This window comes from Streptomyces sp. NPDC014891 (assembly GCF_043081085.1).
Taxonomy (GTDB): domain Bacteria; phylum Actinomycetota; class Actinomycetes; order Streptomycetales; family Streptomycetaceae; genus Streptomyces.
This window is the reverse complement of record NZ_JBIBWF010000018.1, coordinates 1-57,671: the sequence shown is the minus strand read 5'-3', so window position 1 is coordinate 57,671 and position 57,671 is coordinate 1. Positions and strand designations below refer to the sequence as shown.

53 protein-coding genes (1 of these 53 running past the window's edge) are annotated in these 57,671 nt (G+C 71.0%); 28 read left to right on the top strand and 25 right to left on the bottom strand.

From position 1 onward, the window contains the following. The 5 genes from ACF09E_RS34745 to ACF09E_RS34725 all read right to left on the bottom strand — a co-directional run. On the bottom strand, positions 1–910 hold the 5' portion of the coding sequence (locus ACF09E_RS34745) for a replicative DNA helicase (RefSeq protein WP_392210187.1). Its footprint begins 533 nt before the window's first position; the window shows 910 of its 1,443 coding nt (coding positions 1–910); the start codon lies at positions 908–910; its stop codon lies beyond the left edge, outside the window. Positions 911–1,006: 96 nt separating this feature from the next. Next, positions 1,007–2,254 (bottom strand): hypothetical protein, encoded by a 1,248-nt coding sequence (locus ACF09E_RS34740; protein WP_392210185.1) that lies wholly within the window; start codon positions 2,252–2,254, stop codon positions 1,007–1,009. A gap of 342 nt (positions 2,255–2,596) precedes the next feature. Beyond that, positions 2,597–2,923, bottom strand: a complete 327-nt coding sequence (locus ACF09E_RS34735) for a helix-turn-helix domain-containing protein (RefSeq protein WP_392210183.1) — start codon at positions 2,921–2,923, stop codon at positions 2,597–2,599. A 27-nt stretch (positions 2,924–2,950) separates the two neighbouring features. Next, complete coding sequence (locus tag ACF09E_RS34730; RefSeq protein WP_392210181.1) at positions 2,951–3,712, bottom strand: hypothetical protein; 762 nt, start codon at positions 3,710–3,712, stop codon at positions 2,951–2,953. 82 nt (positions 3,713–3,794) lie between these two features. Beyond that, positions 3,795–4,715: a sigma-70 family RNA polymerase sigma factor gene (locus ACF09E_RS34725; RefSeq protein WP_392210179.1), complete on the bottom strand. Its 921-nt coding sequence runs from the start codon at positions 4,713–4,715 to the stop codon at positions 3,795–3,797. Between the two features lie 479 nt (positions 4,716–5,194). Between ACF09E_RS34725 and ACF09E_RS34720 the strand changes: the two genes are divergently transcribed. The 14 genes from ACF09E_RS34720 to ACF09E_RS34655 all read left to right on the top strand — a co-directional run bounded on the left by ACF09E_RS34720 (position 5,195) and on the right by ACF09E_RS34655 (position 18,282). Further along, a complete protein-coding gene (locus tag ACF09E_RS34720) occupies positions 5,195–5,614 on the top strand; it encodes a hypothetical protein (protein WP_392210177.1) in 420 nt (139 codons plus the stop codon). Further along, complete coding sequence (locus ACF09E_RS34715) at positions 5,611–5,751, top strand: hypothetical protein (protein ID WP_392210175.1); 141 nt, start codon at positions 5,611–5,613, stop codon at positions 5,749–5,751. The genes ACF09E_RS34720 and ACF09E_RS34715 overlap by 4 nt, the downstream gene beginning before the upstream one ends. Further along, positions 5,748–6,353: a hypothetical protein gene (locus ACF09E_RS34710; RefSeq protein ID WP_392210173.1), complete on the top strand. Its 606-nt coding sequence runs from the start codon at positions 5,748–5,750 to the stop codon at positions 6,351–6,353. Before ACF09E_RS34715 ends, ACF09E_RS34710 begins: the two co-directional genes overlap by 4 nt. Beyond that, positions 6,350–6,766 (top strand): hypothetical protein, encoded by a 417-nt coding sequence (locus ACF09E_RS34705; RefSeq protein ID WP_392210171.1) that lies wholly within the window; start codon positions 6,350–6,352, stop codon positions 6,764–6,766. The genes ACF09E_RS34710 and ACF09E_RS34705 overlap by 4 nt, the downstream gene beginning before the upstream one ends. A 31-nt stretch (positions 6,767–6,797) precedes the next feature. Beyond that, a complete protein-coding gene (locus tag ACF09E_RS34700) occupies positions 6,798–8,702 on the top strand; it encodes a hypothetical protein (protein ID WP_392210170.1) in 1,905 nt (634 codons plus the stop codon). An 86-nt stretch (positions 8,703–8,788) separates the two neighbouring features. Next, complete coding sequence (locus ACF09E_RS34695) at positions 8,789–9,241, top strand: hypothetical protein (protein WP_392210168.1); 453 nt, start codon at positions 8,789–8,791, stop codon at positions 9,239–9,241. 3 nt (positions 9,242–9,244) lie between these two features. Continuing rightward, positions 9,245–9,469, top strand: a complete 225-nt coding sequence (locus tag ACF09E_RS34690; protein ID WP_392210166.1) for a hypothetical protein — start codon at positions 9,245–9,247, stop codon at positions 9,467–9,469. A 539-nt stretch (positions 9,470–10,008) separates the two neighbouring features. Further along, positions 10,009–12,147 carry a hypothetical protein gene (locus ACF09E_RS34685; protein WP_392210164.1) on the top strand — a complete coding sequence of 713 codons (2,139 nt, stop codon included), beginning with the start codon at positions 10,009–10,011 and terminating at the stop codon, positions 12,145–12,147. Between the two features lie 2 nt (positions 12,148–12,149). Beyond that, on the top strand, positions 12,150–12,563 hold the full coding sequence (locus ACF09E_RS34680) for a hypothetical protein (protein ID WP_392210162.1): 414 nt from the start codon (positions 12,150–12,152) through the stop codon (positions 12,561–12,563). Positions 12,564–12,641: 78 nt separating this feature from the next. Further along, positions 12,642–13,484: a hypothetical protein gene (locus ACF09E_RS34675; protein WP_392210160.1), complete on the top strand. Its 843-nt coding sequence runs from the start codon at positions 12,642–12,644 to the stop codon at positions 13,482–13,484. Further along, complete coding sequence (locus ACF09E_RS34670; protein WP_392210159.1) at positions 13,484–14,911, top strand: transfer protein; 1,428 nt, start codon at positions 13,484–13,486, stop codon at positions 14,909–14,911. The genes ACF09E_RS34675 and ACF09E_RS34670 overlap by 1 nt, the downstream gene beginning before the upstream one ends. 142 nt (positions 14,912–15,053) lie before the next feature. After that, entirely contained in the window at positions 15,054–15,551 is a 498-nt protein-coding gene (locus ACF09E_RS34665) for a hypothetical protein (RefSeq protein ID WP_392210157.1), read from the top strand. A gap of 462 nt (positions 15,552–16,013) precedes the next feature. Then, positions 16,014–17,375: a ParB/RepB/Spo0J family partition protein gene (locus ACF09E_RS34660; RefSeq protein WP_392210266.1), complete on the top strand. Its 1,362-nt coding sequence runs from the start codon at positions 16,014–16,016 to the stop codon at positions 17,373–17,375. 28 nt (positions 17,376–17,403) lie between these two features. Next, positions 17,404–18,282, top strand: a complete 879-nt coding sequence (locus ACF09E_RS34655) for a ParA family protein (RefSeq protein ID WP_392210155.1) — start codon at positions 17,404–17,406, stop codon at positions 18,280–18,282. Between the two features lie 64 nt (positions 18,283–18,346). On the opposite strand, the gene ACF09E_RS34650 is transcribed toward ACF09E_RS34655, so the two are convergent. Then, the gene (locus ACF09E_RS34650; protein ID WP_392210153.1) at positions 18,347–19,060 is read right to left on the bottom strand and encodes a hypothetical protein; all 714 of its coding nucleotides are present in this window, start codon (positions 19,058–19,060) and stop codon (positions 18,347–18,349) included. A 314-nt stretch (positions 19,061–19,374) separates the two neighbouring features. Between ACF09E_RS34650 and ACF09E_RS34645 the strand changes: the two genes are divergently transcribed. The 4 genes from ACF09E_RS34645 (at position 19,375) to ACF09E_RS34630 (ending at position 35,129) form a co-directional block, all read left to right on the top strand. Next, positions 19,375–19,665 (top strand): hypothetical protein, encoded by a 291-nt coding sequence (locus tag ACF09E_RS34645; RefSeq protein WP_381368653.1) that lies wholly within the window; start codon positions 19,375–19,377, stop codon positions 19,663–19,665. 332 nt (positions 19,666–19,997) lie between these two features. Beyond that, positions 19,998–34,253: an SNF2-related protein gene (locus tag ACF09E_RS34640; protein WP_392210151.1), complete on the top strand. Its 14,256-nt coding sequence runs from the start codon at positions 19,998–20,000 to the stop codon at positions 34,251–34,253. Positions 34,254–34,596: 343 nt separating this feature from the next. Then, positions 34,597–34,884 carry a hypothetical protein gene (locus tag ACF09E_RS34635; protein ID WP_392210149.1) on the top strand — a complete coding sequence of 96 codons (288 nt, stop codon included), beginning with the start codon at positions 34,597–34,599 and terminating at the stop codon, positions 34,882–34,884. Continuing rightward, positions 34,881–35,129: a hypothetical protein gene (locus tag ACF09E_RS34630; RefSeq protein WP_392210147.1), complete on the top strand. Its 249-nt coding sequence runs from the start codon at positions 34,881–34,883 to the stop codon at positions 35,127–35,129. The genes ACF09E_RS34635 and ACF09E_RS34630 overlap by 4 nt, the downstream gene beginning before the upstream one ends. 40 nt (positions 35,130–35,169) lie before the next feature. Here the strand turns inward: ACF09E_RS34630 and ACF09E_RS34625 are convergent, their stop codons facing one another. After that, positions 35,170–35,409 (bottom strand): hypothetical protein, encoded by a 240-nt coding sequence (locus ACF09E_RS34625; RefSeq protein WP_392210145.1) that lies wholly within the window; start codon positions 35,407–35,409, stop codon positions 35,170–35,172. Positions 35,410–36,317: 908 nt separating this feature from the next. On the opposite strand from ACF09E_RS34625, the gene ACF09E_RS34620 reads away from it, so the two are divergent. Further along, positions 36,318–36,656, top strand: a complete 339-nt coding sequence (locus ACF09E_RS34620; protein ID WP_392210143.1) for a DUF6233 domain-containing protein — start codon at positions 36,318–36,320, stop codon at positions 36,654–36,656. 15 nt (positions 36,657–36,671) lie between these two features. Here ACF09E_RS34620 and ACF09E_RS34615 read toward each other — a convergent pair whose 3' ends face one another. Continuing rightward, positions 36,672–36,860: a hypothetical protein gene (locus ACF09E_RS34615; protein ID WP_392210141.1), complete on the bottom strand. Its 189-nt coding sequence runs from the start codon at positions 36,858–36,860 to the stop codon at positions 36,672–36,674. A gap of 44 nt (positions 36,861–36,904) precedes the next feature. Then, positions 36,905–37,819, bottom strand: coding sequence for a Ku protein (locus tag ACF09E_RS34610; RefSeq protein WP_392210139.1), 915 nt, complete (start codon positions 37,817–37,819; stop codon positions 36,905–36,907). 168 nt (positions 37,820–37,987) lie between these two features. On the opposite strand from ACF09E_RS34610, the gene ACF09E_RS34605 reads away from it, so the two are divergent. Next, positions 37,988–38,317: a hypothetical protein gene (locus ACF09E_RS34605; protein ID WP_392210137.1), complete on the top strand. Its 330-nt coding sequence runs from the start codon at positions 37,988–37,990 to the stop codon at positions 38,315–38,317. A gap of 24 nt (positions 38,318–38,341) precedes the next feature. Here ACF09E_RS34605 and ACF09E_RS34600 read toward each other — a convergent pair whose 3' ends face one another. Then, complete coding sequence (locus ACF09E_RS34600; protein WP_392210135.1) at positions 38,342–38,602, bottom strand: hypothetical protein; 261 nt, start codon at positions 38,600–38,602, stop codon at positions 38,342–38,344. A 305-nt stretch (positions 38,603–38,907) separates the two neighbouring features. Between ACF09E_RS34600 and ACF09E_RS34595 the strand changes: the two genes are divergently transcribed. Continuing rightward, on the top strand, positions 38,908–39,981 hold the full coding sequence (locus tag ACF09E_RS34595) for an IS110 family transposase (protein WP_392210133.1): 1,074 nt from the start codon (positions 38,908–38,910) through the stop codon (positions 39,979–39,981). Here the strand turns inward: ACF09E_RS34595 and ACF09E_RS34590 are convergent. The 9 genes from ACF09E_RS34590 to ACF09E_RS34550 all read right to left on the bottom strand — a co-directional run bounded on the left by ACF09E_RS34590 (position 39,976) and on the right by ACF09E_RS34550 (position 46,650). After that, positions 39,976–40,506 carry an SMI1/KNR4 family protein gene (locus ACF09E_RS34590; RefSeq protein ID WP_392210131.1) on the bottom strand — a complete coding sequence of 177 codons (531 nt, stop codon included), beginning with the start codon at positions 40,504–40,506 and terminating at the stop codon, positions 39,976–39,978. The genes ACF09E_RS34595 and ACF09E_RS34590 overlap by 6 nt on opposite strands. A 70-nt stretch (positions 40,507–40,576) precedes the next feature. Then, positions 40,577–40,738 carry a hypothetical protein gene (locus ACF09E_RS34585; protein ID WP_392210130.1) on the bottom strand — a complete coding sequence of 54 codons (162 nt, stop codon included), beginning with the start codon at positions 40,736–40,738 and terminating at the stop codon, positions 40,577–40,579. 235 nt (positions 40,739–40,973) lie between these two features. After that, positions 40,974–41,411: a hypothetical protein gene (locus ACF09E_RS34580; protein ID WP_392210128.1), complete on the bottom strand. Its 438-nt coding sequence runs from the start codon at positions 41,409–41,411 to the stop codon at positions 40,974–40,976. Between the two features lie 325 nt (positions 41,412–41,736). Beyond that, positions 41,737–42,423, bottom strand: coding sequence for a transcriptional repressor LexA (gene lexA / locus ACF09E_RS34575; RefSeq protein WP_392210126.1), 687 nt, complete (start codon positions 42,421–42,423; stop codon positions 41,737–41,739). Positions 42,424–42,476: 53 nt separating this feature from the next. Then, a complete protein-coding gene (locus ACF09E_RS34570) occupies positions 42,477–43,223 on the bottom strand; it encodes a hypothetical protein (protein WP_392210124.1) in 747 nt (248 codons plus the stop codon). After that, positions 43,223–43,933, bottom strand: coding sequence for a hypothetical protein (locus tag ACF09E_RS34565; RefSeq protein ID WP_392210122.1), 711 nt, complete (start codon positions 43,931–43,933; stop codon positions 43,223–43,225). Before ACF09E_RS34565 ends, ACF09E_RS34570 begins: the two co-directional genes overlap by 1 nt. After that, positions 43,930–44,916 (bottom strand): helix-turn-helix domain-containing protein, encoded by a 987-nt coding sequence (locus ACF09E_RS34560; protein WP_392210120.1) that lies wholly within the window; start codon positions 44,914–44,916, stop codon positions 43,930–43,932. Before ACF09E_RS34560 ends, ACF09E_RS34565 begins: the two co-directional genes overlap by 4 nt. A 76-nt stretch (positions 44,917–44,992) precedes the next feature. Continuing rightward, on the bottom strand, positions 44,993–45,766 hold the full coding sequence (locus ACF09E_RS34555) for a hypothetical protein (RefSeq protein ID WP_392210118.1): 774 nt from the start codon (positions 45,764–45,766) through the stop codon (positions 44,993–44,995). Between the two features lie 569 nt (positions 45,767–46,335). Next, the gene (locus ACF09E_RS34550; RefSeq protein WP_392210116.1) at positions 46,336–46,650 is read right to left on the bottom strand and encodes a hypothetical protein; all 315 of its coding nucleotides are present in this window, start codon (positions 46,648–46,650) and stop codon (positions 46,336–46,338) included. Positions 46,651–46,765: 115 nt separating this feature from the next. Here ACF09E_RS34550 and ACF09E_RS34545 point away from each other — a divergent pair, with 115 nt between their 5' ends. The 3 genes from ACF09E_RS34545 to ACF09E_RS34535 all read left to right on the top strand — a co-directional run bounded on the left by ACF09E_RS34545 (position 46,766) and on the right by ACF09E_RS34535 (position 48,715). Continuing rightward, positions 46,766–47,008, top strand: coding sequence for a hypothetical protein (locus tag ACF09E_RS34545; protein ID WP_392210115.1), 243 nt, complete (start codon positions 46,766–46,768; stop codon positions 47,006–47,008). Beyond that, positions 47,005–47,991, top strand: a complete 987-nt coding sequence (locus tag ACF09E_RS34540) for a hypothetical protein (RefSeq protein WP_392210113.1) — start codon at positions 47,005–47,007, stop codon at positions 47,989–47,991. The genes ACF09E_RS34545 and ACF09E_RS34540 overlap by 4 nt, the downstream gene beginning before the upstream one ends. A 496-nt stretch (positions 47,992–48,487) precedes the next feature. Continuing rightward, complete coding sequence (locus tag ACF09E_RS34535) at positions 48,488–48,715, top strand: hypothetical protein (RefSeq protein WP_392210111.1); 228 nt, start codon at positions 48,488–48,490, stop codon at positions 48,713–48,715. A gap of 247 nt (positions 48,716–48,962) precedes the next feature. Here the strand turns inward: ACF09E_RS34535 and ACF09E_RS34530 are convergent, their stop codons facing one another. From ACF09E_RS34530 to ACF09E_RS34520, 3 genes are all read right to left on the bottom strand, one after another. Beyond that, positions 48,963–50,468: a 3'-5' exonuclease gene (locus tag ACF09E_RS34530; protein ID WP_392210109.1), complete on the bottom strand. Its 1,506-nt coding sequence runs from the start codon at positions 50,466–50,468 to the stop codon at positions 48,963–48,965. A 227-nt stretch (positions 50,469–50,695) separates the two neighbouring features. After that, positions 50,696–51,073, bottom strand: coding sequence for a hypothetical protein (locus ACF09E_RS34525; protein WP_392210107.1), 378 nt, complete (start codon positions 51,071–51,073; stop codon positions 50,696–50,698). Positions 51,074–51,194: 121 nt separating this feature from the next. Then, a complete protein-coding gene (locus tag ACF09E_RS34520; RefSeq protein WP_392210105.1) occupies positions 51,195–51,977 on the bottom strand; it encodes a hypothetical protein in 783 nt (260 codons plus the stop codon). A 584-nt stretch (positions 51,978–52,561) separates the two neighbouring features. On the opposite strand from ACF09E_RS34520, the gene ACF09E_RS34515 reads away from it, so the two are divergent. Beyond that, the gene (locus ACF09E_RS34515; RefSeq protein WP_392210103.1) at positions 52,562–53,221 is read left to right on the top strand and encodes a hypothetical protein; all 660 of its coding nucleotides are present in this window, start codon (positions 52,562–52,564) and stop codon (positions 53,219–53,221) included. A gap of 54 nt (positions 53,222–53,275) precedes the next feature. On the opposite strand, the gene ACF09E_RS34510 is transcribed toward ACF09E_RS34515, so the two are convergent. Together ACF09E_RS34510 and ACF09E_RS34505 are read right to left on the bottom strand one after the other, a co-directional pair. Further along, complete coding sequence (locus tag ACF09E_RS34510) at positions 53,276–54,388, bottom strand: hypothetical protein (RefSeq protein WP_392210101.1); 1,113 nt, start codon at positions 54,386–54,388, stop codon at positions 53,276–53,278. A gap of 143 nt (positions 54,389–54,531) precedes the next feature. Next, on the bottom strand, positions 54,532–55,479 hold the full coding sequence (locus ACF09E_RS34505; protein WP_392210099.1) for a hypothetical protein: 948 nt from the start codon (positions 55,477–55,479) through the stop codon (positions 54,532–54,534). A gap of 123 nt (positions 55,480–55,602) precedes the next feature. Between ACF09E_RS34505 and ACF09E_RS34500 the strand changes: the two genes are divergently transcribed. After that, positions 55,603–55,824, top strand: a complete 222-nt coding sequence (locus ACF09E_RS34500) for a hypothetical protein (RefSeq protein ID WP_392210097.1) — start codon at positions 55,603–55,605, stop codon at positions 55,822–55,824. 86 nt (positions 55,825–55,910) lie between these two features. Here the strand turns inward: ACF09E_RS34500 and ACF09E_RS34495 are convergent, their stop codons facing one another. Beyond that, positions 55,911–56,525 (bottom strand): AsnC family protein, encoded by a 615-nt coding sequence (locus ACF09E_RS34495; RefSeq protein WP_392210096.1) that lies wholly within the window; start codon positions 56,523–56,525, stop codon positions 55,911–55,913. A 262-nt stretch (positions 56,526–56,787) separates the two neighbouring features. Between ACF09E_RS34495 and ACF09E_RS34490 the strand changes: the two genes are divergently transcribed. Further along, the gene (locus ACF09E_RS34490; protein ID WP_392210094.1) at positions 56,788–57,270 is read left to right on the top strand and encodes a hypothetical protein; all 483 of its coding nucleotides are present in this window, start codon (positions 56,788–56,790) and stop codon (positions 57,268–57,270) included. Continuing rightward, positions 57,267–57,605, top strand: coding sequence for a hypothetical protein (locus tag ACF09E_RS34485; RefSeq protein ID WP_392210092.1), 339 nt, complete (start codon positions 57,267–57,269; stop codon positions 57,603–57,605). The genes ACF09E_RS34490 and ACF09E_RS34485 overlap by 4 nt, the downstream gene beginning before the upstream one ends. The last annotated feature ends 66 nt before the right edge of the window (positions 57,606–57,671 follow it).

The window sequence follows — 57,671 nt, the reverse complement described above, 5'->3', positions numbered from 1 at the left end:
GCTCGTCGGTCAGGGCACGCTTGCGGATGTCGTGCTGCGGGATCTCCGCCTCGGCAGCGATCAGGCGGTTCATGATCTGGCGGCGGGCCATCTCCAGCGAGACGAACGCGGCCGGGCGGCCGTGGACGACGGCGAGGTGACGCATGAGGTCAAGCAGCGCCACCGACTTACCCATGCCGGGGCGGCCCGCGAGGACCACCAGGTGGCCCGGGACGGTGCACAGCATCGACTGGAGGTCGTCCCACGGCATGGGCAGGCCGGGGTTCTCCCCTGCGGCCTGATCGTCCTCCCAGCCCTCGACCAGCTCCTCCATGGACGCGTCCCACCCGGCGGGGTCCTTGCCCGTGTCGAAGGTGGCCTGGAGCGCCAGCAGGCGGGCGGCCGAGGCCTCGATCACCTCGGCCGGGTCCGCGTCCTGGCTGTAGCCCATCGCGGTCACCTGCGTACCGGCCTCGATCGCCTGCCGCAGCTTCCACTTGTTGCGGACGATCTCGGCGTAGTACGGGGCGTTCGCCGCCGTGGGCACGGCCTGCACCAGGGTGTGGAGGTAGGACGCTCCGCCGATCTTCGCGATCTCGCCGAGCTTGGTGAGCTCCTCCCCGACCGTGATGGGGTCGGCCACGTCGCCCTTGCCGTACATGTCGACGATGACGCGGTAGATCGTCTCGTGCGCGGGCTTGTAGAACTCGTGGCCCTTGAGAATCTCCACGACCTCGGTGATCACGGCCTTGGACAGCAGCATTCCGCCGAGGACGGACTGCTCGGCGTCCCGGTCCTGCGGCGGGATCCGCTCGAAGTTGCCAGGAGCCGCCCGGAACGTGTCGGGGACATCGCCACGGTCCTGAGCAGGGAACATCGCAGGGTCGCCCTCGAACAGGTCGCCTTCGCCGGCGGAAGCCTGGGGTGTCATGCTGGACATCAGATCTCTTCTCTTCACTGGGTTGGGATCAGCGCGGCGGCCGGTTTCTTCGCGGGAGCACGGCCGCCGTGCCGTTTTCGGGGCAGGTCAGACTGCGGCAGGCTGCCGCACACCGCCGGGGTGGCACTCCGGGCACTTCACCAGGACGCCGTCCTGCCGACGGAACCGCTCGGCGACGAGGTCGGGCCGCGTGCCCTCGTTGCACTCGCCGCACCACTCCGGGACGGCGGGCCGCTGGCCGGGCACCTTCGTACCGCGCGGCGCCGGGCACTGCGGGTGCGTCTTGGCCCGGGCCAGGTCGAAGTAGCCGCGGCTCACCATGAACGGCACCACCGACTGGGTCAGCCATTCAGGGGAGTCCTCGGCCGCGATGGCCTCGGCCGCGTCCAGAGCGATGCCGTCCAGCTGACGGCGGCTCGGCCGGGTACCGCGCTCGACCTTCCACAGGTTCCCGAACTCAGCAGCAACAGCGGCGGCCGCGGTGGCGAGCTCGTCGCCGTCGGCGGCGCCCGGCACCCTCTTGGTCTTGGTCGGCGCAGCCGGGGTCTCTCTCTCCTCGACCTCCTCCTCAGCCACGTCACCGGGTACCGCTGGGGCACCCGTGACAGGAGAGAGAGAAGACCTAATAGGAGTCTGAATACCCCCCTCGTTTCCGCTGGTCAGCGGCTTGTCGCCGCTCGATTTCTGCGCTCGACTGCTCGTTTTCTGCTGAGCGCTGCTCGAAATCGAGCGGTCGAAACGACCTGCGGTTTCGTCCTCAGGGGCCTCGGCTCCGGCTTGTTCGTCCAGGTCAGTACGTCCGCTCAAATTCGAGCGGACGATGCCGTCGGAGGTCTTCGTGTGCGTCGGGGGGACGATCGGGTTCTCACGCCAGTCCGGCCGGTACGCGTCCAGCTTCTGCCACGTGTTCGCCCAGCCGACGTGGACGTCCGGGGGGAGGTCGTGCACCTTGTAGCGGCGTGAAATGGTCTGGATGCCGCCCTTGCCGGTGGAGGTCACGATGCGCTCGCCGTCCGGGTTGGTGACGAGCTCGGCCTTCTCCAGGCGCTTGAGCGCGGCCCGCACGGTCGACTCGCCGACCGGCTTCTCTCCCTCCTCGGTCAGCAGCCAGCACAGCTGGTCGACCGACATACGGCGCAGGCCCCGAGGGCTGGATGTCAGCATGGCGCGCAGCAGGATGTAGAGCTTGAAGTCAGTGGGCTTCATCCCGGGCAGGTGCAGGAACCAGTGCCGCACCACCGCAGCCGACCAGTAGTCGGTGATGTCGCCTTCAAACAGGTACTCGTCCTTACCGCTGTTCGGCAGCGGGTGGCGGGGAAGGTGCCGTCGGCTCACAGCGACACCGCCGGCGGGAGCGCGGGTGCTGCTGTGGCGACTGAGGGAATCGCTGCCGCGACGCTGTGTGCCGCGGACGGGGTGCGGATCATGGTGCGGGTTCTCCCCTGAGAATAGGGGAGTCGCGACCGGCGTGTATGTGACCAGACAGGAACCCGAAGATGGTGGCCCCTGCGTGCAGGTGCCCGTATTCTGGGTATCGGTGACCACGGGGGCCGCAGGCCCACGGGCATCACCCCCGGCGAGGTCACCTCACCGGACACGACTCGAAGCTGTGGAGGCTGGACGAGTCGACTGCTTGATCGAGGCCGCTCCTGTTGGCGCAGGGGCGGCCTCAGGCGTTTAGGACTGCCTAGAGATGATGACCTCCGGATGCCGCTGTGCGAGCCCTTGGAGCAAGCGGCTGTATGCGGTCCGCTTCAAGCCGGCGCGCGGTTCGACTGCGCCGGACTCCCAGCGTTTCACCGACAGCGGCTGAACGCCGAGCTTGTCGGCCACTTGCCTCTGTGTCAGGCCAGCAGCCCTTCGCAGCGGGCCTCGAACCGACGTAGGCAGAAGGGGCGCATGGGCGTCCAAGAGAGCGTCGACGGATGCTACCGGGTTATGGACAGGGGTCACTTCTTCACCTCCGGCTGATCCCCGAAAGATACCTGAGTTGTGGTCGTGCATTGGGACGTTCCTGGCGTGTTGCGCCTGCTATACCGACGGAAGGGTGGATCGGGCCCACCCGTTGACGTATGCCGCGGTGGCATCGTCCGAGCGCTTGAACCGCGGCCACTGTTTCCCCAGCGGGTCGGTGAGCTCGGCTTCGCGGGTGCGAGCGATGAGTCCGGCCGGACCTTCGGTGCGCAGAAGGGTTAGCAGTTCGTGCCAGGTGAGGGCGCCGAAGGAGTCGACCAAGCGGCTGGCACCATCGGTCAGTAGCGCCGCTTGCTGGACCCCCGAGAGTTCCACAGAGCCTGTGATCGCCTCGTCGGCAGCTGTCGGATCCGTGGCAGCAACCCAGTAGCCGCCAGGCCGGTTCCGCAGGCGACGCTGGGTGGAGACGAGCCGGGACACACGGGCTTCATGCTCGACAGTGCCAGTCGGTCCTTCAAGCGCAGCCCGCATTTGGTCGGCCGCGACCTCTTCCACGCGCTTATCGACTACGGTCAGGATGTCGCCGGCGCCGAGGTCGAGCACCAGGACGCTGTCGGAGAGCACCAGGTAGTCGAGGGCGTCGCCACGCTCGCGGATCATCACCACGGTCGCGGCCGGTACCGCCTCCTGGTCGAGGTCGCAGGATTCCCGGTGCAGGTCGTTAACCGTGGCAATCCCGAGACGGAGGGCTTCCCGGAGGGGAACCTCGTTGTCGCCGATTAGGTTGATGAGGGCGGTGCTGAGTTGTCGTACGAACCATGGGGTGCCGTGAACGCACCCCATGGGCAGATCCTTCGGTGCGGACAGGCCGTCCAGCACGACCACCGCAGTAGGACTCGCGAGGACTGTGTCCTCGTTCGCGGGACCCACACCCGGAGCCGAAGCCGTGGATACCTGCACGTCAGGCCCCTTCCGGGCGGTAGAACGGTGTGATGCGTTCGCTGGATGTGATCTCCAGCGTGTCAGGGTCGAAGGTGCTGGAGATGAGGGTGGAGAACCGCTTCGCTTTGAGCTCGCGATGCGCGTTGGCCAGCTCCTGATTGAGCCAGTGGATGACCCCACCGGATCCACGGGCATGAATACCTGCGATGTAGAGGAAGGTCCCCTGGCCGTCGGGGCGGGGGAGTCGGCTGAAGTACGCGATGTCGCTGTTCTCGCCCCTGTCCATGGGCGAGCGGTAGATCGCGCCAGTGTTCCGGTCGGTGAGGAACCACCCTTCCTGGTCCTTGTCGAACCGAAGGTGAGGGTCGCCCTCAAGGATCTGCTCGATCAGGGGTGACAGACGAGGTCCGCAGATCACCACGAGGTTATTGCGATTGAGTCGGACGTTACCGCCCAACGGGATCCGCTCGAAGGTGATCTCCAGGCCGACCTCCTCAGCCAACTCCCGTAGCCGCTCGTAGGTCTGGACGTCCTCCGTTGCGATAACGGGCCCTTGAACCCGCTTGCTCCTCCCGTTCCCCAGGCTGCCGTCCTCCAGCTTCTCGGCGAGCGCCACAATGACCTTGCCGGAGCCGAGAAACAGTCGCTCAGGCGGGGCCCCCTTGGCGAGCTGACTCACACGCCCCTTGCTGATGCCCAGCTCTCCCGCGAGTTGCGTGCTGTTCACCTTGCCCACCCGCAGGGCCTCGTTCATCGCCTCGTTGCGTACAGCCTGGAACTCGCTCCCGTAGTCCTGCACACGGCTGACGAGGCTATGGGCCGCCTTGGCCCGCTCCAGGGGGTCGGGCAACTCCTTGAGCTGGGACAACGTGATGTCGAATGCCGCGTCAATCGGTCCCTGTAGCGAGGACGACGCCGCATCAAGCCGTTCCTGTTCCATTCGTGCCTCCCTTCTAGGGTCATGTTTACCGCACTAAACGGCGCGAGTTCAAGGTGGTTGACTCGGAACGGAGAGTCGTCCTATGGTTTCGATGCGCGGTCGGTTTAGCTCGCTAAAACGAAACCGTCGCGCTAGCTATACCTGCACGTCAGGCGCCATCTGGCGGCCTCAGTGAACTCGCACTGGCGGGGTGATGGGTGGCTGCTCGCTCCTTGAGAACTCCACAGTGGACTGAATTTCGGGCCGCGGCGCCTCCGCCGTCATTTAGCGGGGGGCTGGCCGCATGGCAGCCCGAGAGCGGATCTGAGCAGGGCCCCAGGGGTGGGGCCGGGGCTGGCGCGAGCCAGCAGCCATCGGTTGTGCAACTCCCCATCCGCTCGCCGCGCCGGCACTCATGCACGGCGCGACCCCCGGCACGGCGTTGCACCGCCATGTGTGCCGGGGGTCCACGGATCTACCCAGCAAAGGAACTGATCCGCATGACCATCATCGCAGTTACCACCGCCGCTCCGATCCGCCCCCAGGCCGTGTCCGACGGCGTCGACGACGTCGTCGCCGAGGCGTGGTCGGTGTTCGGTGAGGTTCAGGACCTGGCCCGACTCGGCGTCGAGGTCGCGGTGACCATCCGCCCGGGCGAGATCCTGGCGGACCTGGTCGTCCGCAAGGAGGCCGCGCACCTGCTGACCACCCTGGTCCAGGAGCTGGAGAACACCGGCATCACCCAGGCGGAGAGCGGCTACCGGATCGCCGGGACGATGTGCCAGGGCAACGTGGGCCTGCGCATCTTCGTCGACAGCGCCGAGGTCACCGTCGAGCAGATGGAGGCCCTGGCCGCCCTGGTCGACGGCGACATCGCCGCGTACGCCGGCGGCATCGAGCGCCTGGGGCGTGTCGCGTGACCCCCGCCGAGCAGCAGGCCGCGGCCGCGAAGGCCGCCTCCGAGGCCGCCGAGCGTGCCGAGGCGGCCCGCCGCCTAGCCGAGGAGCAGCTTCGCCGTCACGGGCAGGCCATGTCCGGGATCGGGGGCCGGTCGTGATCCGCATCATCCGTACGTCCACGCTCAAGAAGCTGTGGGACGACCTCGACGCCCAGGAGCGCGAGCTGACCAAGCGGGCCACCCGCATCGGCCAGCTGGAGACCGAGATCGAGGACATCTACAGCGCGGCCGCCAAGGCCCGTGAGGCCGAGGCGGACAAGTCCGCCGAGCTGTATGTGCAGCTCGGCGAGGCGGCCCAGAAGATCGACCGGCTGACGGACGAGCTCAAGAAGGTCACCACCGACCGGGACGACGCCCGGGGGGACCTCGCCACCATCGACAAGGCCGCCGACGGCGGCTTCGTCCGCGTCGTCCCGCAACCGCGCCGGGAGCCGACGCTCCCGCCCTCCGCCACGGAGGCCGGGACGGGGCGCGGGGTCTTCGACTACCCGCACGAGTCGGCCGAACCGGCGTTGGTCGTCGAGCAAGCCGACCAGGGGTGCGGCCAGTGCATGGAGGCCATCCGGCTGCTGTCGATCGAGAACATGCAGAACGCGATGCTCGTGGGCCACCACGACGGGCTGGTCATCGCCCAGCTGCTGATCCTCAACGAGCTCTACACCCGCGTGCAGTCGGTCAAGCCCGAGGAGGGCCAGGAATGAGCATCGACACCCTGTACGGACGCCGGATGCGGGACCTCGCAGCGTTCCGCGAGGAGAACGGCCCGGTCACCGGCTGGCCGGCGGACCGGTTCGAGGTCTACCTCGACCTGGCCGCGTCCGCCCGGTCCGCCCGCTGGCACCACCTGCGCACCGCCGCCCGCCGGGTGCAGGTGGTCGGCGGCCTCGCCTACGCCGCCCCGCTGTACGTCCTGCTGGCGGTGGCCGGGGTGGTGCACGGGCCGACGTGGTGGCAGCTGGACGCGCACCTGCGGCGCGTCGACTGCCGACTCGCCTTCGCTCTGGTCGAGCGCGACCGCGCCGGGGACCACGACTTCACCGCCGCCGTCACCCGCTTCGTTGACCGGCTCACCAGCTCGGTCGCGCGGATGACGGACCGCTTGGCCCAGATCTGACGGGCCCACACCGATAAGGAAGGAGGGCGTCGTGGCGGCCCGTACCGCGACACGGAAGCCCACCCGCAAGACGACGACCGGGCGCAAGCCCCCCGCGCCCCGCCGGCCCGCCGAGGAACCGGCGGCGGTGACCCCGGCCGCCGGGGTGCGGGAGGAGGCGGACCCGATCATCGCGGACGCCCGGGACCGGGCCGCCGACAACCTGGCCCTGGCCACCGAGGTCCTCGATGTCGCCCGCCTCACCGCGGTGGCCGAGGCCGCCGGGATCCGCCAGGACGCCGAGGCGCAGGCCGTCACGATCCGCCGGGCGGCGGCCACCGCCGCCCGGCAGGTCCTGGCCGAGTCCGCCGACGCGGCCGGGGACCGCCTCCGGCAGGCGACCGAGGAGGTCGAAGCGCTCCGGCAGCGCTCCCTGGCCCAGGACGAGACCCGCGTGGCCGAGGTCCTGGCGGCCGCGATGGCGGACGCCGAGGAACAGGCCGGGCAGATGCTCGCCGAGGCCGAGGACCAGGTGAGCGCGGTCCTCGCCACCGCCGAGGAGCGGGCGACCGCCCTGGTGGACATGCGCCGCGTGTCCGCCGAGGCTGCCTACCGCACGGCCCTGGAAGACGCCGCGAAGATCCTGGGCGAGGCCCAGGAGAAGGCGGCCGAGATCGCGGCCCGGCGGGCCGGACTCGACATCGAGCTGGAGCTGACCCGCCGGTCCGCAATGCTCGACCTGGAGGAGGAGGTCGCCGCACGCCGCAAGGGGCTGGAGGCCGAACTGGGCCACCAGCGCCAGGAGAACGACCGGGCCCAGGCGCTCGTCGAGAACGAGTTCCGCGAGCTCGGCGAGAAGCACGTCCGGGAGCGCGAGGAGCAGCGGCAGCGGCTCACCGCCGAGGCAGAGCAGCTGCGCCGGCGGGCCGAGGCCGACGCCAGGGCGGCAGCCGCGTCCGCCGCTGCGGAGATCCGCAAGGAGGCCGCGGCCGTGCTGCGGGAGGCCGAGCAGGAGAGGGATGCCGCCCAGGCAGCCCGCAAGCTCGCCGAGAAGCGGGCCAAGAGCCTGGAGAACAAGCAGTCCCGGGGCGAGATCCTCAAGCAGGTCAGCCTCTGGACCGGACTGGGCGCGGTGATCATCCTGACCGCGTCCGGCGAGTGGGCCTTCGCCTCCCTCGTCGGTCTGGGCAGGACCCCGCTCGGGGACGCGGCCTGGGCCCTTCCGGTCGGGCTCGACATCTACGTCGTCACGGCCTTCCGGAAGAAGAAGGACGTCCCCTTCGCCCTCGGGCTCATGGCCGCCACGAACCTGACCTACCACGCGGCGGATATGACCGGGGTCGGGATAGAGATCGGGGCGGACGGGGCCAAGCACCCGTCGGTCTGGCTCATCTCCGTCGCGGTGCTCGCCGTGGTCCTCATCGTCTGGCGGATCCACCGCCTCCTGGAGGACGGCGAAGAGGAGAAGCCCGCGACCGCCGAGCAGCCCGAGGCGTCCGACAGTCCCGGTGACGTCACCGGGACCGAGCCCCGTACGGACCGGTCGGACGCGAGCCGTACAGGGCAGGACGACCCGGCCCGTACGGCGGACCGTACGGACGGCCCGGACGCAGACCGTACGGCGGATGACCGTACGGCCCGTACGGAGCCCGTCCGTACGGACCGTACGGACGGCCGTACGGGGCAGGACCGTACGGCCCGTACGGCCGCAACCCGTACGGCCCGTACGGCGACCCGTACGGCGAAGACCCGTACGGGCCCCGCGGCTCCAGCCCGTACGGACGCCGAGTGCGTCACCGCCCTGCGGGAGCTGCCCCGTACGGCCGACGGGTTCGTCACCGTCAACGCCGCCCGTACGGCGCTCGGGTGCAACCGCGACCGGGCCGTACGGCTGCTCGATGAGGCGGGGCTCCTGAGCCCGGCCGACCGGGCCAAGCACCTCACGCCGACGCGCTGACGCGACGGCACGGCGGGCGGGCCGTACGGCCCGCCCGCCCCCTTCCCCCTTCCCCCTGATCCCGCGCACACCGCGAGAGGACTCTCATGAGCGCCGAGAACAACCGCTGGACCCCCGACCACATGAGGTCGCCCGCGAACCGGGCGATCCACCTGGAGCACCGCCGGGCGCATCTCCAGCCGCTCGCCGACGACCTGCGCCGGATCGCGCGGGAGATGCAGGCCGTCCTGAAGGAGGAGGGCCGCATCGAGGGCGACTTCCCCGGCCAGCCCTGGCTGCGGGCCAACCACGTCGTCAAGCCGCTGTTCGACGCCGCCGACAGCGTCGAGAAGGTCCTGCCGGCCCTGGGGGCCTTCAATGCCCGCTTCCAGCACTCCTACGAGGAGCTGCCGGACAAGCGGGAGGCCAAGAGGCAGAAGAAGGCCCTGGCCAGGCAGCAGGCGCAGGCCATCGAGCCGCCCGCCGCCGGTGAGGGCACCGTCCCCGCCCAGCCGACCGGCTTCGACGACGTCTTCGACGGCCTGCGCAAGGGAGCCTGAGCCGTGGCCGCAGCACAGACCAGGGCCGAGCGTAAGGCGATCAACCAGCGCCTCTTCTTCGAGAAGCGTCAGGCCGAGCGGGCCGAGCGTGGCCCGCGGGGACTTGCCGAGTCGTGGGTCGAGCGGGCCTACACCGTCGCCGCCGACCGCGAGCGGCGCGGCGATCCGGAGGCGTGGAACGACCTGTCCCGCACGCTCGCGACCTGGGTCGACCGCTACACGGAGTAATCCGATCCGGGTGCCCAGGTCCATCAATCCACCGTTCAAGCCGGGCTGTGACCGCCTCGCGCACGCATAATGCGCCCGCTCGGGCCCGCGCCCGCGAGCGCCCGCGCGCGCGTACACGAGGCGGTCACGCTCTGTCAACCTCTGTCGGGAGAGTCATGAGCACGAACAATGGAAGCGGAGGCAGCGGCAGCGGAACGGTCCTGCCGTTCCGGCCCGCCAGCGGCAGCCCTCCGCCGCCGCCCCCGCCCCCTCCACCGGGCCCCCCGCCCCCGCCTCCGCCGCCCGGGCCGCCGGCCAGCCCGGCCCCGCCGTCGTCTCCGCCCGTCGTGGCGCCGACGGCACCAACCCCCGCAGCGCCGGTCCTGACACCGGCGGTTCCCGCTCCTCCGCCGCCGGCGGTTCCCCCTCCTCCGCCACTGGTGCTGCCGCCCCCGGCCGTACCGCCCGCTCCGGTCCCGTCGCTGCCCGCCACCTCCGCCGCCGTCCCGGCCGCGTTGGCGTCGGGCGGCGGCGCGGGCCGGGAGGGGGCGCGGGCAGGGATGCTCGTCGCGCTTGGTGTCGCGGTCGCCACCCTGCGCGGGATGCACCAGTGGCTCGACGACCGCCGACAGCGGTTCGCGGACCTGGCGCCGGTACGGCAGGCCGCGGTGAAGGCGAAGGCCGAGCAGGCCAAGGCGAAGGCCGAGCACGACGCGGCCTTGCAGAAGATCTACGACGCCACCGCGCAGACACAGGCCAAGGCCCGTTCCGGCTCCGCCGACACGGGCGGCGGCAAGGGCACCGGAGGCAAGTCCGGCTCCGGTGGCGGCACCTTCGGGGGCTCTGGGGCGAAGGGCACCGGGTCCTCGAAGGGCACCAGCCCCGGCGGGGCGAAGGGAAGTACGACGTCCAGCCCGTCCGGCGGGCTGTCGAAGAAGCCCGGCGGCAAGACGCCTGACGCCCCGAAGGGCGCGGGCACACCGCCGAAGCCGTCGGCGACCGGCCCGAAGGGGGCTGGCGGCAAGGGCGCGGAGGGGAAGGGCCCGGGCGGCGACAAAGCATCCAAGGGGGTCAAGTCCCCCAAAGACGGCCGGTCGCCCGGCTCCGGCCACTCCACTCCGGCCCTGGAACGGGCCCGCGGCCGCCAGGAGCGGGCAGCGGCCCGCCAGGGCGCCAAGGAACAGCGGCGCGAGCAGCGGCAGGCCGCCCGCCTGGAGGACCGCGCCAAGGACAAGGACGCGGCCCGCACCCGCAAGAGCGGGTCGCAGGACGCGGTCCGGGACGCCAAGGACAAGATCCGCACCGCGCGGATCGAGGCCAAGGGCGCCCGGGAGGCCGCCGCCCGCGAAGCGAGGGACGACGCCAGGATCAAGTCGAGGGAGGCCCGGGCGGAGGCCAAGCGGACCAAGAAGGAGGCTGCGGCCGCCGCCCCCGACCGGACCACTCTGGCGAAGGCCACCGCCGAGGAGGCCGGGCGACGGCTCACGAAGCGGCGCGAGGATCCGGCCCCGCCGGTCATCAGCAAGACCAAGAAGCCCGAGAAGGGCACGACCGGCACCGACTCCGGCACCACTCCGGCCGGGACCGCTCCGAAGGTGAGCCTGGTCAAGAAGCCGAAGCCGCCGCCGGGCAGTATGGCGCCGACCGGGGCCACCGGGCCGAAGGTGAGCCTCACGAAGAAACCGAAGGCGCCGACCGGGGCCGGCGGCCCGAAGGTGAGCCTGACCAAGAAGCCCCGGCCGAAGCCGCCGCCGGGGACGAGCGGGCCGAAGGTCAGCCTCTCCCGCCGCACGCCGAAGCGGCCCAGGTCCAAGCGGGTCCCGTCCACCCCACCGGGGCCCGCAGGCACCGTGCCGCCGAAGCCGACCGTCCCGCCGAAGCCGACGGCTCCGCCCAAACCCGCTGCACCACCGGCAGGTGCGGGCGCCACCGGGGACAGGACGCGGAGGCTGCGCCGCACGAAAGCGGGCCAGGCGAATGCGGCGGGCACGGCACCACCCGGTGCCGCGACCGGCCGCCCCGGGTCGAAGTCCCGCCGGAACCGCGCCGCTGCCCCTCCGCCCCCGCCGATGCCCGGCAGCGGCGGGACGTGGCTGCGGCCGCCGCCGGGGATGACCGTGACCTACACCGTCGAGCGGATCGGCCCGCCCCGCCCCAACAGGCCGCCGCGCGTGGGCCAGGGCCTCCCGGCGGCCCCGCCGGCGGCCACACCCACTGCCACCGCGAGCGCCACACCGGGCGCCCCGGTGCCGCACCAGAGGAAGGAGGCACGGCCCATGGGGGGATCCCCCGCCGTGCAGGGAGTCGAGAGCATGCAGTACGCCGAGGACTCCGAACTCACGGTCCACGACGTCATCGAGTCGGACGAGGACAAGGCCGAGCAGATCATGGCCGGAGCCGAGCACGCCCGGATCGTCAGGGACCGCTGCCAAGACCTCGTCGCCTCCCTGGAGGGCCTGTACGCGGAGCTGGAGGGGCGCAAGGTCCCCGGCGTCCTGGTCGGCTGGTGCACCCGGCTGATCGAGATGGCCGAGACCGTCGAGTCCAAGGCCGAGGGCCTGGCGCAGGGCCTGCCCCGCGCATCGGAGGCCATCGCGCACGCCGGGCAGGTCGCGGCCGACTACGACAAGCAGCCCGCCGACACCACCGCCGACATGGGCCACACCGCCCCGGCCGAAGCCGAATACCACCAGGAGTAGCCGTGGACCTCGAACACCTCGGCAGCAAGGTCACCGACGTCATCTCCGACGGCGTGACCTTCACCATCATCACCGCCCGCCTGGCCACCGCCTCGGCCGCGATGCTCGCCCTCAGCCACGCGGTCAAGGGCGCGTACGACTACGTCGAAGGGTGCGCGAAGGAGGTCGACCAGCTCGCCGAGATCGCAGCCTCCCTCGACGTCGACGACGCGGTCACCAGCGCCCACCGGGACGCGGCCACCGTCATGCGCGACGTCCTCGCCGACGCCGACGCCCTGGCGACGGCGGCCGAGGAGATGGCGGGCTCCTTCCAGGCCGCCCGCGACGGCCACGAGGCCGACTACGGCCCCGTCCAGGAGGCGATGACCTCCAAGCCCGGCCAGATCGCCAACCGCCTCTACTACCAGACCCGCTAGCCCGCACCCCTGGAGGAGGGGCCGGACCCCAACCGGGTCCGGCCCCTCACCCGTTCCCGAAACAGGAGGTTCACCCTCGTGAAGCTGGCCCGAGTGTTCCGGCGCGCCACGGCCGGACGTATCGCCACCGTCGCCGGAGCCGCCGTCCTCACCGGCGGCCTCGCCACCGACGCCGTCATCGGCCCCGGGCTCGGCGCCGCCGTCCTCACCGCCGGCGCCGGACTGGTCATGAGCCCGAAGATCTGGCGCGGCCCGAAGGACCTGCGGCCGACCGCCATCACCGTCTACGCCGCGCCGCACATCGGATGCACGGCCCTGCTGATCGCCGAGGCCGCCGCCCCGGACACGCCGCTGTCGATCACGGTGCAGGCGGGCTGCGCGGTCCTGTGGACCGCCGCCACCTGGTGGATCCGGCCCGGACAGCTCGCCCGCGACTTCGTGGGCGAGGCCCAGACCCAGGAGCTCGCCGTCGTCCAGGCGCAGCCCGAGGAACCCGCCGCGGAGCCGGAGGAGGACCTGCTGCGGCCGACCACCGAGGCCGGGCACTGGTGGGCGCGCGAGTTCGCCGTCGAGGGCGGGATCGCCCCCGGCACCGTCCTGCTGGCCCACGAGAGGCTCGACGAGAACTGCGTGGCCGCCGTCATCGGCTCCGCCCGGCGCGGCACCCCGGTCCCGAAGCTCTCCGTCGAGCAGCTTTCCGCCCACCTCGACATGCCCCAGGACCTCATCGAGGTCGGTCCCGTCCCTGGACGGGGCGCCGGCGTCTGCCTCCTGGTCATCGGCCCGCGCCCCAAGGTGCCCGGCACGGCCAAGACCGGCGCGAGTGACGAGGAGGTCTGGGCTGACATCGCCAAGACGGCAATGCCGGGCGTCGAACTGATCGAGGCCAACACTTACGAATTCCGCGAGGAACTGACCTGATGAAAGACGTCCGCGAATACGTACTCAAGACGCCCGCAGGCGGGGTGAAGAAATACGACCACGACGCCCTGTGCGACTACCTCGGAGTCGACGACCGCTCCCGGGTCATCTTCGAGCAGGGCGTCGGCCGTGAGGCCATCGTCCGGGTCTACCCGGCGAACCCGCTGATGAGCATGAGGTCGATCCGGCTTGAGGATCTACTCCTGGACGACCGCGGCTTCATCACCATCGGCTCCTACTACGACGGAATCCCGCTCCGGTTCAGGCTCTTCGACCCCCGGACCGGAAACGCCCAGCGGGCCGCAGTATTCGGCACCACCGGCGCCGGGAAGAGCCGCTTGGTGCAGGCGATCCTCGTCGCCTGCAAGCTCTCCGGAATCGTCGTCCACCTCGCCGACCTCAAGTCCGGCCAGTCCGTGCCCGAGGCCAACGGGCAGGTCGCCACCAGGGTCACCACCCAGTTCGAGACCATCCTCATGCTGCGCGGCCTGGTCGCCGAGGCCCACCGCCGTATGAAGGCGTACGCCGAGATGGGCCGGTCCGGGTTCGTCAAGGACGACCCCGACCCGTTGGTGTACGGGATCGTCGACGAGGCCAACCGGCTGCTGGAGAAGGGGGCGCCGTTCCGCGAGGAGGGCGCCTACCTCATCAAGGAACTCGGGCGCACGGGCCGCAGCGTCGGCGTCGGCATCATCATCGCCGCCCAGGCCGGCCACCTCGAGGAGCTCGGCGGCAGCGACACGCTCCGGGCGATGCTCAAGGAGGGCGAAGTCGTCCTGCTGCGCTGGTCCAGCGGCATGATGCAGCAGCTCGTGGGTGACGGCCTGGTCCCCCGCGGCGAGGCACTCCAGCCGATCCCCAAGGTCGTCGGCCGCGTCCAGCGGGTCCGCCGCTACAACGAGGCGGCCAAGGAGGACGTGGACGACGTCAACAGCCAGGGGATGCTCTACCACCTGACCGCCTCCCGGCCCACGAGCATGGCCCGCACCTTCGTCGTCGGCTCGGTCGCCCCCTGCACCGGCTACGACCCGGTCATCCTCGACCTGTATGGGCCCGCCGCCCCGCCCGGCGTGCCGATCGAGCTGGAGCTGTACCTCACGCCGAAGGAAGTCGTGGCCGGGTACACCGTCGACTCCCCCGCTCCCGACGGCCCCGGCGGCGCGGCCACCACGACGCCGGACCACGCGGAGGCCGGCGGGGCCGCCCCGGCCGTCCCGGCCGGGCCGGTGTCGACCGCCCAGCGGATCCTCGCCCTCCTGCCTCCCGACGGCCTGGCGGAGATCGACCTCCGCCAGGCCCTCAACGCCGACGGCTACGGCGAGGTCAAGCGCGGCACCTTGCGCACCACGATCAGCCTCCTGCGCAACGAGGGCAAGATCGCCCGCCCCGACAGCAGCCGCCTGATCATCCCGGTCCCCGCCGACTGACCCCTCCAACGCGCAGCACCCCGGGCCCTGGAGGCGGCCTCCAGGGCCCGGCCCCTACCTCTTCCCCGCCCGGCCCTCCCAAGGCGAACTCCTGGGCCCACCCCTCCCCACCGCCCACCCGGTCCTCCAAAGGAGATCCGCGATGCCCCTTCACGACGCCACCCCCCGTCGGCTCACCGACGCCGAAGCTAAGGACCACGCCGACCACCTTCTCCGCGAGGCCTTCCGGCCGACCTTCTACCGCGACGACGCCCCACTGCCAGCCGTCGGAACCGCCCCGCCCGTCGCCCAGCCCGGCCGACCCCCCATGAGCCAGCGAGCTACCGACATCAGCGGCATCACAACAGCTGTGGGGCTTGCCTCCGCGCCCATCTCTCTTGGCACCTGCGCCGTTCTGTGGACCGCGGGTCAGCTCGACCCGGTCGTCCTCGGACTTCTTGTCGGAGCGCCGATCGCCTTCGTCGCTGTCCTCGGCCGCGCGCTCAAACGGGCCAAGGGAGTAGTCGAAGCCGCCCCCGCCGAGGTCCACAACCACTACACCGGACCGGTCCTACAGAACCACCACACCACGGTCACGACCACCAGCACGAACGGCATGTTCGCTGCCACCCGCAATGAGGTACCCGACCGTAGAAGCTGAGTACGAAGGCGGGCACCCATCTCTAGATGGGTGCCCGCCTTTTTGTGTTTCGGGCTAGGTGTCCCGTCTCAACGAACCCAGCCGACGGCAGGTCGCTGACCTGGGCGGACTAACTGCGTTGAGACAGGCGCGCGGGTTGCCCCTGCCGCTCTGTGTCGCGCACCTGCGACGACTGGTTTCGTTGAGACAAACCCGCGCCGACTCGGTTCGTTGCGACGGGACCTCAGGGCTGCCTGGCACGTCGATCGGATGTTAGTGGTGCCGATCCGGTTCTGCCAGAATCGGATCGGCACCATAAAGAATTGCGAAGAACCGGGCATCTAGTCTCATTCGTATCGGTTCACTCCTGACCTGCCTCTGCACCGGTTCTGCTCGACCCGGTAGGGTCCCCCTCGAATCTCAGCACCACAGGAGGCAGGCATGCCACGAAATGGGTCAGGCGGATCCGCCAACTCGGTGGGCATGAAGGACATGCCACTGCGCCCTACCACGGCGCCCCGGAAGGTCCGCACAGACATCATTGCCGCAAACCCCCGCAATCTCCGGGGCGGCGATCTGTGGGACAACGACGAGCAACGCGACCAGATGGTCGTTTCCATGCGAGAGGTCGGCCAGATCTCCGCGCTCGTGGTCTGTTCCCGCGAGGAGTACGACAAGCGGCACCCAGGCTATGAGCTTGGATCCGCCGAGTACGTGATCCTGGCTGGCCACCGCAGGCACGAAGCAATCCGTCTGGCTGGGCTAGAAGAGACCCGCATCGATCTTCGGGACGATCAGCTCCCGAACTCTGATCTCCTCATGATCGAAGAGAACATGAAGAGGAAGGCTCTCTCCATCCTCCAAGAGGCCGAGGGCTACCGGCGCCTGGAGGCCGACGGAGACAGCCACGCGGCCATCGCGAAGAAGGTCGGCCGGTCTAAGTCCCACATCACCAAGCGCATCACGCTCCTCCGGCTCCCCGAGGATGCGAAGGCCGCACTCACCGCCAAGACGCTCACGATCGACAACGCCTACAACCTGTACACGACCTTGGGGGAGGAAAACGTAGACCTGATCCTCCCAGCGAACGACCTCCTGCGCAGCGAGCGGAACCTCTCGGTTGCGGACGCGGTGAACCGGCTGCTGCTCGGCAGCGTGCTTCCAGAGCCCCAGCAGCCCAGCGATACGACCGCAGCGCCGGTTCTGCCAGAACCGGATGCCACGACACGAGATAGCACCCTTGAGGCGGAAGGAAGCGCGGACAGCGGGCAAACCGGTTCTGCCGGAACCGGGGCTCGTATTCTGGCGCCGTCCACACCGACTCCCGAGGTGGTTCTGCCAGAACCGGCCTCCGGCAAAGCCACCTCGCACCCTGAGACCACGTCCGTGCCGCCAGCGCGAACCAGCAGCTCTGCTCCGGGCACCCCTGAAGTCAGTCAGTCAGATAGGCAGAGGCCCCTGGCTGGCGCCATGCGGGACCAGTTCTGCACCACGCTCATCGGCAACTACACACAACCGGCCGCTGATGCGCCCGCCACACGAATCGCCGAGACGGTGCTCCTCCAGGCATCGGCAGCCACGCTCGCACGCGTGCACAAGTGGATGCAGCGAATCGAGCCGGCCGCCGTCGGGGAGCTCAGCCCCAGCGGGTACCGAGACACTGTCCTTGCCCAGGCTGATCCGGCGCGCGTTTGTCGTCTCGCCTACGCAACGTCCCTCGCTGAGTCAGAACTGCGTGCTGTCAACCGCACCCGCAACTGGGATTCCAGGGACATCGCATACCTCAAGCATCTGGTCGCCGGCGGGTACGAACCCTCCCCATGGGACCAGCAGCACCTCAGCTAGCCCCGGCCTGAGCCCGTAGGAGACCCACATGATTGGCAACTACCTTCCTCCGAAGTACGCGCCTCACATCGACGCCCCCGTATTCCTCATGATGAACAGAGCTGGCTCTGTCGGGAAAACAACCTTTGCGAACAGCGTCTTTGTTGAAGCCTCGCTCCGCGGCTACCGCGGCATCATCTACGACGCCGACCTCCAGAGCGACATGAGCTACTGGTTCGGTTACGACGGAGACCACATCCCGGAGGGCACGCCCTCCATTCACGACCTCATGCTCGGGAAGGCCACGCTGCAGGACGTTCTCCTTCCGGCACGCACCCGCGTTGCTCCTGGTAACGACGCATCGTCCTTCGAGGTGATTCCCGGGCTCTACCTCGTTCGCGGCGACATCAAGATGAAGCAGGCTGACGGCGAGCTTGCTCTCGCCGGCTCTACGGCCGTCTTCTGGCTACAGGAGGTCATTCGCAAGCAGGTGGAGCCCGGTTCAGTTGACTTCCTCGCCATCGACGCCCCAGCCTCCTACGGGCGTCTCTCAGAGTCCCTGATGGCAGCAGCCACCGACGTTGTCACCATGATGAAGCCGATGCGCAAAGAGCTCCGCGGGGCCCGAGCCCTTGCCGAGGAGATTGCCACCCTCAACAACGACATGGATCGATACGACGTCCGGGTCTCACCCACGTGGTACTGCATCAACGACGCGAAGGTTAGTAGCCAGGGACATTTCTACGGCAACATGCAAGACGAGGCCCGCGAGGTCTACGGAGATCGGCTCTTGCCGGAGCTGAGGAACTCGGTGGTTGTAGCCGAGGCGTACGACGCGCAGGAGCCACTGCCTATCTGGGCCCCCAAGTCGGATGCGATGAAGGTGATCGGAAAGATTGCGGACAAGCTTGGGTTCGTCGAGAAGTAGCTCGCGGTCTGGCGCCCGGTTCTGACAGAACCGGGGTGACTCGCTTAAATGGGAGTGACGGCTTCTAGCAGCCGGTGGCACCTGGGAGCCCGGGCTGGGACTGCTCGGTTGCGCGGAAGATGGCTGCTCGAAGCAGGTCCCCGGTAGTCAGAATCTGTTGGCGAAGTCGCTCTCGAATCTCCAGGGCGGACATCGGGGCTGAGGGCCGTCCGGCCGCTACGAGGAGTGCGAGATCAGCGGGGACGTCGTTGCGTCCGGCTTCGCGTAGAGCAACTTCGGCTCCGTCGCCCCAGCGGTCTGCCCAGTCCTGGAGAGCTTCGACGGCGTCCTTGCTGGTCCAGTACGCGGCCCGGCGAACGGTCTCGCCCAGGGGTTGGGGCAGGTTCACCGACAGGCGATCGGTGTACCCGCCGTCGCCCATGGGCTGGCTCGGCGGAGTGCCCCAGCGGCGTCCGGGGGCCTCAAGCTCGCCTTCGGGTGGCTCGGGCCATTCGCGGTCCAGGTGTCGGGCCTGGAGCTCCTCACGGACGGCGCGGGTCATGAGGTCGTCCCGGGTGCCGCCGAATTCGCCGCTCCGGCGCATCCGAGCCACCTCGGCCCGGATCTCGCTGCGGACGGCGGCCGCTGCGCGCCGCGGCATGCCGGGTTCGAGTCGCTCCCGGCGGCGCTCGGCGATCCAGGTGTCCTCCCGGTCCCGCTCGGCCTTGGCGACCTCATTGAGTCGTCGCAAGGCATCCGCCGTCACCGCCACGTGGAATTTCAGTCGCACCATCGCCATGGAAGAAATGTAGCCAGATAAAAATGAAGCGTGCTCCAGCCGCCGTGACGCGGGTGAGAACGGACAGGTGCCCGGCGAGCGGTTGGCGCTGCGGCAGACGAAATCCGCTGTCGGTACGTCGTAGGGTCGAAGCAGGATGGATCATGTCCGGTCGCTTTGTGCATCCGGGTGGGGCCGGGGGAGTCTCCGGCCCCGTCTGTGGTGACGGTGGACCGGGCTGGGTCTGAGGCCTGTGCCCTACCAGCACCACGGGGAGAGACGCATGAGTACCGGGGGAGTGGAGCCGACGCTCCGCGAGGGTGAGGAGAACCGTAATGACGCAGCTGAGCAGGCACGGGCAGACGGCTCGGGAGTATTGGGAGACGTACCGGCCGCGGGCCCTGGAGGGGCTGGGGAGCCCGGAGCAGCAGGAGGATCACTTCCGGGCGCTCGACCTTCGGGTGACGGAGCGGATCGGGGAGTTGACGACGGAACTCCTCCAGCAGCTGCCGATGTCCCAGCGGGCCGCGGCGAGGCGGGCGACGCGGTCGCAGGCGCAGGAGCTGGTTTACGCGGAGGAGATCTGGCTGGAGAAGGAGCCGGGGACCGAGCACCGGGAGATGTAGCCCCGCCGCGCTTCCGGCCGGACTCTCAGGCCGACCTCGCGCCGGCCGGAGAGGGCGAGCGGGCCCGCGCCAACCTGGCGGCCCTGGAGGCGCTGCGCGTCCTGGAGGACGAGCAGCGCTCGGCCACGGAGGACGAGCAGCGGGTCCTGGCCCGCTGGTCCGGCTGGGGCGCGCTGCCGCGCATCTTCAACCCGCGGCCGGCGCGCGAGGCGTTCGACGCGGACGAGCCCTTCGAGCGGGCCGTCGCGCGCTGGGAGGGCGTCAGCGAGCTGCGCGAGCAGATCCGGGAACTGCTCTCCGAGGACGAGTGGGCGGCCGCCCGCCGCAACACGTTGAACGCGCACTACACCGACGCCGACCTGGTCCGCTCGGTCTGGGGCGCGGTCCGCAACCTGGGATTCCGTGGCGGCCGTGTCCTCGAACCCGGCTCCGGGTCGGGCAACTTCATCGGCTTCTCCCCGATCCTGCTGCGCGACCCGGTGCGGATGACCGGCGTGGAGGTCGAGCCGGTCACCGCGCAGATCGCCCGCCACCTGTACCCGGACGCGGAGATCGTCACTAGCGGCCTGGAAGAGGTCGAGCTCGCCGACGGCGGGTTCGACGCGGTCGTCGGCAACGTCCCGTACGGCCGGTACGCGCGCTTCGACAAGGTCCACAACAAGGACCTGGCCCTCTCGATCCACGACCACTTCGTGCTGAAGTCGCTGTACGCGACCCGGCCCGGGGGTGTGGTCGCGCTCATCACCTCCCGCTACACGATGGACGCGGTGGACCCCGGCGCCCGGGCCCGGATGTACGAGCTCGGCGACCTGGTCGGCGCGGTGCGCCTGCCGGCCCGGGCGCACGCGACGGCCGCCGGGACCGACGTCGTCACCGACGTGCTGTTCCTGCGCCGCCGTATGCCGGGCGAGGAACCGGGTGACGACACCTGGCTGACCTCGACCAAGCGCCAGCTGCCCGGGCACGAGAACGAGCTCGCGGTGAACACCTACTTCGACGCCCACCCCGAGTACGTCCTGGGCGAGCTGCGCGCGGGCTCGCGCGAGTGGGGCCCTGAGGTCACGGTCGTCGGCCGGACCGACCAGGCCCCCGCTCAGGCCCTGGCGTCCGCGGCCGCCGCCATCACCGTGGAGGCCCGGGCCGCCGGCCTGACCGCCGCCGACGACCAGCGCACCGCGCCGGTGGCGACTATCGTCACCAGCGGCACGGAGGGCGCCCTCGGCCTGGACAGCGAGGGCAACCCGACCATCATCGACGGCGGCCGCCCAATCCCGCTGGAGGTCCACCCCGACCAGCGCGAGCAGCTGCTCCAGCTCATCCGCCTCAAGGGCCTGACCCTCGACCTGTACGAGCTGGAGGCCGCGACCGACGAGCCGGGCGAGACGCCCGACCTCGCCCGGCTCCGCGCGGAGCTGCGGGTCGCCTGGCGCGACTACCGCAAGACCCACCCGCCGCTGACCAAGCCGCGCCAGCACTTCAAGTTCACCCCGGCCGAGGCCCGGGCGCAGGCCACGGCCCAAGGCCTGAAGGACGTCCCCGAGGCCTGGAAGCACCGCACCGCGTTCGCGTGGATCGACGACGACCCCGACGCCTCGCTGCTGTTCGGCCTGGAGGAGTGGGACGACCGGTCCGGCAAGGGCATCGAGCAGAAGGTGCTCCGGGCCCGCGTCCTGGAGCCGCGCATCCTTCCGGTCCGCGCGAACAGCCACGAGGACGCCGTCGCCCTCGCGATGGAGTACGACGGCGGCCGCCTGGACATGAGCCGGGTCGCCAGCCTCCTGGGCCTGGACGAGGAGAGCGCGGCCGCCCAGATCGCCGACGCCGGGCTCGCCTACCGCGACCCGCAGCAGAGCGACGCCTGGGAGCCGGGCCACCGGTACCTGTCCGGCAACGTCCGCACCAAGCTCGCGGCCGCCCGGGAGCGGGCTGCCGAGGACCCCACGTTCCAGGGCAACGTCGCCGCCCTGGAGCGGGTGCAGCCCTCCGACCTGGCGCCCTCCGAGATCAAGGCGAAGATCGGCGCCCCCTGGGTCCCGGTCGACGTCTACAACGACTTCCTCGCCAGCCTCGGCTTCGAGGACGCCAGCGTCGTGCACGCGGGCGGCACCGTGTGGGAGGTCCGCGGCGCGAAGAACGGCGACCTGGCCCGCACCGAGTGGGGGACCGGCTCCCGCCCGACGCAGGACCTGTTCACCGCCCTGCTGCGGCAGACCGAATCGACGATCCAAGTCACCTGGCGCGACAAGGACGGCCACACCTTCGTCGACAAGGAGGCCACCGACGCCGCCCAGGAGAAGGCCAAGCTCATCGCCGAGGCCTTCGAGGACTGGATCTGGGACGACGAGACCCGCGCGGCCCGCCTCGCGAAGATCTACAACCACCAGTTCAACAACCTGGTGCTGCCCGAGTACAGCCCGGCCGCGCTGACCCTCCCCGGTCTGATCAGCGACTGGACGATGAAGGAGCACCAGAACGCCGCGATCCGCCGGATCGTCAACGAGCCCACCGCGCTGCTCGCGCACGTGGTCGGCGCGGGCAAGACGGCCACCATGGCCGCCGGCGCGATGGAGCTGCGCCGTACGGGCCTGGCGCAGAAGCCGTGCCTGATCGTCCCCAACCACATGCTCAAGCAGTGGTCGCGCGAGTTCCGGCAGCTCTACCCCAACGCCAAGATCCTGGCGATCACCGCGAGCGACCTGGGCAAGAAGCGCCGCGCGAAGTTCATGGGCCGCATCGCGGGCGGCGAGTGGGACGCGGTGATCCTCACGCACGACGCCTTCACCCGTGTACCGGTGCGCCCCGACACGCAGCGCGCCTACCTCGACCGCGAGATGCGGTCCCTGCGCGAGCAGCTGGACGCGGCCGCCGAGGCCGGGATGGCCCGCAACACCGTCAAGCAGATCGAAGAGTCCCTGGCCAACGCCGAGGCCAAGCTCCAGCAGCAGATCGACTCCATGGACGACGAGATCGGCGTCTTCCTGGAGGACACCGGCATCGACTACGTGTTCCTGGACGAAGCGCACGAGTTCAAGAACCTGCGCACCGTCTCGGCGATCCCCGGCGCCGCGATCCAGGGCTCGGCGAAGGCCACCAAGCTCCACATGGTCCTGGACCACCTGCGCGCGACGAACGAGAGCGAGCGGGTGGCGACCCTCGCCACGGGCACGCCGATCGCCAACTCGGTGACCGAGGCCTACGTCCTCAAGCGCTACCTCGCCCCCCAGCTCCTGGAGGAGATGGGACTCGACGCCTTCGACAACTGGGCCGCCACCTTCGGCGAGGTCGTCTCGAACCTGGAGCCCGACCCCAAGGGCGACGGCTACAAGTACAAGGCGCGGTTCAGCAGGTTCTTCAACGTGCCCGAGCTGATGGCCGGGTACCGCACCTTCGCCGACGTGCAGATGGCCGAGGACCTGAACCTGCCCACCCCGCCCGTCCGCGAGAACGAGGACGGGCAACGGGGCGAGTACGTCCTCATCCCGCCCACGCCGGCGCAGCGCCAGTTCATCAAGGAACTGCCGCACCAGCCGTGGGTCCGCAAACCCGGCGGCGTCCTCAAGGCCCTCGGCGAAGGCCTGCGCGCCTCCGTCGACCTCGACCTGGTCGACGCCACCGAAGCCCTGCGCAACCTCGGCCTGAACATCACCGCCGACAAGGTCATGAGCGACGACCCGGTCTACGGCGGCCGCGTCCTGGACATGGAGAAGGTCGCGGAGCTCGCCGACGCGGCCGCCACCGACATGCGCAGCCTCGGCGGCACCAAGGAGATGGGCAGCAAGATCCCCTCGGCGGCCGAGAAGATCGCGGAGATCTGGCAGGAGACGAAGGACATCGTCTACCCGGTCTCCGGCGACGACCCGACCCCGCAGGAACTGCCCGGCGGCCTCCAGCTCGTCTTCCTCGACGAGGGCACCCCCGGCAGCACCGCCAAGCACGCCGCCAACCTCTACCAGGACCTGCGCGACGAACTGGTCGCCCGCGGGATGCCGCGCGAGTCCATCCGCTTCATCCACGAGGCGGGCACGGACCGCAAGAAGGAGAAGCTGTTCGCGGACTGCCGCGCGGGCCGCGTCCGCGTCCTGGTCGGCAGCACGCAGAAGATGGGCACCGGCACCAACATCCAGGACCGGTCGGTGGCCCTACACCACCTGTCCTACCCGTGGCGGCCGGCGGACATGGCCCAGCGCGACGGCCGCATCGAGCGCCGCGGCAACCTCAACGCGCCGTGGATCGACAACACCCCCGACGACGTCCGGATCCTCTACTACATCACCGAGCGGACCTTCGACGAGTTCCGGCTGACGACGCTCGCCCGCAAGGCCCGCTTCATCGGCCAGATCCAGCGCCGGGACTTCTCCGCGCGCGAGATCGAGGACATCGGCGCCGACGCCATCAACCTCGGCATGCTCTCCGCACTCGCCTCCGGCGACCCGGCGATCCTGCAACTGGCCGAGGCCACCGCCGAGCGCGCCCGGCTCCAGGGCCTGGCCCGCAGCTGGGACCGCCAGCAGGACACCCGCAGCCAGCAGCTGACCGACATCGACGACTTCCTCGCCCGCGCGGACACCGCCCTCGAAGGCATGCGCGCGGCCGCACCCAACCGCCGCCCCACCACCGGCGACGCCTTCGCCATGACCGTGGACGACGCCACCTACCGCAGCCGCGACACGGCCGCGAACGCGCTCGGCGCCCGCATGGCCGCCATCGCCGCCGACCAGTCGATCCGCCCCGGCGAACGCGTCCCCATCGGCACCTTCGGCAACCAGGACTTCCACGCCGAGATCGCCTACGGCGCCAGCGGCCGCCGACAGCTGCGCCTGCGCTTCGCCTGGGGCAACGTCGTCCCGATCGGACACCGCGAGGACCGCGCCCAATGGCAGGCCTCCTCCGTCACCCCCTCCAACGGACGCGGCGCCATCCAGAGCCTGGAGCACTTCCTCAACAACCTCGACAGCGACCTCGAAAAGCTCGACGCCTCCGTCATCTCCTCGCGGGCCCGCCGCGAGGAGATCGCCGGGAACCTACGGCCGAAGGACGAGAACCCCTACCGCATCCAGGCCCGTTCCAAGGAGCGCGAGGAGCGGGCACTGGGCAAGCTCGTCGTCGCCAACGAGAAGGAGGCCGCGCTCGCCGAGCGCGTCGAGCGGGCGGCCAGCGTCAACGAGGACGCCGCCGAGGAGGTCAACGAAGAGCTGACCACCCTGCGCGAGCACATCGCCAGCCTGCGCCAGTCCATCGCCGACGAACACGACATCCAGGCCCGGGCCCAGGGTCTCGTCCAGGATGAGAGCCGCTCCGACGACGCACCCACCCCTGCGGAGAATGCCGCCCACGAAGCGATCGCCACAGCCATGGCAGAAGCGCTTCTCCCTGATGGCAGCACCGAACCCCGTCCCCCGGCGACGTCCATGGGCGATGTCGAGAAGCAGGGGAGCCCGCCGGCCGAACCGCAGGACCCGAACCCGGCCCCGGAGCCCCGCGCCGACCCTCCCGCCGACGGCCAGGAAACGCCCGAACCGGAACGGTCCCCAGAGCAGCAGTTCCAGGAGGCCGTGGACGAGCTGTTCCCAGGCACGGTACCTGTGCCCGAGGAACCTGGCCCGTATGACCTGGGAGCCGGTGAACACGACCCCGTGCTCGCGCAGATGATCGCCCAGGACGCAGCGGCGATGTCCGGTGAGGGCTGGACGGAGGTGGTACAGCCCTTCGCGAGCCAGCGTGAGGCCACGTTCGAGCAGAACCACGTTGATGTCGTCTACGAGCGGTGGGCGGCGACACAGACAGCGCTGCCGATGCTCGTTGATGCCGAGGGGGAGCTGACTGACGAAGAGCCGGGGATCACCAACCCCGCCGGCCTCGTCGCCTCGTGGCACCACCGCAGCCGGGTCGCTGCTGCGACTGCGGGCCCGACCGGCGGACGGATGGTCGTCGAGCAGTTCGAGGGCCTGGCTCAGGCTGCCCTCCGCGCAGACGGGTACCTGGCTGAACGCGACGCGTATGCCTCCGAGGAGGACCGCGCGCTGCTGCTCCAGCTGGCGAACGTCGCCGGCTCGTACGCGCGGCGGCTGGCTGTGACCCTGGACGTTCTGGCGCAGCAGCGGACAGACGATCGCCAGGAGAGCCAGGCCAACGTGCGCATGCGCGAGGTCCAGGCTCTGGAGAGCGCCATGGAATACCTCGGCGCCCAGGGCGCCGACTTCCGCATGGACCGGCGCAACACCACCATCACCGACCGCGAAGCCGCGGGCGCCCAGCTCCGGGACGACCTCCTCCAGACCATGAGGGAGATCGCCGAGCTGCCCCTGGAGAGGCAGAACACCGACCCCGACGCTCGCGTCCTCTACGGACACATCCGAGGCATCCCGCTGTACTTCGGCTGGGGCGACACCACCGGATCCCAAGCACAGGTCGTGCTGGGGTTCGATCAGCTGCCCCTGCTGGAACCGATCAGCATCACCGCCGCCGAACTGGAGGCGATGTCCCCGGCGCAGCTGATCGACCACATCGACGGCAGACTCGGCCTCGATGCCCTGAGTGCGGTCCGGGACCGCGAACGCGCAGCGATCCAAGAGCTCCTTGCCGCCGGGGCGCAGGAGCAGCAGAGTGCGCCCGCCGACCAGCCCGCGCCGGCCACCACGGACCCGATCGCCGAACTCCAACGGCAAAGCCTGAAGCTGAACGACTGGTGGCTCACCTCCAGCGACGTCGCCGTACCCGAAGGGCACCAGCCGTTCAGCGATGCCACGGTCGACCTCGTCGCCGGGGACCAGGTCCGCATCGGCTCGCGCCAGTACATGGAGGACCGCCACCTCCACTACCACACCGTCACCGTCCAGTCCGGCCCCGACCGGAGCGACGGCTACTACCTGTGCACCAACGCGGACGGCATCCGCCGGCGGTTCCACCCGCGCAACATCGTCGCCGTACCCGACGGCTCACGACTCCTCGCGGGCAACGCTCCCGCCCCCGAACAGACCGCCACCCCCGAACCGGCCCAGCACCAGGAGACGACGGAACAGGAGCCGCAGGAGCACAGCGGGCCGAGCCCGGAGTGGGCCCGGATCGCTGCCGTCCTGCGCTACTACGAGCCGCTGCTGCAACGGCACAAGCTCTCCGGCCGCGAGACCGTGGCCTTCCTCGACCGGCCCGGCGCCGGATACCGCTACGAGCCCGGCAACCCGCTGTCCGACCTCATGGCCGACATCGCCAAGGCAGGGGAGCGGGCCGGAGGCTCCTACCGGATCAGCTACAACGAGTGGGTCAACTACTCGGTCGGCGAGCGCCGCCAGCAGCAGAGCGACACACTCATCAACCTGAGCATCGACCTCATGACCCTGCACAGCGGCGAGACCGAGCCGCTGTTCCTGGTGGACCTGGAGGCGATCCTCGCCGCCCCGCCCGGCACCGTGGTCGAGCTGCCGTCCGAGGCGGAGCTCGCGGCCGACGACGCCGCGGCCGCCCGCATCGTGATCAACCACGACGCCGAGGGCACCGACGTCCGCAACACCCCGCCCGGCGGAGCCGAGGGCATCCGGGAGGCACTGAAGGACCTCGGGTTCAGCTGGTCGCGCCGTCAGCAGAAGTGGTACCAGCGACGGGACACCCCCTTCGAGGACCGCGACACGGCCGTACGCGGCCTGCGGGCGGCCTTCGAGAAGCTGGGCGTCGCCTACACCTACAACGGCCCCGAACAGGCCCCACAGGGCGGCCAGGAGGCCGCTGAGGACACCCAGACGCAGACGGCAGATACAGCCGGACCGCAGACGGCTCCGCCCGGCCAGACACCCGCCGACACCCCCACGCCCGACACCGGGCAGGACGGCGAGCCCGACACCCCGGCGCCGGACACCACCGACCCGGACGAGCGGCAGACGCAGCCGGACCCCGACGGTACGGAGCAGCCCGCGCCGCCGGCCGCCGCCCACAACGAGGACGACGCCCCGGCGCCGGACGCCGACCCCGATGCACCGGAGGAGACCGAGGAGACGTCCGCCGGGCCGGAGGCGGCCCCGGCTCTGATCGTCCAGACCCCGGACGGCCCGGGCACGGTCATCGGCTCCGACGGAGACCTCGTCCTGGTCAGCACCGCCTCCGGGACCCGGGTCTGGGAGGCCGGTGAGGTCCAGTGGCCCGACGGCGCTGCCCGGCCGGAGAACACCGACCAGGCAGCGAAGAAGCGGCAGAACGCCGCCGACGCCGAGCAGGCCACCACCGCCGAGGGCATCGAGCTGCAATTCGGCGGCGGCAACCGACTGGTCGACCTCGACCCCGAAGCCGGGCACGGCACCGTGGTCGACGCCGACGGAACGGTCATCGGCTGGGTACGCGCCCGCACCGGAGACGACGGACGCCGCTACTGGTGGGGCCAGGACGCCCGCGGCGGCGCCCCCGACGGCTCCCCCTTCCACGAGGAACTGCCGCCCTCCGCAGGCGTCCCGGCGATCCGTGCCGCCGGCCGCGTGCGCAGCGGCATGGTCCGGGCCACCGAACCCGAGCACCGCCACCCCACCACCGTGGAGTACGCCGCCCGCGAGGTGCGGCTCACCACGGCCCAGGTACGCGAGCTCCGTCAGCTCACCCTCACCGCCACCTACTCCGACGGCAGCGCGATCGAGCCGCCGGAATGGGTCGGCGCGCACCGCCGCTACTTCCTCAACGTCGCCCAGATCCGGGCCCTCGGTGAGGCGGCGCAGGCTGCCGCGGCCGCCCTGCCGGGCGCCACCGCCGAAGAGCGGCGCACCGCACGCGTTCTGCGCAACGCCGCCGAGCGCTTCGACTTCGAGGCGTACGACACTGCCCGCTGGCGTGCCACCATCCCGCCCATCGGCGAGATCGACCCGTACGCAGGGCCCTACCAGCCGCGACCCCGGACGGAGGAAGCAGCCGAGCAGCCCGACGCCACCGTGCCGGCGGCAGAGCGGTCGGCGACCGCGACGGACGACGACAATCAAGCCCTGCCATTTGTCGTCGACGACGAGTTCTCGATCCTCTACGCCGCCTACCGGGACCTGCTGCCCGCTGGCGTGGCCATCGACGAACTCACCCAGGACAACGGCCGCATCCCTATCGGTGACGGAGGTGTCCATGCCGACGCCGCCATCGTGGAGCGGCTGCTGACCGAAGGCCTGCTGGAGCGCGGGACGAACGCCACCCTCGGCCTCACCGATACCGGGCGGCAGCGGCTCCGCGAGCTGGAGCGTGCCGGTCGTGCCGAGCCTGCTGTGGGAGACCGAGTCCTTCTCGTCGGTTCCGGAAACCTGGGGATCGTTGGCGGGTACAAGACCACCGAGAACGGCATCCGCATCGCGGACGTGGTCTCCGACCGCGAAGGCTGGCCCAACGGCTGGGACACCAACGTTGGCGCCCTGTTCATGACCACCGTCGAACCGGCGGCCATGGATCCGGCGGCGGCTGCGGAGCGGTACCGAGTCGCCGCCCTGCGCCAGTTCCCTGGCACCCTGACCGACCCCGCACTGCGCGCGTCCGCGCTGGAGGCCCTCACGGCTGCCGCCCTCGCCGATCCGCAAGTGGCTCAGGCAGCTCACGCCAACGACCTGAACAACTTCGTCGTCGCGCTGGCCGCCCGGACTCGCGGGTGGATGACCGACCAGTGGGAGAACACCGAACCCGAGCAGTGGCCCGACTGGGTCCGCGCGTACTTCCGCCAGGGCGACCAGGCGGTAGATCACCGAAACGGCCTGTACTCCGAACTGGCGGGCCCGATCTACCGGCGACTGCGTGCGCCGGAGCCGGACCCCGCACCCGTACCGACACCGGCCGCCCCGGCGCCGACGGAGCGGGAGGCCTCCGGCGTTGCCCCGGCTGGGCAGGCGGAACCGGACCTTGTCGCGGCCGCGCAGGACGTCGGGCCCGCGCCGCACTGGCGGATCGTCGGCGCAGAGAGCGACGAGCAGGCCGCGGCGCGGTTCGGCGGCAACGACCTGATGCTCGCCTTCGCCGCCCGCGTTCAGGCCGTGCCCGCACCGTCGGCCCTGACCGACACCAGCGCGGACGTGTGGATGGACGGCCGCATGGTCGGCTGGATCATCGACGTCAACGACGCCGCCGACTTCACCGGCCCGGGCGGCGCCCCGCTATGGAGCGCAGAGCCCGTCTTCGGCACCTCTGACGAGCGTCTGGCTCGCTTCCGTAGCCGCGACGCGGCCCTCGCCGAGCTCGCGGTGCGGGCCCTGCGGACCGGGCCGCCCGCCCTGGACCGGCTGGACGACGACATGGTCGCCTCGTTCACCCGGTACCTGACGCCGCCGCTTCCCGACGCGACGAGCGACGATGCCGTCTCCACGGCCCGCCTCGCCGAACTGACCGCAGTCCTGGACGCCTTCGCCCAGGGCCGCAGCCTCGGATCGAGCATCGCCGAGGACCTGGTCCTGGCGCACGACAGCCTGCTGTGGCTCGCGGCCACGCAGCCCGACGTGCAGGTGCGCGACGACCTGGAGACCCGGGCCGACACGATCCGCGGTTACCTGAACGTCTTCCGCCCCGGGGACCCGCGCGCCGCGCAGAACTGGGCGGGCGATCAGCCCAGCGAGACGGTCCCCGCGCCCGCGCCGGCCGCCGACCCGGTGCCCGGCCGGGCCGAGGACGGAGAGGAGGGACAGCTCGACCTCTTCCCGGCCGAGACCCCGGACACCCCCGCCCCGCAGCGCCGCCCCGCGCGCCGGCGCGGAGGGCGGGGCAAGGAGCCTGCCATCCCGCCCCGGACCGAGGGCGGACCGGAAGACGGCCGTACTGGCGTGTACGGGCACGCCGACCACGGGGAATGCGAACGCTGCGGCAACGACACCAGCCGCTACACCGTCGTCTGGCAGTGGCACAGCTCCGACCACGGCGCCATGGCGGCCGAGTGCGCGTCCTGTGTCGAGCTGACCCTCGGACTGCCGTACGCGGAGATCGCCCGCCTCGCCGACCTCGCCGAAGCCCGGCGCGGCGGCGAGCGCATCCAGCCCCGGCCGCACCCCGAAGGGTTCGACGTCGTCACCAGGCGGACGGCGGACAAGGAGTTCACGTCGATCCACCTGCCCACCGGCAAGCGCTACCGGCAGGCGCAGGAATCGCCGAGCGGGTACCGGGGCTACGTGACCCGCGACCTGTACGGCATCTCTCACGGCACGACCGTCGGCCTCAGCGACTCGGTCGCCCGCCGGGCCGCGCTGGGCCACACAGCCGAGACGCACCCCAACAGCAGCGACGCCTGGGTGCTCTTCAGCTACCGCCAGGACCTCAAGCAGGTACTGCTGCACGACGGCGAAACCGTCGTCAGCCGCGGCACCAACCCCCGAAACAGCGGTGTCTTCGAGAACGGACCCCGCTGGGACATGACCATCAGCGGGACCGCGTACGTCGTGGAGATGGTCTACCAGACGGGACCGGTCGGCGACGACGGCCACCGCCTGGAGGTCACGGCCCCCGACCAGAGCAGCACGCGGCACGTCCACTGGGACGGCGCACTGGAGTGGGCCCGCGAACACACACGGACCACCGGCACCGCCACGGCCAACGTGCCGGCCGAGGAGCTGACCACGGTGGAGGAGGCAACCCCGCCGCTGGACACCGCCGAGCCTGCGCAACCGGAGCTCGACCTCGACCTCGGCACCACCGGCCCCGACGACGAGGACGACCCGGAGTACGAGGTCTCCGTCCCCGGCGAGGAACCGGCCGCTACGACGACTCCGGAACCGGTCGAGACTCCGGCCGCCGTGCCGGATGCGCAGGAGGGACCGCCCGCGGACGACGACGCGGACGAGGAGGCGCCGGAACGGGTGCGCGGGCCGTTGCTCACCCTCGGACTCCGGGAGGGGCCCGACGGGCAGGTCGTCGCCCGGGTGGAAGCCAACGGGGCCGCGCAGGCGCTCGTGCTGCCCGGCATCTCGACGGCGGACATCCCCGGCCTGTCCCTGCCGGTCACGGTGGAGATCCCCATGCTGGTGCGCGCGGCCGACCTGGCCGAGCAGCTGGTCTCTGACGATGAGACCGCGGCGTGGCTCGGCGAGCACCTGCCCGCCGGCCCCCTCGCCGCAGCCTGGAGCAGCGATCGGGTGCGCGCCGTGCTCATCGTCGTCGTCCGCGACAGTCTGCGCGAAGGCATGGCGCCGACCGTGGAGGACGTCGCCACCTGGTTGGTGGACGCGGCGAGGGAGGACGAAGGCCTCCTGCGCGCCGCGCACACCGCCGATGGCCCGGCAGACTTCGGCCCGGTCTTCGCTGCGGCGGCCGACGCCCTGATCACCGACGGGGGCTCCGAGCACCTGCTGTGGACCTACCTCGGAGCGGAGGGCACCCGCCGAACCGAAGTCCTCGCCCTGGCCACCCCCGACGCGTACACACAGCTCCTGGCCCTGCCCGCCCCCAGCGACGCGCAGACGGCCACACCTTCCGCCACGCCCGACCCGCCACAAGACGCCCCGGAGGAGTCCGATATGGCCACACCCGCCAGCCCCGAGGAGCCCGTGCGCGGGCGCGTCGTCCCGCCGCGCCGGCCCACTCCCAGGCGCGGGAACGTGGCCCCGCCCGCTCCCGAGCCTGACCCCGTGCGCGGGTACGGCGTGCCACCGGCCCCGCAGCAGGAGACGGCCGAGGACATCGACGTCCAGGACCCGCCCGAGCCGCAGACGTTCACGACCTCCGCCCCGCTGGCCGCCTACCCCCAGCACCAGGTGCACCTGGAAGGGATGGACGGGACAGGCTACAGCCGGGGCGAGCTGCATCGCGACGGGCAGCACATCGCCACGCTCCAGCGAACGGTCGGCGGCCAGTGGTACGCCCGGATGCAGCTGGACCCGGCAGACATCACGCGCCTGGTCGACACCCCCGAGGTCGCCGCCGAGAACGGCGCCGTGATGTACGCCGCCTTCACCGGCCTCCCGCTCGGTGACCCCATGGTCGCCGCCCCGGGAGCGGACATCCAGGCCAGGGCCGAGCAGGTGCGCAGCGAGCTGCGCGAGTTCGCTGCGCAGCACAGGGAGAGCATCGAGATCGCTGCGCGCCAGCTCTTGCTCAACTTCGCGACGAACCCGCACTACGAGGAGCTTGCCGCCCGACTCGATGACGTCGCGGACTCAGACGGGCGAGGTGCCCGGATGATGGCCGCTGACCTCGCCGGCGTCGAGCGGGCCGTGAATGCCTGGGGCGGCACGCTGCCCCCGTCCCCGAACAGCGAGATCCGCGCCGCCCTGGCCTTCCCCCTCGCGCACATGCTCTTCGACGTCCGCCGCCTCCAGGAACGGCTCCAGGCGACCGTGGAGGTAGCGGAGGAGGAGCGGGCCCGCCAGCGGGCCGCCGCCGAGCCGACCCCACCGGCGCCCGAGGCGGCCGAGGAAGTCAGGCCCGTGGAGGAGGCGCCTCCTGCGGCTCCCGAGCCGTCAGCAGCGGTTGACTCGGGGACGGAGCCGCCCGTCGCCGAGGACATCGAGCCGCCCACGGCCGACGCAGCCGCGACGGCGGATCTCCACGCAGCGCCTTCCGCAGAGGAGGAGGGGCCGGAGCCCGAGACCACGGTGGAGGAAGAGCCTGCCGCCGCAGAGGACGGCACGCAGGCCCCTGCGGGCGAGCCGACCGCTCCGGTGCCCGACGCCACCGACACCGACGCCCCGCCCGAGGACCCGGAGCTCCCGGTGCAGCAGGAAACGGCCCCCGAGGAAGCGGCGCCCGCGCCCCTGTGGGGCACGGACGAAGTGCCCGTGGTCGCGTACGCGGACGGGGAGGGCAACGAGCAGGGTGCGGCCGCTGCGGACCCAGACGACGTCCTGGCCAACTTCCAGGGCTTCCGGGAGGCATGGGACGACGCCGTGACGGCGGGGGTGACGTCCACCGAGCTGTTCGACGACGTCCGGTCCGACCTGACCACCCTCCAGACTCTCTTTGCGGAGGCGGTCAGCGGCACGCCCGCCCCGGAAGCCGACACCCCGCCGGCCGAGCCGGACACGGCACCCGAGCGCGACGAACACCAGGAAGCCGAAGCGGTCAACGCGACCCTGCGGGAGGCCGACACCCGCGCGGAATCGCTCCAGGACCTGCCCGAGTGGCAGAAGATCCAGACCGTCCGCGGGGCTCTGGGGCACCTGCTCACGACCATCAGGCAGCGGGCCGGGGACCAGTTCGACAAGCTCCTCGGCGACAAGCGGGCCAGCGGCTTCCTGCGGGAGCTGTCTGCCCGGGCCTGCGACAAGATCGCAGACTTGGCGCAGGCCGCCGCCCGCAAGCTCCGTGGCGAGAACGGCCGGGCGGAGGAGCGCGGCGGCGCACCCTCCACTACCGAGGCACTGCTCCGTCTCGGAGACGCGACGACCACCTTCAGCGCTCCTCGGGGTGGCCCCGGCGGGACTCCGCCCTCGACAGGCAGCGCGACGGACCAGCCGGACATCCCGGCCATGCGGAAGATGGGCGAAGCCCTGGCCAAACCGATGCCTGGCGCCCGGCCGAAGGTATCGGCGGCGGCCGCCAGGGGCCGGTCAACGACGACTAAGCGGTCCTCGGCGAAGAAGCCCGCCACCGACAAGACAACGGAGCAGGCACCCCACCTGCGGCGCGGGCCCGACCAGACTTCGCCCCGCAAACCCCAGCAGCGCTGATCTCGGGTCGGCCCCGGCGTTCGGACCTCCGGCCGCCGGGGCCGCTGTGGTGGAGCCCGGTCAGTCTGGCCAGATAACCCGCGCGTTCTCCGGTCCCTACAGGCAGACGGGTGGGCGCCGTCGTCCACCGCTCTGCCGGAGTGGGGCAGGGGAGCGGGCTGGCGAGACTCACTCCTAAGAGGTGAGTCCGCGGTGGTGCGGCGCGCCCGGAATCGCCTTCACTGAGACCGAGCGGCCGGTAACCCTGCTGGGCGGCCGGTCCCGGGAGAAGGTGATGCCTGCCCTGCCGGCGGGTGGCGGCGTACGCTGGCACTGACAGGAATGGCCGCTCGGGGAGGTTGCAGTGACGGCACGTGAGACATGGACGGTCGACGGGCTGCATCACGCGCTGCCGAACTCCGCCTCGCGCCAGCAGCTCCTCGCCGACGTCCATCTGACGCCGGTTGCCGAGCTCCCCGCGGTTCTCGACCGCTGGGCGGCCGCCGCGGAGACGCTCCAGGCTGCCTCCGGGAGGATCGCCGCCGCGCGTGAGCAGGCAGGCAGCGGCGAGGCGGCGGAGGACCGTACGGCGGACGTCGTGCGCGATGCCGGTCACCGCGGCGACCGCGAGTCGGGGCGGGGCGCCGCGTGACGTACCGGCTCAGCTTCCCGGCCGACGTCTTCGACACGTACAAGCAGCTTCCTGACCGCGCGCGCCGTGACCTCGCGGTCTGCCTCGTCGACGCCCAGGAGGACCCGCTGGGGCACTCGGAGCCGTACGGCGAGGATGACGGCATCATCCGTACCGTGGCGCGCGGGCACGTCACGGCCGTCTTCATGGTCGGCGCCGCCACCAGCACCCTCACCGTGCTGGCCATCGCCTACGCCGGCGAGTGACGCCCGGCCACGCACGGCGGCCGGGATCGACTCGTGCAGGTCAGCGGCCGTAGGTGCTGCGGCAGAGATCGGCCGCGCCCATGGGAGCGTTGATCCGGCCCGCCTCGCGGCAGAGCTGACGCATGTCGGCCGGGGCTCCGGCGGGCTGCTGGCGTTGGACGGATGGCCGCTTCTTCTTCGGAGCCAGCACCTTGGGAGCCGTGCGCTTGGCGCGCTTTGACGGCTTCGTGACCTTCTTCGTCTTCACCGTGCCGGTGCCCTGGCGCTTCCGCAGCTGCACCCGCCGCTGCGTCACGGCCGTGCCCGGCTGGGCGCGGGGGCGGTCTGCCGGGCGCGCGGCCTTGGGGGCTGGCGTCTTCGCGGTCGTGGGGCGGGGGTCGGTCGCGGTGAGCTCCTCGCGTGGTGCGGCCGGCGCAAGTCTCGGCCACGTGGGCAGAGGGACGGGCGGGCGGTCGGCGGCGGGAGCCAGACCGGCGGGCGGGGCCGCGGGGGCTGGGGCGGGGGTGTGGGGGACGGCCACGCAGCCGCTGGTGAGGAGCGCGGCGAGGGCGAGGACGGTCATGCGGCGGGGGTGCATGGCGCCCACGCTGCCGGATTGGCCGCGGCGTCGAGGGGCGGCGCGGCCCGGGTCCACCGTGACGAGTGACGGGGCACTCGGTGGTGGACATGACCGTAGAAGCAAAACTCACCTCTTAAAGGTGACTCCCGGAGTGTCTGCCGGCGGCAGAACGTGGCGCCTGTGCCTCGTCTCGTCGGAGTTCGATCGCCGCCGGTGTTGGCGGCGTGGTCACGCCGTCCTACTGACCGGGCGGGGTGGCCGTTGAGGCTCGTCGCACTTCGCTGAGACGGGTCATCCGGCCTGGTGGTCCTCCCGGGGCGCAGTGGCCCTACACTGATTAGGGCACCTGTTCGATTACCGGTGTGGTCGTGCCGAGCCTGGCCGGGCAGGACGCGAGTCCTACCCTCCACCGCATCGGCCCCCGCCCGCCCTACCCCGAGGAAGCGCGCCATGACCACTCCTGCCCGGCCGGTGAACCTCCCGCCGCAGATGTGCCCACCCTCGCTCCTCGGGAAATGCGCGCGCTGCCACGCCGACTGCCACAGATACGGGTTCGGTGGGAACCCCCTGTGTCAGGCACACCAGCGAGAGGTGGCCGAGCTCCAGGCGAAGAAGCGCGCGGGTGCCTGATGTCCGAGCTGCCTCCCGACCTCCCAAGGCTCCGGACCCTGGAGCACTGGCTGGTGCTCTCCCTGGACCGGGTCCGGGAGCGGATAGCGGAGGTCGAGACCCGGGAAGCCGCGCTACGTCCGGTGCGGCCTCGTGCGGAGGGCCCGGGCTGGGTGCTGTCGTTCCTGCGTGAGGGCGGGCGACCGGTCGCGGACAGCATCCACATCGGCGACTGCCGCATGGCCGCCCCGCACCGCAGGCCGCTCAGCCGCGAGGAGGCACGGCGTGCGCTGACCTCCGGCGGGATGAGGGCGTGCGCCATCTGCCGGCCCGACTCCGAACTCGGCATCCTCGACTGACCTGCCGGTGGCCGTTCAGTCGGCGGGGAGCCGCCGGGCCAGGTCCGCGGCGAGCTGACCGGCGGCCTGTCCGCGGGGCGTGAGGTCGAGGGATTCCAGCAGCCGCATGTACCCGACCGCGTCCCGGGCCTCCGCCGCCGTCAGCAGGGGCAGGCGAGCATCGTCCGCGTAGTCGCCGGTCACAGCCGGTCCGTCAGTCTCCACGCGAGGACCAACCCGCGTGGAGGCCTCCAGGACACGATCGGCGGTCAGGCGCTCTTCCGGCGGGTCGTCTTCTTCGCCGCGGTCTTCTTGGCTGCGGCCTTCTTCGCGGGCGTCTTCTTCTTCGGCTTCGCGGGCATCTCGTGCACGGTCGCCTCGCCCCCGCTGGTCTCGCCGCGGGACTCCTTCGCCTTCGCCACCGACGCCTCCAGCGCGGCCATGAGGTCGACGACCGGCGACGCCGCCTTCTCCTCGCCCTCCGCAGGCTTCGGCGCCCGGTGCTCGGCCTTCGCATCGATGACCTCGTGCAGCGCCACGGTGTACTGGTCGGAGACGTCCAGGTCGGCGAGCGAGGCGACGGTCATCGTCTCCAGCAGCGTCAGTGCACCCTCGATCTCCTCGTCGGTCAGCTCGACCTCGGGCGGGGTGACCTCTGCGGAGGAGCGGATCTCGTCCGCCCAGTGCAGCCCGGACAGGAGCAGCGCGTCCTCCAGAGGCCGGAGCAGCCCGAGACGCTCGCGGCCGCGGAGCGCGAACTTGGCGACGGCCACCTTCTCGTTCCGCTCCAAAGCCTTGCGCAGCAGCACGTAGGGCTTCGAGGCGACGGCGCCGTCGGGGGTGATGTAGTACGAGCCCGCGCCGTACTGGACGGCGTCGACGTCGCCGGCCGGGACGAACGCCACGATCTCGATGGCCCGCGCGGTGGGGAGCGGCATGTCTTTCAGGTCCTGATCGGTGATCGGGATGATGTGGTCCTTGCGGTCCTCGTAGCCCTTGCCGATCTCGTCCTCGCGGAGCTCCTGGCCGTCGATCTCGCAGGTCTTGCGGTACCGGATCCGGCCGCCGTCCTCCGTGTGCACCTGCCGCAGGGACACGTCATGCCGCTCGGTGGCGTTCTCCAGCTTGCAGGGCACGGTCACGAGCCCGAAGGAAATGGCGCCGGACCAGAGCGGACGGGGCATGCGGTACTCCTCCACGACCCCCCTTGGGCGTGCCCCCAGGCTATGCAGGCCCCGTCCGTGATCGCACCTCTCGGCGGCCGAACGGCGATGGGCGGTTGACGGCGGTGTGGTGGCCACGATCAGGGACGCCGTACGGTGACCCCCAGGTCACCGTACGAGAGGACGTCCATGCCTTCTAGCAGCCGGAGGAAGCGCAAGCCACTCGGGTACGACCTCTTCGACGAGCCCTACTACAAGGACCCCTACGCGCCGCCTCCGCCCCCGTCACTGCCCGTCTTCACGCCCGAGACCCTTCCCTATTACCTGCGTACGTGGCGGCAGATCAAGGAGGAAGGGCTGGAGGGCTCAGGGCGGGCCGAAGGGCTGCTGTCCTGGACGCCGAGAGGCTCGATCGGCTCGCGGGAAGCCCTGGTGTGGGACATCCGCAAGGCCACCGTCCCGCTGCCGCGTGAGCCTGACCTGCTGGAACTGTGCGAGCAGGAGCCGGAGCAGGACTGAGGACGGTTCCGTTCGGCCTCAGGTCTATCCGGTGACGTGGACACGGAGCTCGTAGCGGGCGCCGGTGCTGATCGCGCGGGCCTGCTCGACGAGGTCGGCGCCGGTGAAGCCCAGGAGGGCGGCGTCGGCGGCCGCCCGGAGCAGGGGGACGATCTCGGCGACCGGCCGGCCGCGGTGCGAGACGGCGAGGTCGGCGTAGGCCTGCATGTAGGGAGCGCCGTACTCGCTCGCCGGATCGCGGACCAGGTGGTCGATCTGCTCTGTGCTGACGGTGATCTCACCCATGACCCGCTCCCGTACGTCCGGCGGGCCGGAAAAAGGGGTCCCGGCCCTCGTGCTCACGACCGTATGAGCCGGGTCTGACAGTGAGGATGTAGGCGGCATCGCTCGGGGGTCTGACTCCGGGTCTGACTGACGCTTCGGCTGTCTGTGTAATGAATTGTCGGCCCCCGAGGGATGTCACCGCGTGTGCTCGCGGGTGTCCGTGACCTCATAGGAGCTTGGCCACCAGCCTCACCACTGTCTTGTCCGACTGCCCGGGCAGCACGCGCTGTTCCTGTGCCACATACGGAAGGACGGCAGAGCCGAGCATGACCTCGCCCGCGATAGCGGTGATCGGCGGAATCGACACCCACACGGACGTCCACCAAGCCGCAGTGATCGACTCAGTCGGCCGCCACCTGGACACACAGTCCTTCGAGACGAACACAGCCGGCTACGAGAAGCTGCTGGCCTGGCTTCTCGCCCAGGGTGACGTCATCGCGGTCGGAATGGAGGGCACAGGGGCCTACGGCGCCGAACTCGCCCGGTTCCTCACCGCGAACGGCATCACGGTCATCGAGGTCGACCGCCCGGACCGAAAGGCCAGGCGGGCCCACGGCAAGTCCGATCCGATCGACGCCTACGCAGCGGCCACCGCGGTCCTGTCCGGTAGGGCGAGCGGAACACCGAAGAGCCGGGACGGCATCGTGGAAGCCATCCGCGCGCTGCGCGTGGTCCGCAAGAGCGCCGTCAAGGCCAGAACGCAGACTCTCAACCAGATCCGCGCTCTGATGGTCACCGCTCCCTCCACGCTGCGGGACAAGCTCCGGGGACTGCCCACCGGCCTGCTGATCGACACCCTCGCCCGGACCCGGCCGACTGGTGACCTCGCGGACCCGGCCTGCGCGGCCAAGACCGCGCTTCGCCGCCTGGCCCGGCGCTACCAGGCCCTTCACCAGGAGATCAAAGAGGCCGACGCGGACCTCGCTCCCCTCGTGAAACGAGCCGCTCCCAGCCTCGTCGCCCTGCCCGGAGTCGGCACCGAGACGGCCGGCCAGCTGCTGATCACCGCGGGAGACAACCCCGACCGGCTCAGATCCGAAGCATCCTTCGCCCACCTGTGCGCCGCGGCCCCGGTCCCGGCCTCGTCCGGCCGCACCAACCGCCATCGCATCAACCGCGGCGGAGACCGGCACGCCAACAGCGCCCTCTACACCATCGTCCTGGTCCGCATGCAGTACGACCAGCGGACACGGGACTACGTGGCCAGACGCACGGCCGAGGGCATGTCCACCAAGGACATCATGCGGTGCCTCAAGAGGTTCGTCGCCCGCGAGATCTACAGGCACCTCACGAGCACCAGCACCCTGGGCACAGCAGGCTCGGCTGGAGCCAGATCATGACGCCGACGGGTTGCCGTCCGTGTGATCGAGGTCGAGCGGCGCGGCCGCAGTCAGCCGCTCGATGAACGCCTGGAAGTCCGCAGCCAGCGGGAGCTCCGTGTTGCCCTCCACATCGAACCAGGTCACGGACGGCTCCCCGAACTTCCCGCAGGCCCGGTAGTCGAGAGCGATCCAGCAGTGACCATCCCCGGACAGCAGAGCCAGAGGCGAAGGCAGACCCCACTCTTCAACCAAGTAGGCCGTGTCCAGCAAGGACGACTGGCCGTCGTGATGGCCGATGCCCATCATCTCGTCGAGCGGAACATGATTCTCGCTCCACGACGTCGGCACATCGGTCGGGAACGCGTTCCACGCATCCGCCACCACACCGCCGTTCTGGACCCGCAGGATCTCCAGCAACGAAGCCGGCAGACGGACACCGAGCTGACGCTCGGCGTCCTGAACGACCGCGTCGGTCAACGGCGGCTGAACCCCGTACAACCCCTCGCCCCAGAACGTCGCCTTAACCTCATCGAACCGAGCCACGAACTCATCCTATGGACTCAGCAGACCAGCTTGACGATCTATAGGAGCTTCACTGGCCCGGGCGCCCGCGCTATTTGCCGGGCTTGTCCGGGACGACCTGGACGTCGGTGACGCCGTCCTGGGCGGCCTTGCGGGCCTTGTAGTCCTCGGCGGCGGATTCGCCGTAGGTGACGGCGGAGACCTGCCGCCCGTCCCGGCCTTCCTGCGTCCACTCCAGGCGGTAACTCTTCACCGCGCACGCTCCCTCTGCTTGCTGTGGGTCGGGGTGTCCGGCGGCGGCATCGGCTTCAAGGATGGGCGCCGCCGGACACGGAAAGCCTGCCACGACGGGCTGACACCGCTCGGGGGAGGGCGCGGCCTGAGCCCCGGGCGCAGTGTCGCCCTACGCCGACACTGGGGTGCGTTGTGTCAGGCCAGGCCGACATTCCACCGCGGGTGTGTCAGGGAGACCCGACACACCTGCGGTGTCAGTGCCAGCCGGTGCAGGCCTTGAGGCGGTCGCCGGCGTTCGCGGCGCACCCGCGGACGAGGTAGCCGGGGCCGTCGTAGTGCCACCCGGTCGACTTCTGCCGGGACGCGGCGTGGGGGTTGGAGGTCCCGCCCTTCGGCACCCGCTTGAGGTGCACCCGCTTCGCGGCCCCGCCGTCCTTCCTGACCTCCATCCACACCGCGCCGCCTTCCTCGACCCAGCCCGCCGCGCGGGCATGGTCGCGGCCCTGCTTCTTCTGGATGTGCAGGTCCACCAGGGCGACGTTCCGAGCGGTGCTGCTGTAGCACTTACGGTCGCCCTCCCACCGCTCGGACGCCGGACAGGGCTTGTCCGCCGCCACCGATGTCGCCGGACCGGTCGGCAGGGCGGCCGCCGCCGCGGCGGCGAGGAGCACGCCCATGATCTTCATTCGCATGCCTGGCCAACCCGGTATGGGCGATGCCGTCACGGGGCCGGGGCTGTGATCACTCCGTCGTGGTGGGGCAAGGCCCCGACAGGCGGACCCGCCCGGTCGGCGACGAGGTGGCATGCGCGCCGATGGCCTCCCGTGGGGAGCCGGGAGGCGGGCGCGGCCCCGCCCGTGCGGGCGCGCGCGGGGCGGGGCCGGCGGCGTGACCCGCGTGGTGGGGACGGGGTTGCCGCGTGCCGTCACCCTGCCACCAGGCTGTCCGTGCACGCCAGAGGCGTGCACGAATCAGCCGATGGCATATGCGGGAGGGTTCAGCGGTGTCCGGCGGCTTCTACAGGGTGCGCAGGACGGCGACGACCTTGCCGAGGATGACCGCGTCGTCGCCTGGGATCGGCTCGTAGGCGGGATTGTGGGGCATCAGCCAGACGTGGCCGCCCTCGCGGCGCAGACGCTTCACGGTGGCCTCGCCGTCGAGCATGGCGGCGACGATGTCCCCGTGATCCGCGCTGTCGGCCTGGCGGACGGTGACCACGTCCCCGTCACAGATCGCCGCGTCGATCATGCTGTCGCCGACCACCTTCAAGGCGAACAGCCGCCCCTCGCCGACCAGCTGCCGGGGCAGCGCCAGCACGTCCTCGACCGCTTCCTCGGCGAGGATCGGGGCTCCGGCCGCAATCCGGCCGACAAGCGGGACCGCGGCCACACCGGGACCGGCCTCGGTCGGCGCCTCGGGAAAGTCCAGGGTCCAGCGGGCGCGTACACGGTAGGCGCGCGGCCGGTGCGGGTCCCGGTAGAGCACTCCCTTGCGCTCCAGGGCCATCACCTGGTGTGCGACGGACGAGGTGCTGCTGAGCTTGACCGCGGCGCCGATCTCCCGCATCGACGGCGGGTATCCCTGGCGGCTGACCTCACGCTCGATGAACTCGATGATCGCGACCTGCCGGGCTGTCAGCCCCTCGTCGTTCACGCTGGTACCGGGCGGCCGCCCGGGCCGACCTGCGGTTTCGGCAGCATGCATGGTGTACCCCCCTGGCGGGATCTTGCTTGAAGGGGACACTAACCCGCCAACCGTCACATAGGGAACACTGTTTCGATATTCGGGGCGAGGAGGGCCGGGGCGTGCCCGGTCAGGCGGGCCGTGCAGATGGCGGCGCGTACGACGCCGAGGCCCTGGATCCGTGGGCCTTGGTGGTGGCCGACGTGCCAGGCGATGCGCCCGGCGCAGCGTAGGCGGCGGTCGAGGCTGTATGGGGGGCTGAGGGCGCGGCCGAGGGCGTCGAGTGCGTCGGTCTCGGCGGGGTCGAGGTGGGCGAGGGCGGTCCGCAGGTGGCGGCGCAGAGTCAGACCGGGGTTGGGGGTGGAGTCGTCGGCGGGGGTGTCGCCGGGCAGGGGCCACAGGGCGGCGAGGGCGCGGGCGACGGGCTGGAGTGCGTCGGGGCCGTGGGCGTGTGTGAGGCGCTGGTAGAGGTGGCGGGCGGCGATCTCCGCGCCGAGCATGACCGCGCCGACGGTCCAGTTGTGGGCTTCGGGGACGGGGCTGTGCCGGTCGGGGAGCTGGAGGCGCTGGCTGCAACCCGTGGCCCGGATGACGGCGAGGAGGTCGGGCTTGCTGATCTGGTTGTCCTCGGGGGGCGGGCTCCAGGTCAGGAGGGTGCCGATCATGCCCCGGTGGCGGGGGGTGAGGACTGCGGTGGGGCCCTGGGTGTCGGGGCCGAACAGGAGGCGGGCGTAGGAGAGGTCTTCGACGTAGAACTCCCGGGCCGCCGTGCTGGCGGCTTGGGCGTCTGAGGGCCGGACGAGGGCGATCCCGTTGTGCATCAGGTCCCCGGGGTGAGGAGGGCCGGTGGCGGTGAAAGGTGCGCGGCCGTGCGTGAGGTGAGGACCGATTCGCGGACGGCGGGGAGGTCGCCGCCGCGCAGGTCCTGGGGGCGGCCGGCGGCACTGCTGCAGATCCGTGCCGTGCAGCGGAGCTGCATTTCCTGGTCCTCGCAGAACGCGCCGGCCAGGGCGCGCAGGGCCCGGATGTCGCCGGGGGTGAACAGGGGATTCATGGGGCCGCTGACCAGTCGCGCCAGGCTCATGCCGGGGTGGCCGGGGTGCTTGGGAGGCTCTTCGCCCGGCGGGGGCCACAGGATGCTGATGGCGGCGTGGAGCGGCTCCAGCCCGTAGGGGCCGTACTGGCGGGTGAGGCGCTGGTAGAGGTAGCGGGCGGCGATCTCGCCCCCGAGCATGACCACCCCGATCGGCATGATGGTGCTGCGGGGGTCTTCCCGGTACGTGCGGCCCATCGCGCGGATCACGGCCAGGCGGCGGACGTCGTCGTCGCGCCCGCCCGTGGTGTTGCTGATCAGGACGGTGCCGACGGCCGCCTGGTCCCGGTTGAACAGGGTCCGGCCGGGGCCGCTGTCGGGGACCTGGAAGAGCAGGTTGACGAGGTAGTCGGTGGTCAGGGTCCGCTCGACGAGGTCGGCGGCCGCGGCGATGTCGTCCGGGGTGACCCGGGCGCCGTGTTCGGGGCCGAAGTTCACGCCGCCCCCTCGGTGAGGGAGGGCGGGACCTGGCCGGTGGTGCGCAGGTGGTGGATGGCGTCGGCGAGTTCGCCGCAGGCCTGCCGGTGCGCGGCGTGGATCTCCTCGTCCCCGCCGGGAGCGTGGGTGGTGGTGGCCTGTCGGCGCATCTCCACCCACAGGGCCGCGAGGAAGGCGTCCGCGCCGTCGGCGACCGCGAGTGCGGTGGGCTGGCGCTCGTCCTCGGCCGTCTCCTCCGGCGTCGGCTCGCGGTTGATCATGGCCTCCACGTACTCCTCGGTGGACGCGAAGTCCTTCTCGTCGGGGAGGTCGGGCATCAGGGCCGTGGGGGCGGCGTTGGTGACGATGTACCGCGCGGTGTGCCACCACACGCGGTGGGCGGCCCTTGTGGTGCTGCTGGTGACGTCGGCGGCAAGGGCTTTGGCGCGGGCGTCGACGGCGCGGGCGAAGTCTTCGAGGACCGGGTCCCAGTTGTCGGCGATCGCGGACAGGGTGATGTTCCCGGACGGGCGGATGCGGCGCAGGGTGTCGAGACCGACGCCGGTCGTCTCGGCGACGGTGACCGGGTCCACGCCGGCGGCGAGCGCGCCGAGGAGGAAGACGTCCCGCTGGTCGGTGATCTCCTGCTGGCGCAGTGTCCAGTTCTCCAGGGCGGTCACGGCGAACTCGGCGCTTTCGAACCGGAGGGCGGGCTGGGGCTGCTCGGCTGCGGACGGCGCCGGGCGGGTCGCACCGCCGTCCTTGTGCCGCTTCACGCGCTTGTGGAGGGCCTGCGCGGTCAGGCCGACCTCGCGGGCGGCGGCGGCGACGTTCCCGCCGTGCTGGGCGATCAGCTCGTCCAGGGCGCCGCTGGCCTCGTCCTCGAACGGGGCGGCGGCCGCCGCGGCGGCGGCCTCGGACGCGGCGCGGGCGAGCTGGAAACGGCGGGCCGGATCCGGGTCGGCCGCGAGACGGGCCGCGAGGCTCAGGGGGGTGTCGGTCACGTGATGCTCCATCTGTTCGTCGTCGGGGGGAGGGGGCCCGGCCGCACGCGGCGGCCGGGCCCGGAGGCGGGGCCGGTCAGAGCCAGCCGGTCTCCTCGGAGTGGCCCGCGAACTCCCGCTCCCGGTCCTCCTCGATCTGGGTCAGCCGGCGGCGGTAGTCCTCGATCTGCTGCGCGGTCGGCCGCTCCTCGGGCACCGCGTGCGACGCGGTGAACGTCGCCTCGCCGTCCTCGCCTACACCGGTCACGGTGACGCGGAAGACGCCCACCACATCCGTCAGCGTGGGCTCGCCCACCGCCTCGCTGAGCAGAGCGTCGTAGTTGTCGCCCCGCTGGGCGGCGGCGAGGGTGCGGGCGATGACCCCGGCGGCCTTCGTCAGGTCGGTCACCTCGTCGCCGTCGACCTCGTGCGCGCCGACACGAAGGGTCTGGCCCAGGTGGGAGGCGACCTCCTCGCGGTCCCACGCGCCCTCGATCTGCCGCTCCACCACCACGCGGTAGGCGGCGTTCGGGACGCCGGGGACGTCGCTCTCGGTCCAGGCCGGGGCGTCGCCGCCGTACTCGACCATGCCGCGGACCTCGTCCTCGTAGGCGGCGTCCGCCTCCGCCCGGCCCACACTGTCGGTGACCTCGGTGCTCTCGGGCCCCTCGTAGACGACGGCCCACCGCTCCTCGCCCTCCGGTGTGCAGTACTGCCGCAGCGTGATCCGTACGCCGTCCTGCCCGTAGTGGTTGAGCGCGTAGGACGTGCGGATCGCGGCTCCGGCACGGGCCAAGGCCGCGAGCGCCTCGCGCTCCTCCTCGTCGAGGTCGGGGGTGACGGGTTCGTAGGTCGATACCAGGACTCGCATGGTGTACTCCCTGATGGATGCCGCGGCCTCGGTACGGCAGCGGCGCCAGTGTCCGGGCGGGACGGCCATCCCGCCCGGACACTCCCAAGTGAACCAGTGGTTCATGATCGACTCAACCGACGGTTCACTCTTTCGTGTCGCGAGTTTTCGGGGCGAGTTGGGGGCGCGCCTCACAAGTCGCGTACGTGTACGCGAGGCAGAAAGCCACCCGCCCGGGTGAACCGGCACGGCCCCGGAAACGACGAAACCCCAGCCATGGGGGCGGGGATCTGACAGTCGGGCGGTGCGCGGCGCGAGCGGGCTGCGGAGCGGCATCGGCGCACCGTCCGGGCTGTATGCGACCGGCCCCCTGCATGGTGGCGCAGGGGGCCGGTGGGGGCATCGGGAACGATTACCAGTCGGCTCCCTAGGCCAGTACGGAGAGTATCGACTGTGCACGCCATGCGGTGTCGCCGGAGCGGGAGTGCGCGTGAGGTTGACGCGCAGGTCGGACCATGGGTCGGCGGAGTGTGTCCCGCGTCATCGAAGCTTGAGCGCGTGTCACCGAAGGCTGATCGCTGCCGGTGCCCCTACCAGCCCATATTCTTGGCCACCTCTTCCTGGGCTGCGGCAATCTCCTCCTCGGTCGACTCGATGACGTCCACCTCCTCCAAGCGGGCCAGGAGGTCTACAAGGGCTTGCTTCTGAGCCGGGTGCGTGATCGGCACGGCGTTCAGGTCGGCGCTCATCAACCAGTCGAACAGCACGATGGCGTCCGCACGCCAGAGGCGCAGATCGACAGTCGGTGTGGACCCCCACGGGAAGCCAGTTTCCATACAGGCATCGTGCCAGGTCAGCGGGGTGTAGATGATTGCGGGCGCCTTGGCTCGCACCGCGTCGGCCAAGGTTCGATGGCACGCGCTCAACCTTCGATGGCACAGGACAACCCGGCCTCTCCACGTACGCGAGGCCGGGTGCGTCGACTGGTCGAGAAAATCGAACACGTGTTTCACTGAACGGGTGGAGCGCGACCCCTTCCCCCTCGACCTCATCCGCACCCAGACGGCGTGGACCGAGACCTACGCCGCCCTCGCCGCCGCGGGCACCGGCAGCACGACGGCCCTGCGCCGCCGCCTGCTGCGGCTCTCCGTACAGCTGTGGTGGCATCCGTACTGGGCCACGCCGTCCGTGGGACCGGCGGACCGGGTCGCGCTGCGCGAGCACGTCCACACCGGACACAGGAAAGAGGCGAGTGCAGCGTGAGCGACAGCGTGATCATGCACGTGCGGTGCCGTGCGGACATCGAGCCCGAGGAGTACCAGACCGTCCTCGACGTCCTCGCGGACTTCACCCCCCTCATCCAGCCCATCCCGCCCGGCGCAGCCCTCGCGCAGATCGGCGGTGCGCTCCGCCTCCACGACACCACGGCAGACGAGATCGCCCGGCGCGCGCGGGTGCGCTGCCTCCTGCACGGCATCGACATCCGGATCGGCGTCGCGGACACCTGGGCGACCGCCGCGACCGCCTCCGCCCACACCGGCCCCGGCGGCGTGCTGCACCTGCCCGACGCACGGGCCGTGCACGCCTTCCTCTCCCCGCTGCCCGTCGATGCCCTCTACGGCGTCGGCGCCGCCCAGGCAGCCACCTTGCGCCGCTACGGGCTGCACACCATCGGCGCCCTCGCCGCCATGTCCGAAGACGTCGTCTCGCGCATCGTCGGCGGCAAGGCCGGACGGATCCTGCGCCAGCGGGCCCGCGGACTCGACCCCCGCGCCGTGGTGCCGCTGCGCCGGCCGGAGTCGACCTCGGCCCGCCACGACTTCGAGCGGGACATGCTCGACCCCGTCGTCATCCGGGCCGCGCTCCTCGACCTCGTCGCCGAACTCGCCGAACGGCTCCGCGCCCGCGGTCAGGTCGCCCGCGGCATCACTCTGGCCGTCCGCCTCGCCGACGGGGCCCGCGTCGAACGGACACGCAAGCTCCCCACCCCGTCCGGCCACACCGAAGACCTCCGCACCGCGGTCTGGCGGAGCTGGGACGCGCTCGCCTTCCAGCGGGCCCGCGTCCGCCGACTCACCATCACCGCCGAAGAACTCACCGCCGCCGAGGACGGACCCGGCACACAGCTCTCCCTCGACCCCGAACGCGAAGCACGCCTCCGCCTCGAACCGGTCCTCGACAAGCTGAACGCCCGATGGGGACACACCGTGGTCCGGCCGGCGGGCGCCTACCGCCACGCCTCCTGACGAGGATCCGCCCACTCCTTCCCCGTTCCCGTAGGCCAGAAGTAGCGTCGCCGCATCAGGGTCGGACAACCGACCCGCACGAAGAGGGGATCACGCATGCGTGCCGACACCGGATGGGGCTCCAGCGCCGACCCGGAGTGGGGGGTCTGAGTCGCTCACGATGGAGCCCGCGCTTCACTGGGACTGTGGGCCGCAGAGCAGGAGACCGGCCCGGACGGAGGTTCGTCCGGGCCGGTCTCCTGCTCGCGAAAAGGTCTCGTAAGCTGACGACTCGTCAGCCGCAACCACAATATCTAGTGGGTGGTTGCATAGATGGCACAACATCTAGTGGAGTGCCGTCGGTGACGGACCGTCTGATCGGCTAGAGTGGTGTCCGTAATCCTCAGCGGCAGAGATGCCGGAGAGGCCCCAACGACCCATGCCCTAGGAAGCTGGTCGTGGGGCTCTCCGTCGTGACGTCGTCGAGGGAATGTCTTCTCGCAGAAGGAACCCAACGATGTCCGTCTTTGACACTACCGGAACGCCGTCCGTGTCCGGAACCTTCCCGGGCCGTCCGTCCCGTTGGCCGCGGCCCGGCATCCTCCCCGAGCTGCCGCCCGTGCAGACGCCCACGGTCATCATCATCGTGCTGTTCACGGTGGCCGTCGCCGCTGGCCAGTACGAGCTCGCGGCCGCCCTCGGCACCCTGCTCGCGGCCCCGCAGTTCGCCTCGCAGAAGGTCTGACCTTCTGCCTGAGTGGCCCCGCGCGTTCAGCGACGTGCGGGGCCACGCCATGTCCAGCGACTGCTCAGGTGTCGCCCGTTGTAGTGCGGGGAGTTCGGGGAGCTGCTGCCTGGCGGCGCCGGCGGACGCGGAAACGGCGGTGAGGGTGCACGAGGCACGCCCCCTCCGTGCAGGGCCGAGGGCGCCCACCGTGGTGGGGCGTTCCTCGAGCACCCGCTCCGAAAGGGGCGCGGGGAAAGCGGGATGCTCAGGCGTCGGCGGCCGCGAGCGTGGTCCCGGCGGGAGCCCCGAGCACGGGATCGCCCGGCGCCGCCGGCTGCGGGGTGAAGGTGCTGCCTCGGCCCTGGGCCATGCGCACCAGGACGTCGCGCGCCGCGAGCGCGTCGCCGACCGCACGGTGGCCGCCGCCGAGCCGGAGCCAGCGTGACGAGCCCAACCACTCGGCGTACGCGTTCATGAGGCAGTACCAGGACTCGGGGGGCTCCAGGTGCCCCGGCTTCTTCCCGGCCCGCCGGACGTCGCCGAGGACGACGGCGCGGTCGAAGTCCACGTTGTAGGCGCAGATGATCCTGTCCTTGGTGACCTTCCGCAGGCGCGGGAGAATCACCGCGAACGACCGGGCGTCCGCCACGTCCTTGTCGGAGATGCCGTGCACGAAGTGTGCCCCGCGCGCGATCGGCTCCGTGGGCTTTACCAACGTGTCCTGGAGTACCTTGCCCGTCGCCGCGTCCACGACGCCGAGCTCGATCGTCTGTCCGTAGAGGTCGGTGGTCTCCGTATCCAGGACGACCGCGGCGCCAGGCTCCAGTAGCTTGCGGGCCCGGCGGGTGATCCTGCCCCACGGCGGGCAGAGGGTGATCTCGTCGGCGTAGGGGCCGACGGCCGGGTCGGCGGTGAGTTCCGCGCGGACCCCCTCCTTCGTCGGGGCGCCCTCGATCCGCGCCCAGTCCAGCTCCCATCCGCCGGAGTAGGGGGAGTGCCATGCCCACACTGTCGTGCGGTGTCGGTCGGCGAGCTCCTGGCAGAAGCCCTTCACCGCGTCGGCGCGGGTGGGTGCGAGCTTGGCGTACTCACGCAGCGGGGACGGCTTGCCCCTGCCGACGCCGCGGGCGGCTTCCCAGTCCACCCCGGGCATGTCCCGCAGGTCGCGGACGTCGCCGAGCCGGTAGAGCACCACGGTGACGGTGCGGTAGCGGCCGACCTCGCGCTCGTAGGTCTCCGCCGGCGCGATCCACCCTGCTGCCTCGACGTACCGCCAATCCGCCGCCCGGATCTCCAGGACCTCGGCGGCGGCCTGCGCGGTGATGTACTGCTCTCCGTCGGCCTCGGCGGCGAGCTTGTCCAGGTCGGCGATCAGGTACCGGTCCGCCCGCCCGGTGGTGATGCGGCCTTCGCGGCCCATGCGGGCGATGTCGCTCCAGTGCCAGCCGATCCGCTCGGCTGCCTCGTCCCGGGTCAGGCTCGCCTCGAACCATGCCACCCGCTCGGCCACGATCGTGCGCAGCAGCTCGGCATCGACCGCGCGCGCGGCCTCCGTGGAGTACAGGGGCCAGCCCTTGTACCGGTCTACCTCGGCCAGGGCCTCCCGCTCGACGAGCACTTCGACGTCCAGCGCGCGAACCGGTTCGCCGGTGATTTCGGCGAGCATGTCGGCAAGCCGGTTGGCGCCCAGTGCCTCCGGCCACGTCTTCTCCTCGGGCGGCGCGGCCTGCTCGGGGACGGTCGCCTCCGCCGTCGTCGTGGTGTCCGTCATCGGTATACCTCCGGGGTCTGCGGCATCAGTGGGTGGCGCTGCCCGCGACGGGGCGGCCGCCTGCACGGTGGGGGGTGAATGGGTGGCGGGGGCCGGTGGTCCCGGGGGCCTTCGCCGGCCCCCGGACCCCCGCTCCCCCCGGCACCGCCCGGCGCGGTCAGGTCGTGGGGGGACCTGCCGTTCGCGCCGTTCGGCACCGGGGCCTGGTTCTGCGGGTGGGGGCCGTCTCAGGCCCGGGACTTCGCGCTGTCGGAGGGGGCGAGAGCGCGACGGCGGACGCCACCACGCGGGCCGAACTCCAGCACCGCGTACGGGGTGTCGGCGGGGCGAGGGTTGGCTCCGGGCTCGCCGTCGACCTCGTACAGGAAGATGACCGACTGCTCACTCCCGTAGAACTGGGCGTCGGACCTGTTCACGCCGTCCGCCCGGCGTTCGGCGTCGGTGTTGGTGGTGCCGGGCTGGCGCGGGCTGCGGGCTCGGAGCGAGGCCTCGGCGACGCGGCCGGAGGGCCACCACTCCACGGGGCGGGCGTAGACGCTGTCCCGGGGGTAGATGTCGTCCGCGATCGGCTCCCAGACGCCCCAGGTGCGTACAGCGATGCTCACGATGCCGTCCGCCCCTCGTCGTCGCCGCGTTCGGTCAGGCGACGTTCGGCGCGTCCGAGTAAGTCCATGGGCGTCAGGACCTCCGCCATGTCGGAGCCTAGGAGTCGCTTGGCTTCGGGCATCACGTGGTCTCCTTGCTGGTCAGGTCCTTGACGCTGCTACCGCGGAGGAGGCCTTCGGCGATCTCGCGCTGCGCCGCCGCGTGTCGGCGGTGCTCGACCGCGGCGGGCTCCTCGACGATGGCGAGCCGGTCGTAGACCTCGGCGCGGGCGAAGTGCCGGGCGGCCCAGACCGCGTTCTTCTCCTCGGCGGCATCCGTGCCGACGGCCTCCATCGCCGCGCGGTACGCCTTGTCGCACTCCAGGCGCAGTTCCTCGGACCGTCGTTCAAGGTGTTTGACCTCGGCGCGGCGGTCGTTGGCCTCCTGGCGAGCGGCTTCGTCGCGCAGGGAGGTCAGCACGCGGCTGATGCCGCCGGGGGCCTCTCCGGTGAGGCCTGCCAGCCACTCGTCGAGATTGCGGGCGTGCTCGGCCGGGTCGGCGGGTCCGCGGTTGATGCCGTTGCGCTGGCGGCCCGTCATCGCCCAGGCGCCGACCTTGGTGTTCCATCGCTCGTGGGCGGTCTGCTTGGAGGTGCCGGCGGCGTTGCCGATGGCGGTCCAGCTGGAGCCGAGCTCGCGCTCGACGATGACGGCCTGGTCCACGAGCCGGTCGGTGAGCCCGCGCAGGAAGAGCGCGTCGCGGAGCAGGCCGCCGGGGTCGTCGATCGGGTACCGGGCGGCGATGTCGCTCAGCGCCGCCTCGACAATCTCGTAGAGCGTGTGCGCGCGGGCGAGCATCGCCTCGTCGACCGGAGTGAGGGCGGGAGGTCGGGCCCGCTCGTCGGGTTCGTTCGTCTCATCCATGAGCGTCAGGTTAGACCTGACGATTGTCCGCGTCAGGGCTTTCCTGACTCCTTCGGCCGGATTCACCCGCCCGAGTGACCGAAACGAACGCACAGGATAATTACGGTTACCCAGTGATTTCCGTACCGATGGAGACGTCACAGGGCAGGCCGCTTGTGCGCTAACGTGTGCGCTGCGGCAGCACGCGCCTGCCAGCCTCCCGGACCGGACAGCACCCACGCCCTGGCTCCGAGGACAAGGGTCACGGACTCGCGCGGCAACTCGACTCGGTATGTGAAGACCCTGCTGCGGCATGGGCGTGGGCATGTCGCGGAAGGACGATCGTGACCCGGGATCGGAAGCGTAAACTGGCTGTTCGTGCCGTGCAGAAGGGCACAGGCCAGAGATACACCCAGGCCGCCAAGCACATCGCCTCGCCGGAACCACGACCCGGCGGATGGACGTTCCGGCTCCCTGACCTGCTGAACGAGTGCGCCACGCTCCCAGCAGCGTCTCCTGCCGACGGAGGTCGCCGCAGCTACTTCGACCCTGGACCTGAGGTCTTCCACTCCCGTGTTCTGGGGGCCGCCGTCCCCTTCGCCACCGTGCTGCAACTCGCGGGCGTGCTGGCTGGCGAGGCGCACCCTGCGGAACTCACCCTGGAGTCGCTGGACCCTCACGAGCGCGCGGTCATCGTGTACGACGAGCGTCGGTTCGCGCTCGATCTGAACTGGTCAGGCGTGGAGAGTCTTTGCCGCCGGCCTGGCTGCGACAACCAGCCGATCGACTTCCAGATTGTGGTGTGCACCGAGCATCTGCCGCAGTGCGACGTTCATGCCCTCGTCGCGATGGCCCACGACAGCGGGCGCCGCGTCGAGTCGGAAGAGGATCCAGCGCTCCTGGAAGGCCTTCCCGAGTCCGACCTTCTCGTCACTGCCGCCGTCGGGATCGGCGCCTACACCCAGGTGGTGCAAGAGTGGCTCGGCACCTGCTTCCTTCCTCTGGACGAGATCGACGACGTGCTCTGGGGCAATGAGGATCGGGCCCTGGCCATGCGGCACTCGGTGGAGCGCGAGCGGCTGAGGCTGGACCGCGTGGCGCGCAAGGAAGTGCGACGGCTCCGCGGAGAGATCCGCACGTGCCAGGCCTGCCGCACGGAGCTCCTCGGCTGGGACATGGAGACCCACCCCCTGTACTGCTCGCGGACCTGCTCGCCGGCGCACCCCCCGGCCCCGGCAGTGCCGACGGCGATGGTTCCGTTCTGACATGCGAGCGGCGCGGTGGCTTTCTGGACCGCGCCGCTCGGATATGTCACCTGGTCAGAGGCCGATGCCCTCGGTGGCGTTGTCCTCCCACTTCTCGCCCTCGTCGACGTACTCCCAGAACACCGGGGAGTTCTTCGCCCAGCCGCCCTGGGCGCGCAGCTTCTCGGGCCGCTTGCCCTTCCGGCGCCCGGTGGTGACGAGCCCTCGGCGGCCGGAGTGCCCGGTGATTCGCCGTCCGGTCAGCCCCGCGTACTTGGCGGAGCGGGTAATCGCCCGGCCGCAGCCGTCGGGGGACAGCCGTTGGGTGCCGAGGGCGCCCCACTGGCTGACCGGCAGGTAGGCGGGCCCGCCAGGGGCGGCGCCGGCGGCGAGCTTGGCCTGCTGCCACGCGATCCAGCACCGCACCGCACACGTGTCGGCACTCTCCCCGTAGGAGACGACGACATCACGGGGCGGGCGGCCCTTTACGCTGGGGACGAGGACCTCTAGGCCCTCGGCGACGACCCGGATGTCGGTATCGTCGAGCGCGCTCATCTCCTCGTTGCGGCCCGCCACGGCGAACCGCAACGTGTGCAGGGACCGGTCACGGAGCCGGGCCAGGTCCGGCACGACGAGCACCCGACGCCGCCGGGCGCCCTCCTGCGGTGCGCGCTCCAGCGGGGCGGTGTTCATCTTCCGCAGGTCGGCCGGAGTGATCGCGGCTGCCTTGCCGCGGCCGCGCTGCTGCCGCTCCTTGTCCAGCTTGAGCGGCTTGAGCGCCTGGGTGGCGGCCGCGCGGGCCGCCTTGGGCACCTCGTAGCCGCGCCGCCGGGCCTCCGAGGCAACCCCGGTGACCCGGCGCTCGATCGAGTTCGGCGCCGCCTCGACAACCTCGTCCAGCCACTTCACGAAGGCGACGTACGTGCCGACCGTGAGGGCGCTGGGCGGCAGCAGCGTGCCGGTCCGCTCAGCCAGCCAGGCATGGAACTCGCCCCACAGGGCCCAGTCCCGGGCGTATCCCGTCTTCGTCTTCTGCGGTCTGGCCTCGTGCAGGTCCTCGGCCGCCTTCGTGTCCAGCGCGGCCAGGATCGCCGCTGCCGGGTCGTGCACAACGATCTCGTGGCCGCCGGAGCGCGCGTCGTCCGAGTCGACCAGCTCGGCGTCCACCCACTCCACCGGCTCCAGCACAGACCCGGCCGGCTCCAACCTCAGGTTGGTCGGGGTTGTCTCGGGGCGGAGTCCCGGTCTGCCGTCGTCGAGCTCTGTGCAGTGGCTGCCGAAGCCCTGCGACGTATCGGTGGGTGAGACCTGGTACCGCCTCGGTGTTGAGCTCACGCGGAGATTCCGATCCGGCTGAACCTGTTGCGTACCTGCTCCAGCTTCTGGCGGACATCCTCGCGAGTGGCACGCCTTGCTTCCGGGTCCTGGTCGTCGTCCGCCATGGCGAGGCGGACCAGCCACTCGCGAAGTTCCTCTTCGATGCGAAGTCCCGTTTTGCGGTCCTTGGCGGGGAGAGGGTGGGTTCTGTCGTGCAGACGGCTCTGGAGCTGGACGAGAAGACGCGTGATCCGCTGGCGTACCTCGGCGGCCTCGCGCAGGTTCTTGAACGCCATGAGTTCATCCACCATCGCGGCCTGCTCCTGACGAGCCAGGGCCCGGTCTAGCCCGTCCTGGGCGCGGGCCAGTTCGGTGGTGGCCTCCTTTACGCGCAGATGAGCCAGCCGCACGGCTTCCATCGCCTCGGGAACGGAGACCGTCTCCGGCTCTCCCCCCCAGGGCCGTGTGCGCCGGTGACCGGGAGGGGCAGTCCGCCAGGGCGGTGCCACTGAAGGCGAGGCGAGGCGCAGTGCAGCGGCATGGTCTGCCGCCAGGTGCGGGTCGTCCGCGAGGCGCTCGACCGTCATCTCGCTGTGCGCGTTCAGCCAGAGGCGTTGGAACCTCTCGTGCTCTTCGCTGCTCGCGCGGATCTGTGTGACCCTCCTCCCGGATCCCTGACGAGACACGGATTCGAGGAGGGAGGGGATCTGGCGCACGGTTGCGCAGGCGTCCAGCAGGTCCTCCATCGTGGACCAGCTCGGCACGCGCCTGCCGGCCAGAACGTGGAACAGCGTCGATCGAGCAGTCCCGTTCGTGAGCTCGGCCAGCGTCCCGGCGGGCGTACCGGCGGGCAGGCTGGCGTGAATCAAGTCGCGCAGGGCGACTGCGAGTTCTCGTCTGTGCGGCCCCACATCTTCGGCAATCGCCTTCATCCTGCGGCCCCGACGGTTCCCCTGGGACACCTAGCTCTCCTTTCTGACCTGCACGTTGGGAAAGTCTCAGATTGTCTCGTACTCTTGAGACAATAATGCGGCAGTGTGTGTGCCCGGCTGTCGTCCCGTCACTTCGCCTGCCCGGGAGTGTTCATGCTTACTGTTGCCGCTGCCGCTGACTCCAGTGGGCCGTACGTGACCATCGCGGTCCTGCTGGCCGCTCTGGTGGCCGTCGCCGTCTACTTCGGTGTCCAGCAGCCTGCGCCGCACGGGCTGGGCGTCGGGTTCTGGCCCGCGGTGATCACCGCGGGCTCGGCGGCCGCGGGCACCTACTTCCTCGCGGAGGCCATCATGAAGAACATGGGCCTGCTGTAGGGCGCGCCCCTGTACGCGTATCGAGCGCTGGGACCCGGACGACCGGCCGGGTCCCAGCGCTTTCCCGTGCTTCCGAGCGTGGGTTCTCACGGCGTCTCGGTCGTGTCGTCGGCGGTGAGGTGGCGGGCCAGCCGTTGGTGCGCGGCCTGCTTCGAGACACCGAGGGCGGCGCCGATGTCGCTCCAGGTCGCGTCGCGCTGGTAGGCGGTGTCGGCCGCGCGGCGGGCGGCGGCCTCGGTGAGACGGTCCAGGCGGGCCACCGCGGTCAGCGTGGCGAGGGGGCGCTGGCCGGTCAGCTCGGCGAGCCGGGTGCGGACCTGGTCGAGGAGGTCGGTGACGTCGCCGGGCACCGTGGTGGCCTCGGCCGGAGTGACGTGCGTGTTCCACCATTCGGCATAGGGACCGGAGGAGTTGTCGCCCTCGGTGAGCTCGAAGTCCGCCTCGAAGTCGACGGGGAAGACCGTCGTGCCGCGCCAGTCGGAGCGCGGCTGGTCGCTGCCGAGGTAGCAGTCGCATGCGGCCCGCACGCCGGCCGCGCGCGGCCGTCCGTCACGGCCGTCGAAGCACCACCAGGCGGAGTTGCCGGAGGGATTGTCCGCCGCGGTGGCATCGCGGCCGTCGGCGAGGACGGCCACGGCGTACCCCTCGTGCCGGCCGTCATCGGTGGCCCAGCCCATCGTCCTGATTCCTCCCTTGCCCATGCCGTCAAGAAACCTTGACGACATGGGAGAAGATCCCACACCCGCCGATGCGCCGTCAAGAACCCTTGACGTTTCCGCGGTGCCCGTTTTATCGCCTCGGATATTGCACCTTATCCGAGGCGAGACGAGCCGGTCCGCCGAATCACTCGATCGAGTGCAGAACTCGGCCATTGTTCTCCCCGGTCTAGACGGCACGGCATCGCGGCGGGCATCCTGCATGGAGACCGGGGAGAACCGGTCGAGAATCTGACGGAGGGATCTCGTGGAGATCATCATCAAGGGCGCGAGCGAGGAGTTCGCCGAGAAGCTCGTCGCGCTCGCCGCCCAGCACCACGCCGAGCTGTCGATCAGCACCGTCCGTCCCGGCTGGACCGTGGACCGCGCCGAGCGCTACCTCCGCGACCTCACCGCCGGCTCGCGACGGATGGCGGAGATGGTCATCGTCGACGGCGACGGCTACATCGAGGCCGACCACCTCCGCCGTGTGCTCAACGCGCTCAACGGCCCGTCCAACGGCTTGAAGCGAGCCGTCGACCGCGGTGTGCGCAAGGGGTGGTGGCCGGAGGGCACCCCGCAGCCCGTCACCCCCGTCTCCGACCCCAACAACCCGTCCTGGCACCAGAACATCGCCTACCAGATGGACAGGGAGCTCGTCCCCGTCTTCCGCGAGGCGCTGACCCGGATCGCGAAGGGCGGCGGTTCACTCCCGGCCGACGACCAGGACGGGGAGGACAAGAAGCCGTGACCACCCGCATCCCCCGCCACGCCAAGCGGGTCTTCTACGCCACCGAGAGCACCACCCGGACGAAGCCGGACGGAGAGGTCATCCGGGTTGCCGGTCGCGATCAGCGATCCACCACCTTCCGAGAGGCCCGGGACTTCCTGGACGACCTCGGCGCCGCCGGCGGCGTCACCGTCTGGACCGCGCGCAGCCAGCAGACCCACGTCTACGCCGACCGCCGCGCGGACGGCACCTGGGTGTCCCTGGACCGGCTGACCGGAACGTGGGTGCCGCTTCCCGCAGCCGCCGATCCGAGCAACTCCCCCACCACCACGCCGACCAGCGAGGAGAAGCGCTGATGCCCGACTCCCAGTTACTCACTCCCGAACAGCGCCTCGTCTCCGCGAAGCGAGACCTCGGCCTGC

Coding starts and splice junctions, on each gene's coding strand:
- ACF09E_RS34735 (WP_392210183.1), bottom strand. CDS start 2,923: ATGCACGACCACAACTCAGGTATCTTTCGGGGATCAGCCGGAGGTGAA.
- ACF09E_RS34725 (WP_392210179.1), bottom strand. CDS start 4,715: ATGGAACAGGAACGGCTTGATGCGGCGTCGTCCTCGCTACAGGGACCG.
- ACF09E_RS34720 (WP_392210177.1), top strand. CDS start 5,195: ATGACCATCATCGCAGTTACCACCGCCGCTCCGATCCGCCCCCAGGCC.
- ACF09E_RS34705 (WP_392210171.1), top strand. CDS start 6,350: ATGAGCATCGACACCCTGTACGGACGCCGGATGCGGGACCTCGCAGCG.
- ACF09E_RS34695 (WP_392210168.1), top strand. CDS start 8,789: ATGAGCGCCGAGAACAACCGCTGGACCCCCGACCACATGAGGTCGCCC.
- ACF09E_RS34685 (WP_392210164.1), top strand. CDS start 10,009: ATGCTCGTCGCGCTTGGTGTCGCGGTCGCCACCCTGCGCGGGATGCAC.
- ACF09E_RS34670 (WP_392210159.1), top strand. CDS start 13,484: ATGAAAGACGTCCGCGAATACGTACTCAAGACGCCCGCAGGCGGGGTG.
- ACF09E_RS34665 (WP_392210157.1), top strand. CDS start 15,054: ATGCCCCTTCACGACGCCACCCCCCGTCGGCTCACCGACGCCGAAGCT.
- ACF09E_RS34660 (WP_392210266.1), top strand. CDS start 16,014: ATGAAGGACATGCCACTGCGCCCTACCACGGCGCCCCGGAAGGTCCGC.
- ACF09E_RS34655 (WP_392210155.1), top strand. CDS start 17,404: ATGATTGGCAACTACCTTCCTCCGAAGTACGCGCCTCACATCGACGCC.
- ACF09E_RS34650 (WP_392210153.1), bottom strand. CDS start 19,060: ATGGCGATGGTGCGACTGAAATTCCACGTGGCGGTGACGGCGGATGCC.
- ACF09E_RS34645 (WP_381368653.1), top strand. CDS start 19,375: ATGACGCAGCTGAGCAGGCACGGGCAGACGGCTCGGGAGTATTGGGAG.
- ACF09E_RS34620 (WP_392210143.1), top strand. CDS start 36,318: ATGTCCGAGCTGCCTCCCGACCTCCCAAGGCTCCGGACCCTGGAGCAC.
- ACF09E_RS34610 (WP_392210139.1), bottom strand. CDS start 37,819: ATGCCCCGTCCGCTCTGGTCCGGCGCCATTTCCTTCGGGCTCGTGACC.
- ACF09E_RS34605 (WP_392210137.1), top strand. CDS start 37,988: ATGCCTTCTAGCAGCCGGAGGAAGCGCAAGCCACTCGGGTACGACCTC.
- ACF09E_RS34600 (WP_392210135.1), bottom strand. CDS start 38,602: ATGGGTGAGATCACCGTCAGCACAGAGCAGATCGACCACCTGGTCCGC.
- ACF09E_RS34595 (WP_392210133.1), top strand. CDS start 38,908: ATGACCTCGCCCGCGATAGCGGTGATCGGCGGAATCGACACCCACACG.
- ACF09E_RS34580 (WP_392210128.1), bottom strand. CDS start 41,411: ATGCGAATGAAGATCATGGGCGTGCTCCTCGCCGCCGCGGCGGCGGCC.
- lexA (WP_392210126.1), bottom strand. CDS start 42,423: ATGCATGCTGCCGAAACCGCAGGTCGGCCCGGGCGGCCGCCCGGTACC.
- ACF09E_RS34570 (WP_392210124.1), bottom strand. CDS start 43,223: ATGCACAACGGGATCGCCCTCGTCCGGCCCTCAGACGCCCAAGCCGCC.
- ACF09E_RS34555 (WP_392210118.1), bottom strand. CDS start 45,766: ATGCGAGTCCTGGTATCGACCTACGAACCCGTCACCCCCGACCTCGAC.
- ACF09E_RS34535 (WP_392210111.1), top strand. CDS start 48,488: ATGTCCGTCTTTGACACTACCGGAACGCCGTCCGTGTCCGGAACCTTC.
- ACF09E_RS34530 (WP_392210109.1), bottom strand. CDS start 50,468: ATGACGGACACCACGACGACGGCGGAGGCGACCGTCCCCGAGCAGGCC.
- ACF09E_RS34520 (WP_392210105.1), bottom strand. CDS start 51,977: ATGGATGAGACGAACGAACCCGACGAGCGGGCCCGACCTCCCGCCCTC.
- ACF09E_RS34500 (WP_392210097.1), top strand. CDS start 55,603: ATGCTTACTGTTGCCGCTGCCGCTGACTCCAGTGGGCCGTACGTGACC.
- ACF09E_RS34495 (WP_392210096.1), bottom strand. CDS start 56,525: ATGGGCAAGGGAGGAATCAGGACGATGGGCTGGGCCACCGATGACGGC.